Below are 57671 nucleotides of genomic sequence, written 5' to 3' on the forward strand. Positions count from 1 at the left end.
ATGCCCCTTCGGTGCTCATGATCGCCCCGCACTCCTTGTTCGCACACTGGAAAAGGTACCGCTTCTGGACCGGGTTGAAGGCGACCTTGAAGTCATGCGGCCACGTATCGATCCGCGTCCACGGTCCAACATGACCGCATTCCATGCAGAACTGGCCTGAGTCCTCGCGCAGTTGCGCCTTGTCCTTGTCCTGTGGCACGTGGTACTCGAACGCAACATTGGTCACGCCCACCATGGTCACCGTCATGGCGACCTCGGAGGTGCGCTCGTGATCCTTGCCGCTGGCCTTCCATCCCGCTACCCCGTTGGAATCGTCGATGATCGGGCATGAGCCGAGCAGGAAGTTATCGCCCTCGGATTGTGTGCTCACGCCGCCGCCAAGGAACACTTCGCCGCGGCTCTTGCGCGTGAACCTGACGTCTGGGTGAGCGGCCTTCTCCCCCGTCTCGCCAGGATAGACGGGTACCAGACGGGTCCCATTGCGGGGTCTCAGGCCGACGGCGATCGCGGTCAACTGGTGGTGGCTGTTCTTCAGGCAACTGCGCGAGACGACACGAAAGCCCGGTTTCGGTGCGGCGGCGGGCTCGAAGCCACACTGGGTCAGCGCGGCCCAGCCGAATCGATCGATGCGCCCGCCGCCGCCGGTGATCAGATACCCCGACTCGGCAACCGCCAGCTCGCTATGGTGGGCTTCCAGGCCTTGGCTCTGGCTGGCGAACAGCCGCACATCCCATTCGTCGTCCGGATCGTAGACGGCGATCACGGCGATTTCATGCTCGTCGTTGGAGGCATGCCTGATGTCGCGCATCTCGGCATGCCAGGCCCAGCGCCTGAGCGCCGGGTCGTAGCTCGGATAGCTCGAGATGAGGAAGTTGCCCTTGTCCGTCTTCAGCGTGGACGCGCCGCCGGACAGGATCTTGTAGTGCTCGGGCAGCTCCAGTGCGACACGCAGGGTCCTGCTGGCGGGGAGGGTCTTGCGGAAGCAGCACAGGCGCAACGACGGCGGGCGCATCAACCCGGTGACCGCCTCCACGAGCCCGGCCACCGACTCCGCCTTCATCAGCGCCTCGTTGTCCTTCAAGTCCGCATCCAGCGCCACCAGGTCGGGCAGGAAGTAGTCGCGCACCCAACTGTGCTCCAGGCGGCGGCAGACCAGTTCCTTCTGCTCCTCGGTCAGGCTGCCGACGCCGGCCTCACGCAGCAGCGTCCACGCCGCCACCGGCCGGTGCCGGTCGACCACCCGCCAGTTCTGGTTCCTGCTCAGGCTGTACTTCCACAGGTCGGCCGACAGGCCCGGCAGGCCGCCCACCGCGTGCGAGCTGATATCGATCTGCACCGATTTGAGCTGGTCGCGCTCGTCCTTGCTGAAACCATCGGCCTGCGTCTTGTCGCCCTCGTTGGCGGTGGCCGCGCTGGCCATGAAGTTGAGTCCCACGTAGGTCGCCGCACCGGAGGCCTTCCAGCCCGCCGCCAGGCTGGCGGCCTTGGACAACACGCCGATGCTGTCCCCGGCCAGGGCTTCGGCCCGGACCACGCTCTTGTACCAGCCGCCCAGCTTGATGTCGCAGAACAGATGGCTGCCGAATTCGTCGATGAAATCGCGAGCACGCTCCGCCGCCTGCGCCTCGTCCGTTTCCGCGGCGATCCGCGTCGCGGCGGCGGCGGCCTCGCGGCCCAGCCGCGCGTCCGTCCTGGCCAAGCGCACCCGCGCGTTGACCATTTCGATCTTGCGCACCGCGAGCTTGCTGGCCTGGCTGCGGCGGCCGGCGGCGGTGGACTCCTTCTGCTCGTACCTGGCGCGGGCATAGGATCCGGCCGCGCTGAGGGCGAACAGTCCGGACTGGCCGATACCGCCGCCGCTGATGCGCTCGGAGGTCGAGAATGCCGAGGACGAACGCTCGACCGTCTTCTCCGCATACTGGTACGAGGATTCGTTGTCGTACTGGGCGATGCTTTCGCGATAGCCCTCGTTGCTGTAGCTGACGCTTGCGGCCACGTCCACGAGCTCCGCGCCGCAGGCATCGCGCACGCCAGCCACGGTGAGCACCACGCCGTGGCGCAGGCCGTTTAACTCGACCAGCTTGCCGTTCTCCAGCGGCGGATCCTTGTCGAGCGACTTCAGCAGCTCCCTGCCGATCGCATCGCCCAGACCCTTGTCGATATCGGCCAGCGCCGAGTTCAATGCGTCGAGGCTGGCGAAGGAGCCCTTGTCCAGTCGGGACAGCACCGCGCCGACGCCTGCACGTTCCAGCATCGCGGCCAGTTCGGTTTCGGCGCGTTTCTTCATCGACTCCAGGTTGGCGCCTGCGTCACTGACGCAGGCCTGGCGCAACTCCTCGACCTTGGCGATTGCCTCCTCAAGCCGCTTGCGGCGTGCCTGCGCCTCCTCGGACTGCAAGGTCTCGGGCTGGATCGGCGGCTTGGTCGCGGCTTCGACCTTTCCAGGCGACAACCCCTTGAGCAATTCGCCCGCACTGTCGGACGCAGGAAACTTGCGCCCGCCAACGACGCCCCCTTGCCTGAGTGCGGCCTCGAGCCTGTCCTTGCGCGCCTGGTCTGCACACAGGTCGCTCAGGGCGCCGACCGAGTAGACGCCGTGCTCCTCGAAGACCGGCACGCTCTCCGCCGGAAAGCCCTCCTCGGTCAGGTAGTCCTTCAGCTCCTGGGTTGCCTGGTATTTCGCTTCTTCAGGCGCAGGCGCGCGGCGCTTGCGGAAGTCCTTGACCTGCTTGCCGATGCTCTCCGCCTTCAGTCTTTCGAACGCGGCAAGCGCCCGCTGGTGACCGGCCGAGAGGTCCTCCCTGCTCGGCTCCAGCTGTGATTCACCTTGTCCATTGGCGTCATTGCGCCTTGTTTCCGGCGCCTTCCACTTGATGAACGCCTTCTGCAGCGATTCGCGCAGCATCTTGTCCTTGACCAGCTCGGCGAACTCGTCCAGCGCGGTGACTTCCTGCGCCTGCAGCAAGCTGGAGAAGGGCGCGATCCCATGCTCGGCCAGGAATGCGGACAGTTCTTCGGATATCGGCGCCGACGCAGCGACGGAGGCGCCACCAGTCGGCGCTTGCGATGGGTTGCCGGGCATGACGGATCCTTGGCAGGGCGGAGTCGCGACGCACGCAGGCCGCGCGCGGGCACGGCTGCAGTGTCACGATGCGGCGACGATGACGGCCCGGACATCCCCGAAATCGGGTAGAGCGATGCGCGGAACGTCAGACCGGCAACGGAAACTCCACGCGCAGCGCGGTGCCGGCGTCGCCGGATTCGATCCGCAGCTCCCCGCCCAGGCGCCGCGCGCGCAGGCGCATGCTGGCCAGGCCGGCGCCGCCGTCGGCCCGCGCGGCCGCACCGATTCCCTGACCGTCGTCCTCGATGGCCAGTCGCAACTGCGTGCCGACCCGGTGCAGCGTCACCTCCACCCGGCGCGCGCGGCTGTGCTTGTAGACGTTGGTCAGCGCTTCCTGCAGCAGCCGCAGCAGGTCCAGACTGCGGGCGCTGTCCAGTTCAATTCCTTCCAGCCCCTGCAACTGCCAGCGGCTGTCGATGTCGGCGGTGTCCAGCAGCCGTGCCAGGCGGTGCCGCAACGGCGCCAGCTGCGCCGGCAGGTCGGCGTGTTCGCGCGCGGTGCTGTCGATCACCAGGCGCAGGTCGTCGCGCAGTTCCTTGAGGGTGGCGATCACCTGCGTCCGGGGCGTGTCGCCCGGCGCTGCCTCCAGCTGCGCGATGGTGGCGATCAGGGTGCTGCCGAAGCCGTCGTGCAGGTCGCGCACCAGCTGCAGGCGTTCGCCGGCGCGGCTGTGCGCGAGCTCCAGCGTGTGCTGGCGCGACAGCGTCGTGGCCAGCTCGGTGGTGGCTGCTTCCACCTCGCGCTTGAGCTCCAGGTTGAAGCCTTCCACCTGCCGCATCGCGGTCACGAAGCGGTAGGACAGCACGAAGCCGATGCCGATCAGGGTCAGCACCGAGGTCAGACTGAGCCAGTAGGTGGTGCCTTCGACCCAGCCGAAGAACAGGGCGAAGTCGCGGAACGACACCAGCACCGGCAGAAGCAGGCAGGCGGCCAGCACCAGCGCGTCGGGACGGCGGCTGCGCCAGGCCTGGACCAGGAACCAGCCGATCGCGACGTAGTAGCACAGCCCGCCGACGGCGAACCACAGGTTGCGATGATGCCCCATCCACGCCGGCACCAGCGCCGCCGACAGCAGGGCCAGAACCGACAGCACCGCCAGCACGCGCTCCAGGCGTGGATGACGGCGCTCGCAGTAGCGCAGCAGGAACAACGCGTAACTGGCGGCGGCGACGACGTAGAACGCGGCATTGAACGCCTGCCAGGCGTCGGTGCCGGGCAGCGGCCAGACGGTGGTGGCGATGTGGTTGTAGCCGTACAGCGCTCCGGCCAGTTCGGTCAGCGCGAACCACCCGTACACGCTGTCCTTGCGCCGCAGCAGCCACACCAACAGGAACACCCCGCCCAGCACTGCCGACATCGCCAGGTTGATCAGCTTGATGTCGTAGCGCTGGAAGCGCTCGCTGCGGTAGCGTTGCTGCAATGCGCGCGGATCGCCTACACGCACAAGCCCGGCGCCGGGCTGGTAGGCGCTCAGGCCGGATACGCGCAGCCACACGACGTTCTCGCCGGCACGCAACAGCGACGCCGGCAGCAGCACGTAGTGCGGTGCGTGCCAGGTACGCGACAGCGGTTCGACCAGGCTGGGATCGCGTGCGACCGCCTCGCCATTGACGTAGACCGCACCGCTCATGCTCATGTAGTCGGCCAGCAGCGCGGTCGGCCGGCGCGGGTCGTCCTGGTGCCACCGCAGCCGGTACCAGACCACGCCGTCGTGTCCGGGCCAGCGCTCGTGCCACAGGTCCAGCAGGGTCACCGGCATCCAGCCCGCGGCCGGCGGCGCCTTGGCGTGCCAGTCCGAACGCGCGGCCTCGCCATGCTCCAGCACGGTCACGCCGGGCTCGTCCGCGGCATGGACGAACCCGGCGAACGCCATCGCAACGAACGCGACCAGCAGCCAATGCAGGCATGCGCGCACGCGACTGGCGCCGGCGTGCCGCGGTCTCAGCTCAGCAGTCCCAGCGCGCGCGCCTCGAACACCGCCGCGGTGCGCGAGCCCACCGCGAGCTTGCGATAGATGTTCTTGGTGTGGCATTCGACGGTGAGCCTGGACAACGTCACCAGTTCGGCAATCTCGCGATTGCTGAACCCCTGCGCGACCAGGCGCAGGATCTCGTGCTCGCGTTTGGACAGCTGCGCCTCGGGCGCGGGCTCAGGTGCAGGAGCCGGCGGCACCAGCGCCAGGATGCGCCGCGCGATCAGCGGGTCGATCGGCGCGCCACCACGCTGCAGACTCCCGAGCGAGAGCCGCAGCTCATCGTCGTCGCGGTCCTTGAGCAGGTAACCGATCGCGCCGGCACGCACCGCGGCCAGAATGGTGTCCTCCTCGGCATAGGCCGAGACGATCACCGACTGCAGCTGCGGCAACTGCTGCGCGATCCACGCGATCAGGTCCACGCCGTTTCCATCCGGCAGCTGCACGTCGACAAGTGCCAGGACAAAGTCGGACCGCTGCAGGCGCTCGCGCGCGGCAGCCAGGTCGGTCACCGTCTCGATTCGCGCCTGATCGCCGGCCAGATCCCGCATCAGCCGCAGCAGACGCGCGCGCGCCGCCGCGTCGTCCTCGACGATCAGCACCGGATTGAGCTCGATCGGCTGCGGCTGCATGGCGTCCCCTGCCTCTGCAGACGCGCTGAGGCCACGCCAGTGTAGCAGCGCATGCTCAGACCCAGCACGTGACACCGCCGTCCGCCGTGCCGTCTCGGGCTGGCAGCAGCCCGGATGCAGGGAGCTGCGCCTGCGTACGCCGATCCCGACCGCGGACGTCATGTCGAAGGACGCGGAGCCCGCTCGTCGCAGGGAAGACCACGCCGAGGAGCGTCCCATGAACCTGCAACTGTTCGCCCACCCGTTCTCGCCCTACAGCCAGAAGGTGCTGATCGCGCTGTACGAGAACACCATCCCGTTCGCGTACCGGATGCTGTCACCCGAGCATCCGGACAACCTTTCCGAGTTCAGCGACCGCTGGCCGCTCGCACGCTTCCCACTGCTGGTCGACGGCGACCGCCAGGTCGAGGAGACCTCGATCATCATCGAGTACCTGCAGCGCCATCACCCGGGTCCCGCTCTCCTGCTTCCGGCCGACCCCGACGCGGCGCTGGCGGTCCGCCGGATGGACCGTCCATTCGACCTGTACGTGTCCACGCCGATGCAGAAGATCGTGCTCGACCACCTGTGCCCGCCCGCCGGGCCGCGATGCCTTCGGCGTCGAACAGGCACGGCAGCGGCTGGACATCGCCTATGCGCGCCTCGACGCCGAGCTGACCGGGCGCCGCTGGGCCTGCGGCGACGCCTTCACGATGGCCGACTGCGCGGCAGCACCGGCCCTGTTCTACGCCGACTGGGTGAGGCCGATCGGCGACGAGCTCCTGCATCTGCGCGGCTATCGCGCGCGCCTGCTGGCGCGTCCGTCGGTGGCGCGTGCGGTGGCCGAGGCGCGACCCTACCGCGGCCTGTTCCCGCCCGGCGTACCGGACCGCGACCGAGTCCGCTCAGCTGCGCCGTCCGCCGTGGCTTCGGGGCTTGTCGCGGACCAGCACCACCTGACCCTGGCGCTTGACCTCGAACAGCCCGATCGCGTCGATGAGGTCGCTGAGCTTGCGGTAGCCGTAGTTGCGCGAGTCGAACGAGGCCTGATTGCCGATCTGGCTGCCGACCGCGCCCAGGTGCGCCCAGCCGTCGTCCTCGCCCGCCGCCTCCACCGCATTGCGCAACATCTGTACCAGGCGGGTGTCGCCGCGCAGCTGCTTCGCCGGCCAGGCCTTGGTGCTGCCGCCGCCGGCATCGCTTGGCTGTCCGAGCGCCTCGACGTAGGTGAAGGTCGTGCAGGCGTTCACGAACGGCTCGGGCGTCTGCTGCGCGCCGAAGCCGTAGACCTTCACGCCTTCGGTCAGCAGCCGCATCACCAGCGGGGTGAAATCGGCGTCCGAGGACACGATCGCGAACGCGTCGAGCTTGCCGGCATAGAGCAGGTCCATCGCGTCGATCACCATTGCCATGTCGGACGCGTTCTTGCCCTTGCTGTAGGCGAACTGCTGGACCGGGCGGATCGCGTACTCGTGCAGCACCGCTTCCCAGCCCTTCATCGCCGGGCTCTTCCAGTTGCCGTAGGCACGGCGGACGTTGGCGACGCCGTGGCGGGCGACCTCCGCCAGGATCACGTCGATCTTCGCAGCCGGTGCGTTGTCGGCGTCGATCAGCAGGGCGATGCGCTTCTCGGTTTCAGCCACGGGGCTTCCTCGATGGGGTTCTGCCGAGACTATCGCATGAACGACCGCCGGGCCTTCCCGGCAGCCCCCGAAGCCTGCCACGCGGGGCCAGGGCGCCACCGCGCACGCCGCACGTTCCGCCGCTTGCCGCTGAAACCATATTTGGGGCTGGTCCCGCCGATGGGACAGAATGGGAGTTCCCGCTCTCCTTTCGTACATCCATGACCACCCAGCTCGAACACCTGCGCACGTACTCGGCGGTCGTCGCCGACACCGGCGATATCGAGGCGATCGCCCGCTTCCGCCCGCTCGACGCGACCACCAACCCGTCGCTGCTGTTGAAGGCGGCGTCGCTGCCGGCCTATGCGCCGCTGATCGAATCGGCGGTCGAACAGGCCCGTGGCAGTGACGCGGCGGCGCGCGTGGCCGATGCCGGCGACCGGCTCGCGGTCGCGATCGGCAGCGAGATCCTGAAGCTGGTCCCGGGCCGGGTCTCGACCGAGGTCGATGCGCGGCTGAGCTTCGATACCGAGGCGACCCTGGCGCAGGCGCGCAAGCTGGTCGCACTCTACGAGCAGGCCGGGATCGGCCGCGACCGGCTGCTGATCAAGATCGCTTCGACCTGGGAGGGCATCCGCGCCGCCGAGCAGCTCGAGCGCGAGGGCATCCGCTGCAACCTGACCCTGCTGTTCTCGTTCGCGCAGGCGGTCGCCTGTGCCGAGGCCGGGGTGTTCCTGATCTCGCCGTTCGTCGGCCGCATCCTCGACTGGCACCTCGCCAACGGCATGGCACGTCCAACCACGCCGCAGGACGACCCCGGCGTGCAGTCGGTGACCCGGATCTGGCAGTACTACAAGCGCCACGGCTACGAGACCGTGGTGATGGGCGCGAGCTTCCGCAACACCGGGCAGGTGCTGGCGCTGGCCGGCTGCGACCGGCTGACGATCTCGCCCGAACTGCTGGGCGAACTCGACTCGACCGCGGCCGAGGTCGCGTGCGCGCTCGTCGACGACGGCCACCGCGCGCCGTTCCCGCCGCGCCTCGACGAGATCGCGTTCCGCTGGCAGCACAACGACGACGCGATGGCGAACGACAAGCTCGCCGACGGCATCCGCCGCTTCGCTGCCGACCAGGTCAGGCTGGAAGCGTTGCTGGCCGGCCGCATGGGCGTCGCCGTCGCGGCATGACGGTGTCGGCCGCGCCGGTGCGGGACCTGACGCCGGCAGGGGGGCTGACGCCTGCACAACGCCTGCGCAGCATCTTCGCCGGCTCGGTCGGCAACCTGGTCGAGTGGTACGACTGGTACACGTACGCGGCGTTCGCGTTGTACTTCGCCCACGTGTTCTTCCCCGAGGGCGACCGCACCTCGCAGTTGCTGAACACCGCCGCGATCTTCGCCGCAGGCTTCCTGATGCGACCGCTCGGCGGCTGGCTGCTTGGCCGCCATGCCGACCGCCACGGCCGCAAGTCCGCGCTGCTGTTGTCGGTGCTGATGATGTGCGCCGGCTCGCTGATCATCACCTTCACGCCCGGATACGCGACGATCGGCGTCGCGGCTCCAGCGCTGCTGGTGTTCGCGCGCCTGTTGCAGGGCCTGAGCGTGGGCGGCGAGTACGGCGCCTCGGCGACCTATCTCAGCGAGATGGCGGATGCGCGGCATCGCGGCTTCTGGTCGAGCTTCCAGTACGTGACCCTGGTGATGGGACACCTGCTCGCGCTCGGAGTCCTGATCGCGCTGCAGCAGCTGTTCCTCAGCGACGAGCAGCTGCGCGACTGGGGCTGGCGGATCCCGTTCGCGATCGGCGCGCTGGCGGCGGTCACAGCGCTATGGCTGCGGCGGAACATGCTCGAAACGGATTCGTTCGAGCGCAGCGAGAGCGATCGCGCACCCGCGCACCAACGCCGCCAGGGCACGCTGCGCGAGTTGATGAAGCATCCGCGTGCGGTACTGACGGTGATCGGCCTGACGATGGGCGGCACGCTGGCGTTCTATACGTACACCACGTACATGCACAAGTTCCTGGTCAACAGCGCCGGCTTCGACGGACCGACCGCGGCGCTGCTCAACGCATCGACGCTGTTCTGCTACATGCTGATGCAGCCGGTCGTCGGTGCGTTGTCGGACCGGGTGGGACGGCGTCCGGTGCTGATCGCGTTCGGCGTGCTCGGCACGCTGTGCACGGTGCCGATCCTGTCGAACCTGCAGCAGGTGACCACCGCGACACACGCGTTCTGGCTGATCCTCGCCGCGCTGGCGATCGTCAGCGGATACACCTCGATCAACGCGGTGGTCAAGGCGGAGCTGTTCCCGGTGGAAGTCCGCGCGCTCGGCGTCGGCCTTCCATATGCGCTGACGGTGGGGCTGTTCGGCGGCAGTGCCGGCTACGTTGCGCTGTGGTTCAAGCAGGCGGGGATGGAATCGGGCTTCTACTGGTACGTCACCGCCTGCATCGGCGTTTCACTGCTGGTGTACCTGGCGATGCCGGACACGCGCCGCACCTCGCGCATCGACACGGACACCCGTTGAACGCCAAGAACCAACAGGCCCGGCCAGGCCGTTGAAGAACAGCCTACCCGGGCGGCCGGGGATGACCGCGTCCACGAAGCAGGTGCGCATGCGCCTGATATGTCGGGAGATTGCGAATGCGGACATGCGCCGGACTCGCGACTTGAAGGACGCGCCGGAGATGCGCTTTTCGACAACCCGCTAGTTTTCGCGCAGCAGTTTCTGGATGCGGCTGCCGAGCTTCATCACCTTCATCAGCGTCGCCGGCTCCAGCCGCAGCATCTCATCGCCCCAGGCCGACAGTGCCGACATCAACGCCAGCGTCTCCTTGATCCGGGCCTGGACCTCCGGCGGTTCGTCGGCGATGGCGGGATCGGCGATGCACTCGCCCAGCATCGTCACTGTCGGGTCGAACTCGCGCGCCTTGCGCTCGCGCACGACGGTGCGGAACAGCTCCCAGACGTCCTTCGAGGTTTCGAAATGATCGCGTCGGTCACCGAGCAGGTGCACGGTGCGCACCAGGTTGTAGTTGATCAGCTCGCGCAGGCTGGTGCTGACGTTCGAGCGCGCCACGGACAACGTGGCGGCGATCTGTTCGGCATGCATCGGCTGTCCGGACAGGAACAGCAGTGCGTGGATCTGGGCGACAGTGCGGTTCACGCCCCAGCGCGAGCCCATCTCGCCCCAGTGCAGGACGAAGCGGCGGGCGATCGGGGAGAGTTCGGCGGCATCGGACATCACGGACTCCGTATACGGCCCGGCGAACCGCTCCGCGGGCTTGGCGGCAGGTTAGTTTCATCATATATTTCTGTCAAGACAGAAATTTCTGAAGAAGGAGCATGGACATGCCCGCCCGCGAGATCCCGCGCCCCGTCCAGGAGGCCCCACCAGAAAGTCCCCGCGTGCTGGTGCTGGGCGGGGCCGGCTTCATCGGCCGCCACGTCGTCGCCGCCCTGCGCGAACGGGGAATCGAGGTCAGCATCGGCAGCCGCCATCCGCGCCGGCGCCAACAACGCGACCGCGCCGGAGGCGTCCGTTATCGCCAGGTGCGGATGGAGCGGATGTGCGACGCCGAGGATTGGCGCGAGCCGCTCGCGCAGGTCGATGCGGTGGTCAACTGCGTCGGCATCCTGCGCCCGCGCGGACGCGAGACCTACGACCGCGTCCACCATCGCGCACCGGCCGCGCTCGCCGCGGCCAGCGCGGCACGCGGCCTGCGCCTGGTCCATGTCTCGGCGCTCGGCCTGGATGGTCTGGTCCGCAGCCGGTTCCTGCTTTCGAAGCGCGACGGCGAAGAGGCGTTGCGCGCCAGCGGTGCCGACTGGCACATCGTCCGGCCGTCGCTGCTCGATGGCGAGGGCGGTTTCGGTGCCCGCTGGATCCGTCGCGTCGCGCGCTGGCCGCTGCACCTGCTGCCGGCCGATGCCTGCGGCCGGATCGCGGTGCTGGACGTCCGCGATCTCGGCGAGGCGATCGCGCGCCTGGTGCTGGCAAGCGGCGGCGCCGATCTGCCGCGCGAGCACGATCTCGGTGGCCTGCTGCCCTGCACCCTGGCCGAACACATTGCGGCCATGCGCCGCCTGCACACCGACGCACCCGCGCGGGTCCTGCATGTACCCGGCTGGCTCGCCCGCCTGGCCAGCCATGCCTGCGACCTTTTGCACCTGACCCCGTTCTCGTACGGTCACTGGGAACTGCTGCGGCAGGATAATTGTCCGCGCAGCAACCGCCTGCCGGAGCTGCTGGGCCGCCCGCCACGCGCGGTCGGCGCGCACCGGCCACCTCCCGCCCCGTTTCCCGCCCCCGGAGTCCATGCATGAGCAGTGCCGACCTACCCCACGTCGTGATCGTCGGCGGCGGCTTCGCCGGCCTGTGGGCGACGCGTGCGCTGGCCCGGGAGCGTGTCCGCATCACCCTGATCGACCGCCGCAATCACCATCTGTTCCAGCCACTGCTGTACCAGGTCGCGACCGCCGGCCTTTCGGCGCCCGACATCGCCGCGCCGCTGCGCCACATCCTGCGCCGGCAGCGCAACGTCGAAATCCGGCTGGGCGAGGTGGTCGGGATCGATGCCGATGCGCAGGCGGTCACGCTCGGCGACGACGGTCAGGTCGGCTACGACTATCTGCTGCTGGCCAGCGGCGCGACCCATGCCTATTTCGGCCACGACGCCTGGGCCGCGCACGCGCCGGGACTGAAGTCGCTCGACGACGCGCTCGGCATCCGCCGGCGCCTGCTGATCGCATTCGAGCGGGCCGAGGCTGCGGACGATCCGGACGAGCGCGCCGCCTGGCTGAATTTCGCCATCGTCGGCGGTGGCCCGACCGGGGTCGAGCTGGCCGGCACCCTGGCCGAGATCGCCCGCCATACGCTGAAGGACGAGTTCCGCCGGATCGACCCGGCCGAGGCGCGGGTGCGTCTGGTCGAGGCCGGTCCGCGGGTACTGGCGTCGTTTCCGCCGGAACTTTCCGGCGACGCCCGGCGCAAGCTGGAGAAGCTGGGCGTGGAGGTCGTCACCGGCCAACCGGTCGAGGCGATCGACGACGCGGGCTATGTCCTCGCCGGCGAGCGGGTACGGGCGCGCACCGTGCTGTGGGCGGCCGGTGTCGCCGCCTCGCCGCTGGGCGCCCTGCTCGGCGCGCCGCGCGACCGCGCGGGTCGGGTCCGGGTCGAGGCCGATCTCAGCGTGCCGGGGCGACCGGATGTGTTCGTCGCCGGCGACCTGGCCAGCGTCGAGCAGGATGGCCGGCCGGTGCCCGGCGTCGCGCCCGCGGCCAAGCAGATGGGCGCGCACGTGGCGCGGGCGATCCGCGCGCGCCTGGCGGGACGGACGCCGCCGGCGTTCCGGTATCGCGACATGGGCAATCTCGCCACGATCGGCCGGATGGCCGCGGTGGTCGACCTGCACGGCTTCAAGCTGAAGGGCATGCTTGCCTGGTGGTTCTGGCTATGGGTGCACGTGCTGTTCCTGATCGGCTTCCGCAACCGCCTGCTGGTGCTGATCAACTGGGCCTGGGCCTACTGGAGCTACCAGCGCCACGCGCGGATCATCTTCGGCCGCCCCGACAGCGACGACCCCGGCCCGTGAATGCACGCGTAGGAGCGGCATAAGCCGCAACGAGGCTTCCGATGAAGGCCCAGCCCCCCTGACTCAGGGGCGATTCGCGCCGCAGGCACGAATGGGGGTGTGGAGGCGCAACGGCGGTGCCCATGGTTTGCGAAACAGACTTTGGGGATTGCCGAGCGAAGCCTGGGGATCGCGGCTCACGCCGCTCCTACGGGCACCTGCGGGCAATCGCACGCGACGAACGCCGGAAACGAAAACGGCCCGGAACCGGGCCGTCGTCGTGTTGCTGCGGCGTCGCGCTCAGGCGACGAACAGCGCCTTCATCTTCTTCAGCGCGTTGGCCTCGATCTGGCGGATGCGCTCGGCCGAGACGCCGTACTCGTCGGCCAGCTCCTGCAGGGTGACCTTGCTGTCGCCGTCGAGCCAGCGGCGCCGGATGATGTCACGCGAACGCTCGTCCAGCCCGGCCAGTCCCTCGCGCAGCAGCTGGAGCTGGTTGTCCTCCTCGTCTTCGCGCTCGTACAGCTGCGACGGGTCTTCGGCATCGGTGCGCAGATAGGCGGCCGGCGACGGCGGCGCACGGTCGTCGTCCTCGTCGGCCGGCGCGTCGAAGCCGACATCGCGGCCCGACAACCGCGACTCCATCTCCAGCACCTCGCGCTCGGAGACGTTGAGGTCGGCGGCCACCGCCCGGACTTCCTCGGCATTCAGCCAGCCCAGGCGCTTCTTGCTCTTGCGCAGGTTGAAGAACAGCTTGCGCTGCGCCTTGGTCGTGGCGACCTTGACGATGCGCCAGTTCTTCAGGATGAACTCGTGCATCTCGGCGCGGATCCAGTGCACCGCGAAGCTGACCAGGCGCACACCCTGCTCGGGGTCGAAGCGCTTGACCGCCTTCATCAGCCCGATGTTGCCTTCCTGGATCAGGTCGCCCAGCGGCAGGCCGTAGCCGTTGTAGCCGCGTGCGACGTGCACCACGAAACGCAGATGCGAGTGCACCAGCTCGCGCGCGGCGTCGAGATCCTCTTCGTCGCGGAAGCGGCGGGCCAGGTCTTGCTCGTCTTCGGCACTCAATACCGGGATCTGGTAGACGGCACCGATATAGGCGTCCAGCGACCCCAGTGCGCTGGGCACCGGCAGGTTGTTGGCGATCAGGGCGGTTGACGTGGGAGTCTGGGTCATGGTGGGCATCTTAGCAGTCGCGTGTTACGACTGCTAAACCGGCTGGAAGTTCAGTCCGTTGCATTCATGGAACGCAGCGCCCGTTCAGGTTCGGCTGTCGAGTCCACCTAACCCTGTCAGCAAGTCAGCTAACCATGTCAGTGGGCACGTAGCCGTGGCAGTCCCGTCATCACCTCACGAAAAAATCAATACAAATCAATAACTTGATGTCACACCTCAAGCTCACATGCCCCGCAGCATCGTCTGCATGTGCCACTCCATCGAGTTCCGCTGGTGGGCCCCAAGCCGGGGAATGACCACCTCCTGCCACCACGCCCGCCAGGATGGCGACGGCAGGGCCGGCCCAGGCGGGAACAGGGACCCAAACCGCTCCATCCCCAGCAGGGTCCGGACCACGAACATCAGGTAGGAACGCCGCCAACGGACGCAACCATTCAGACGGATCCCGTAGTCCAGGAACTCCCAGTGTCGGCGGCCAGCCCTCGGCGGAAGCGGACCGAACCACACCGACTCCGCTGTGGGACACGCCGCCATCCCGATGGGAGGCTCCCGATGCCCCACTTGATGCCGGGAGGCCAGTCTCGCCAGTTCGCGGGCTACGTTCTGGAAGGCATCAAGGTCCGAACGGAAGCCTTTGGACTCCGGCATGAGCGCCGCAGAGGGCTTCTCCATCAGTTCCTGTAGTCGGTTGAGGTAGGCAAGGGCTCGGGGAACACAGATGCCGTCCCATACAAGAGTTTCATGTGCCACCGAAGCCTCTAGCCAGGCCAACCCGTCGAGATGGCGTTGCATGAACAGAGGCACGTCCTCAACCGCGCTGCTCTGCTGATAGACCCAGCTTCGCGGCCATCGGCGCCAGCCGCCCGCATAGGTCATTTCCCAGTCGAACAGCGGCGTGCCATGCTTCCAGCACGTCGTGACAAAAACGGGGATCCAATCGTTCCGGAAGTACGGCGTTCGTCCAGCCACCAAGTCTTCCTGAAAACAGACTGGGCAGTAGGCGTGTCGCTGACGTTGAGCCAGAGTCCACTCCATAAATCCTTGATGCGCTATCAGTGGTGCCGTCCAGTTCGAAACTGCTTCCGAAAGTCGTTGTTCCAGCATCGATGACGGCTCGAGATCGACATCGCGGCGCTCCAGCTTCGACCAGTTCTTGCCCGTCAAAAGTTCCTTCAGCAAGGTCGATGCTGGCATTGCGTAGAACTGTGCGGCCCGTGACAGAAAGGACGACATCGACTCACCGGGATACGGCGAGTCGATGCGCAGGCGAAGTACCTTCGCAGCCATGTCAAGTTGCGTCCATCGACGGACGCAATCCACATGCAGCCGGACGTGTCACGGCATCCTTGAGGTGAGCGAGCGTAATTTTCTCACTGCCGTCGACGATGGCAGCCAACGCAGCGTTCTTCACTCGGGTGACGATTTTTTCCAAAACACCTTCACCAACCTTGGCCAAGAACTTGACCTTGTCGTCGCTGGCCAGTTTGGAAGCAGCTTTCAATGGCAGCAGTTGTTCGTAGGCTGCCAAGAAGTTCGCCAATGTGTTATCCGCCTTCCAGGCAGGCATCGCGAGTTGAGTAAACCGCGCCTGCAGGTGAGGATCGGCGCTGAATCCTTGACCCGCTTTTTCGGTACCGAAAGCGATCACCGGCAACCGCAACTCGTTCATGAGGAGCTTGATGCCTTCCAGCGCACGCTGCTGCTCCCGTTCGCTGCCCAGCAGCACATCCTGCACCTCATCCAGAATCAACAACCGGCAGTCGACATCGCGCAACAGGCGCTGGACGAGGAGTTCGCGATCACTCAGACGGTGCGAGATCCGTGCGGGGCTCCCCAACTCCTCGAGGATCCGGCCATACAGCGAACGGGCATCCCGGATACCGCTGATCGAAGTCCGCACGACACACGGCTGATCCGGATCGTCGTAGGCGTGGAACCGGCGGTGGATCAGATTGGCGAGGCAGGTCTTTCCGTTGCCCCGCCCCGCACAGACCACCAACCCACGTGCGCGGGTCTGGCGCGGTTCATGCACCATCCACTCCGCCTCGGTCAGGACACGATCCATGGACGGGTAGTGAATCATGCAGTCCTTGATGATCATCGCCATCCTGTCACGGAGCGAAGCTTGGAGCGCCTGCTCGGCCACGGGATGCAAGCGCCCCTTGGGAGCGGGCGCTTCCAGAAGCCGTGCGACTGTCGCAACACCAGTCTGCAACTCATTTGCCTGGCCTTGGGCATCAAATGTCATAGTCGATTTCCTCAATCTCGTAGGGGATCGGCGCTCCACTGAGCACAGGGGTTTCGTCGATGCTTTCGGTCTTGACCACGAGACTCGGGCATGAGGTATCTCGGAAGCGGTCACCAGCCGCGGCCGTCGCATCTCGACGCACTTTCTTGAGCGAAGCCTTCGTCTCCTTCAAAAAGCGGTTGTTGCGCAAGAGGCTTGCGTCCGCCTGTTCAACCAAGGTGGGGTCATTGCACGTCGCCTGCTCATGCTGACGACGGGCGGACCACTCGGCCAGGGAGATCGCAGACACGCCCGGCGTGGTCACGCCGGCCTTGACCAGCACCCCGCCGGGGGTACGCACGTACACGTAGGTGATGTCACGCGGGTCGTAGTGCACCAGGACCGATTCGCGCCGCCCCACCCAGGGGGCGAGCGCGTTATCCCAGTACTGCAATCGATGGATCTCCACCCCTGTGCGTTTCAGCACTCTGCTTTCTGCGGGCAGAAAGCTGGCCATGAACTCAAGAGGGTCGTGCACCATTATTCGCCCTCCTGCTGCGCCTTCATCGCCTGATCCCAAGCCACCTGTGGCGGGATACGCAGCATCCTGTGCTCACGGAGGTGATAGCGCCCCAGCAACTGATCCACGAACCAGCGGCGCACTTCGCTGAGCGTAAACGTCGCATGCTTTTGTGGGTCGTAGTCGCCTTTGGCCTTGACCGAGTTTTTCGTGGTGCCTGGCAGGAGGTGGCATTGCCCCACCATCGTCCCGATCAGACGCTCGATCGTGCCGCCATAGTGCGGGCTGCCAACCGGTCGATAGCTCAGCTGGATGCCATGCTCCTCACATCCACGCTGGAACGCCATTGACTGGAAGTCCCTGCCGTTATCGACCCAGATTTCCTTTGGCACTCCGTGCATCGGCCAGTCCAGCGGCACGCCGAATTCCTCCGCGGGGTTCTTCCGCGAAACCGCGTGCGTCAAACACAACGAAACCGACAGGATGCTGGGCGGCTCGAAGCCGATGTGAATGCCCAGCACACACCGTGTACATACATCGATCACTACGGTCAGCCACGGACGGCCGATATACGTACACAAGGGGTCGTCCGAGCGGGCGAACACGTCCATGGGCGTGTGGTCAATCTCGACCCGCTCCAGCGGTCGAACAGCTTCGACGTGCCCAGGCATTGGCTCGAAGGCATATTTGGCCCGCTTGGCGCCCTCACGACGGCGCATGGCGTCGCGGCCCATGATGGCATCAACACGTTTCTTGACCGTCGCCTTGGCCGGAGGTTTTTTGCCGACTGCGCGACAGTCCGCAGCAACAAGTTCGTGCAGCGCTTGCACCGTCGATCGCTCGCGCTGCAAATAGTCGGAATCAATCCTGTTCGCGATGATGCGCTCGACCTCTGTGTCGAGGACTGTTGTGCCCAGTGCTCGACCGCCCACGCGCCGAGCCATCTCGCTCACGGTCCGATGGCGGAGATAGTCCGTCAGCAGACGCCAGACTTGGCGGGGACTGATGTCCAACTTGCGCGCCGCCACCTCAACCGCTCGCGACCTTCCCTTTCTGAGGTCAGCCACTTCCCGGATAGCTTTGGCACGCGTCCGAGCCATTTCCCAGACACCCGCTTCGATCTTGGTCAGCGACGTATCCCCAAGGGCATCGGCCGAAGTAACCACGGGGATCAAGGCCGAGCGCTGCACCTCCATCACCCCGTCGATACCGTCCAACTGGATCACAGCACTGTCATGCCGTGCCAGTTCCTCAATGTGACCAATCCGGCCCTGGTACATGACCCGGCTACCCGGCTTGAGATCATGCGACATGGCGCACCTCCGGGGTTTCGGGCGACAGATCCCAGTCGGTCACGAGCACCACAGGGCACTTGCAGGCCAAGCGCAGGGCAGCCACTTTGCGAACCAACATGGTCTCGCTGCGAATGCTGCGCCAGAGTGGCTTGACCTCGACGTAGGTGCGCAGCCCGAAGCCAAGCTGAGCCAACTCAGGCGGAACCTCCGACAACTCGACCAGGAAATCCGGGGTATAACGTCCACGAACGCCGGCACACCGGTAATGAACGGTAATCGGCTGGGAGCGAATCGACTCGAGCTCCGGCAGCTGCGCCAAGCAGGTGATCAGCTTTGCCTCAAGCTTGGATTCGAACGCAATGGACCGGTGCCCGGGACGGACGGGGTGCCAACCCCGGACATGCCGAGACCGGGACAGAGGAATGACGCGGGCATCCGGCTGCGCACGCAGGATTTCGAACTCAGCCGGATCGACCGGCGCAGCCAACTGGCTACGCAGACGTTGCACTTCGGTGTGATAGTTCATGCTCATATGCCTCGGGTAAGGTCACCATCTCGGCGACCGTTCGGGTTTGAAGGCCTGACCCGTCGGCGGCGCGCACGCACCCGCCCGCGGCCACTTGACGTGGACACGGATCGTGTGGCACCGTATGAGCGTCGACTCGAAACGACGACTCATGAGCGCCTCCAGGCAGCTCAACTCAACAAAAGCTCAGGCGTTCCAGCGCTTGGGCTTTTGTCGTTTTGGCCTCCACATTGTTTGTCTCGCAGGTTGGACTAGGTCAGGAATGGCCTCCTTGTGAATTCGACTGGTTTGTTGGTTCCTACTGAGGCATGGCGATACCGCGCAACCACGCTGCGACGTCACGCGTTCTGGCAAACCAACCTCGCCGACCTGGTAGCGCCACCACAGGCACGGGAACCGTTTTGGCTTTGATCGCCCGTAGGAAAGTGCGCTCGCTGCTGTAGCCCAACGCCCGGCGAAGGCTTTCCCCACGCATCAGCTCTCCGTACTGAGCCAGCAAGGCGGCTTCAATTACGTCTGGCGGAAACTGTTTCATCTGCAACTAATTTGACCAATGGCAGCATCTGGCGGCCTTTGGCTGGACTTTGCAACATCTATTGGAGTACTAAAAGCCGAATAAATCGCCTATTTTGGTTTCCATTGACCGAGTCAGCTAAAAGCCGCCGCCGTAACTGGGGAAGACCACGAAGCGATCTCGCGCTTGTCCTGCGCAATCGGCTTTGGGGGCATGCTGTCTACAGTCGGGCCGGACTGTCCTGGGATGCGCTGGACACAGAACTGTTGTCGCTGGACGACGACCCCAACGCGCCACGTCCTCGGGCGTTGTGGTCCATTGCACGCTTAGGAATTGATCCGCGCTCGGAAAAGAGAACAAAGGCCGGTGTCGACCTGGTGGCCATCGCCGATGGAAATGCACGATTCGCCGGTCTTCGCGAGGTCTACGAATCACGATTGTGGCAACTGCTGACTGCGCCCCCACCCGACCCCGCGACGCTGTTCAAGATTCAAAGCGACCTACTGACTCGACTGGACCTGTACAGGTCCGACTACCCATCTCGTTACGCTGGGGCTTGGGCACTACCGGCCGAGCCCGCTTTCCGCCCATGGGAGGGCGATGCCACATGCTGGCTGCACGATCGGCTACAGGAACCGAGCCTTGATCTCATCTCGGTGCTCGTCTGCTCGTTCCGCAGCGCCATGGATCACCTCAACCTATTGGAGGCAAACTCATATTTGGTTGCTGCACGTCAGGCACTTCACTGCGCGTTGCTGTCACTCAACGCCCCTCATGACCTGACCAGCGATGTCAAAATGCTTGTCGAGAAGCGCCTCTTCCGTAACGACTGGAGCACGGTGTCCGACAGCGATTTGGAGACTGTCCGACGCAATCGACGTTCGGTGGCAGATCCTGAGTTTTCTCCCGAAGAGTCGCTGCGTCAATCACTCAACAGTGATCGATTTCTTGGCATGGTGACTCAGCCCGACAACCCCAACATCACCTTTGTTCCAGATGCCCCGATCGTGCCGATGAACGATCGCCTCCAATGGTTCAACAGAAACAAATACGCACTTTATGAGTTGTATCTACAGGCAGAGTGGGACGATGACTCCTCAACCAAGCAGCTTCGCGGAGATGAAAAGGTATCCTCTGTGGCAGAACTGATTCGGCGCTTTGGTTTGCCTTGAATGATTCCAAGCACAGAATCGCCGGCAGGCACGTCATCATGTTAGGGGTGGGAAAACCACCTGCCATTTTGGCGCTTGAGGGCTGACTCAATATTAGATCTCTCCCTCGCGCTCGGTCTTGCCCTTCAGATCGCCGCTGGTGCAACAATCGTCCTCGACATCTGCCAAGTACCTACCTGAAGCCCCGAGCACTGCCACGGTCAACAATCGCCGCAACCGATCCCGACCTTCGGCCTCTTCGCTCCCCGCCCAGTGTTCAAACAACCCCGCAACGCCTGGAAGCCGCCGCATCCGTGCATGTGTTCCAACCTTGCACTGCATGTAGTCGTCATCCTCGTACCCCATCGTCTCAATGAGGAAGCGCGGTCCACCCGGCAAGCGCAGTTCGAAATCAGGCCGGCACGCAGCCTCATCCTCGGTCAGTTCATCCAGTACCGGCTTGACCACATGCACGCCCACGCCCTTGGACTGCCAGTACACGACCTGCTCGAGCGCCAGGCGCAAGGTTCTGCGCTCAAGATCGCTGTCGACCGGTACCGGGAAGGCCTTCGAGTAGCAGGGATGAAGGTAGGCCTCGGTGGGCTCAATGCGGCTGGTGGTGGGATCTGAGGCCAGTTGTGCGATGGCCCAGAACGGCCCTATGCCAGCACCGGCTTTCTGGCCGCTGGTCTTGGGCTCACCCAGGATGCGTACAGTTGCCGTGGGACCATTCCCCTTGCTCTTGCGAACCAGGACCCAGTGGCCCTCCGGCTCTCGGCGGACACCGTCCACGACCCCGACGAACAGGCCCTGTGCGTCCTCCGGCATCCGAAACTTTGGGATCAGCTTCCGGATCTGGATACAGTGCCGCGTCAAACCACCGAGGTAGGTGCAGGTCAGGTCCCGCCATGTCAGCCCGGGCGCTTTCCTGGTATCGAGTTCATACGAATCCAAGGTCTTGAGTCGGTCATAGAGCAATCTGGCGTACCGAACTCGTGCCGGCCTTCCGGCTTCGGTCGGAGCCAACTCGACATCAGTCGGCTCAATCCGGTTGATTCCGGCTGCTTCGAGAATGGTCATGAGCAGCCGGCCCAGCCTAGGCATCCGCGGCTTCCAGCTACGATTACCGACAGGCTTCCCACCAGTGCCGGTCGAAACCCCGCGCCCGCGCGGCGTGGCCAGCAACCAACTGCCGGTGATCGCTTTCAACGGTCCGCCTCCAGCAATGGCCGGCGACGTTCGTTCGTCCATTTCGACGTAGAACGGGCAACCTGGATCGTGGGCGGTGGCCCCGAACCGATTGATGTGCAGGGCGCCGGTATCGTGGCGACGCGCGCCCATCAGGGGCGGCGGTTCCACACCTGGCCGGCATCCACAGGCCAACCAGCGGCGCCCATGGATGCGCTGCAAGATGGCAGCGGCCGTAGCTTGTTCAATCTGCGTGGAGTGTTCGCGGTTTCCAGTAAAGCAGGCGACTAAGGCCTGGGTCTCCACCGACGTCAGGAGAGTGCCGGCCTGCTCCCTCCAGTATTCGCACAAGATATTCCCGGTCATTACCGTCCCTTTCCGTGTTTGCGGGCCAACGCCGGTTGCCCGCGTTCATCGTGCAACTTGCGCACATTCCGCAGCATCGACTGATCACCGCCTTCAAGTGCCAGCCGCCCCCCCATCCCGCCACGAGCCGGATAGTGCTCTATCGTTTCAACCGGCCCGCGCGCATTTGGCCGGGATGAGCCTGCACACTGACCTTGTCGTTTGCTGGTCACTGGCTCAGTCGCCCACAAAACGGTAATCGCGTGCGGCCGACTGCGGAGCAATAGTGATGCGGCGGCAGGGCGTGTCGCGAGCCGAGAGGTCCAGCATATGAGAATACAGGAAGTGCGTGGCTAAGCACCTACGCAGAGACACCTTCCATAAGAGCCAATCACCCTGGCGGCGCATGCCTTCCTGACGCACAATCGCGGCCTGCTGCGATGCGGATATGAAACCGCCAGACATGCTTTCAGGGCCCGGAAGTATGGCAAGGAGGCTGATCGATGGACGGAGGATGCCCTCAGGTGGCTGCAGTAGATCAAGATTCTCTGAATCTGCATGCAACAAATTTCCATCCATGGCCGAGCCGTAAGCGGCTATCAGATACTAGGCAACCATAACCAACAGGCACGCTGCCTCAACCAACACGATCTACAGTCAACACCAGCACCCACAATCAGCGGGGGTACGTTGCGATACCTCAACCAAGACACGCTTGCGTTACGATAGGAAAAACGACGCGTGAGGGGGATCGTGATGGAAAGCCTGGAGAAGATGGAGCACAACGAGAATCACGAAGATCACTTGGTTCTTCGCTTCTCGCACAACGTCATTGAGCATCTCGGCCTCAAGCTTTATCAGAACAAGCTGACTAACGTTTTGGCCGAACTTGTTTCCAATTCTTGGGACGCCGAAGCTACCAGAGTCTGGATTCACCTCAGCACCAACGATCAAGGCGAGCCGAGCAGCGTAATCGTCGCCGACGACGGTGTTGGGATGGACGACTCCGTCTTGAAAAACAGTTACCTTCTGGTCGGTAAGAAGAAGCGATCGTCTAAGGCTCCGGCTGAAAAGAGCGTCTCGGGCACCCGCGACTTGATGGGCCGCAAGGGCATCGGGAAACTGGCTCCATTCGGCGTCGCGAAACAGGTTGATCTACTCACTGTCGTCAACAAGACGGCGACATGGCTGCGTTTCAACTACGACGACATGCTGCGATCCGAGGAAGGTCCAACTGCATTCTCCGAGTACGAACCCAAGGTGGTGGTGCGCAACGCTCCATTGACCGAACTCCCCCTCAGCGAAGCTGGTGATGACTCCAATCATCTGAAACAGTTCGTCAGCGACATAGAACAATCGGGAAGCGGAACGTTCGTCAGAGCGTCCCAGTTGACCATCAGGAAGAACGTCACACCAGAAACACTAATGAAATCCTTAGGACGACGGTTTACCGTAACCCTCGCGCGCCCCGACTTCGAGGTTTTTGTCAATGGGAAGAAGCTGGAGGAGAAACATGCGTTCCCAAAATGGGAGGTGCGCTATCCTGACGTTGGCAAGGAAGCCGTTACCTTCGAAACGGCCAAAGGGACGAGAACCGTGACTTGCTGGGCAGGCTTCGTCGACGAGGCCGCGTGGAGCCAGGAACAAGCCGGTGTAGGCGTATATGCACATGGGAAGATCGCTCAAGATCGACCGTTCTTCTTCGGAAACCGAGGGAACGAAATCCATCTGCGATACATGTACGCGGTTGTCGAAGCGGATTGGGTGGACGAACTCGAACGCGACACCATCTCTACCGATCGCACCTCGATCGACTGGGAAGATCCTGATTGCGTAGAGTTCTACCAATGGGGAGAACGGCGCGTAAAGGATTGGATCAATCTTTACGAGGCACATCGCAGAAAGAAGGCGAAGGAAGAAAACGAGATCATCGTCTATGACGTGCTCAAGAAGAACGAGTCTCTGCATCTTCGCGACTCGGAGAGGACTCATCTAGTCGACCTGCTTTCCGAAGTCACGCCACGCCTTGGTAAGGAGGCCGAGAATAGGGCGCGACTGGTCGAAGCCACGGCCAAGGCTTGGACCCACGAGCCCGCGAGACGCCTGATTAAGAAGCTATGGGATGAAGCGACCATGTTCGATGCAGACAGGTTCAGCCTGATCCTGTCGCAGTTGTCTGACCAGCTCGTGCCCGAAAGCCTGTCTTTGGCCGTGGTCTTTTCCCAACGCGTCTATGCCCTCTCGCAGCTAGAGCGGCACATCACGCTCGGTAAGGAGACCCAACTCCAAATGTTGATCGAACAGTTCCCTTGGATTCTCGACAGCGACTACGAAAGATTCGTGCCGAGAAAGTCTTTGAAGAAGACCTGTGAAGAGGCTGAACAGGCCGGGCTGTCCGTGGTTCGCCCAGTTCATTTGCCCACCCAGTCGGAATACACGAAGCCGGATTTCGTCTTCCTCGGCGCCACCGTAACTGGTGGTGCCGACCATATCGTCGTGGTCGAACTGAAAGGGCCGGACGACACGGCCGGGTGGCCAGAGTACGAGCAACTCAACTCGTACGTCTCCTACCTCAAGTCCCGATTCGGCGATAGCAGGGTTGAGGGAGTACTGGTGGCTCGCAGCCACGACGAAGGCGTCAAGGAGATCGCGGGCAAGACGATCGCGTTCAAGGAATGGAAGGATCTGCTGCTACGATCGCGCAAGGAGAACATGGAGCTGATCGCGGCGTTGCTCGCAGGCAACGAAGCCGACGCTCAAGATTCCAGGGTTCAGCAGATCTGTGAACTTGGCGGGGAAGCCGTCACCAGCTTCCTTGCCCAAATGAGCGCGCGCGACCCTGCCCTGCGCGAGCTGGTCGAGAAGTTAAGTGTGAAGAAGCCCATGACTTCTACCGTATTGCCCGTCGAATCTTCTGCCTATGAAGAGGTTGAGCACGAATCGGTGATTCATTTTGAAGGGAATTGAGCCGGTTGGAACGCGCAGAGCTCCCATGACCAAGCAAGGAAATGGCTCAGCACGGGCCACCCCTAACCGAAAACCTACCTATACCAGCGTTACGCCCGCGACCAGTGCTCGCATGAAAGCCGTGCGAGGTCGCAACACCGAACCCGAGTTGCGCGTACGCCGAGTACTGCACGCGATGGGATGTCGATTTCGCCTACACCGCAACGATCTCCCTGGGACCCCCGACATCGCCCTACCTCGCCACCGAAAGATTGTATTGGTCCATGGCTGCTTCTGGCATGGGCATGAAGGATGCAGGCGTGCGACGATCCCAACGAATAATGCGGATACGTGGCGCGAGAAAATCCAAGCAAACCAGTTCCGTGACCGGAGGAACATCGCGGAGTTGCGCGCACTGGGATGGGACGTACTCGTCGTATGGGAATGCGAGACGCCCGACCCAGCCCTGCTAGGGCGTCGACTGCGAAACTTTGTTTTCCAGCGCTAATCTACCGGTGGACGACCGCTTGGAGACATGGGCCGGGGATGCTTGTCGCCCAGAGGGCTTGGCGTGCTCGAAATAATCTCGGGGATCGGCGCGACCGTCCTTCTTCGCAGCATCGGCCAGTTTGGCCCAAGCCTTCACGCAGCGCTCATCGCTCATCGCCATTGGCGCACGCCCCCATTCACGCTTCAGGATTCCGTAGAGCACTTGGCCGTGCATTCGGGTGAACGCCGGCGGTACCGCTTCACCGATCATCTCACGTACGTTCGTGTGCCCAAGCCGCTTCAGAGCGTCGCCCCATTTGAAATCCGCAGGGAACGTCTGCAATAGAGAGCACTCGAGGGGGCTCAGGAGGCGGTTCTGGGTGGGATGAATCGTATTGTCGCTGCCCAAATGGCCACTGGCAGTGGTCACCGTGGCTGCCGGTTTATCCACACGCATACGCCGATAGCTGCTCTTGAATCCCTTGACCAGGCGGTATCCGCCACCCGCATCCTTCACGATGGGCCGCAGCAACGGCGAACTGCAGATCGGACACAAAACACTCTCGGGTGAAGCCTCCACGGGGCCGCAATGACGACACGCATCGTTCTCCCATGCACTACGGCCAGACGCGCTCGGAATCGCCGCGACCATGGCATATGTGCGCTCGTCCCATACCGGTACCGAATGAAATCCAGAATACTCGGCGGCGACCGCGGACTCACTCGCAGCAGCGTCCAGTGACGGCAACCCAAAACTTACCAGCGCCTCTGCCAACGTGATCGGCCGCCCCGTGCCCACGTCGACCGCATGAGTGGCTCGCGGGAACGGCACTCTGCCCAGCCGCAACAACTCCTTCAACCCAGGCAAATCTTTGCGGACGAACGTCAGGAAGGCACGGTTTCGCGATTGTGGCACTCCAAAATCGCATAGATCGGCCACCATGGGGAATGCAACGTAGTCTTTCGCCAAGGACGTTATCAGGTAGTTCGCAGCAGAAACCGGCTTCTCGTCCTTAGGGTGACGGACCTTGCGTGTCAGAAACGCGGGCACGTTCTCTACGACGATTAGCGACGGCATGAGCCTGAGCGCGACTTTAGCCACGATGGTGACCAGCAGGTTCCGTTCATCTTTCGACCCGGCATCCGCGTCGTCGTGACTTCCCTTGCCCGAGCGTGCAGAGCTCATTCCTTGACAAGGCGGGCAAGCACAAAGCAGCGCGGGACGCGCCTTGCCCGCCCGCTCCCGGTACCTCCTGATTACTTTCTGCCATGTGCGCCGAAGATCCCCTGGCACGCCTAAGGCACCAGGATGATTCAACAGGCAAACTTCCAACCGCCTTGGGTCCAGCTCCGCCATTACGTCGAAACGAAACCCGGCCTCGCGATATCCGACATCACCAGCACCGCAGTTGGAGAACAGACTCACTGCACGCAAGCGACTCACGTTCTGCCTCCTTTGACACGAGCGCGACTGAGGTCGTGGACATCGAGAAACTGTTCATGCACCTTCTTCGCTCGCAGCAGGAAGTCGCGCCAAGGTGTGCGCTTGACCTGTCCAGCATCTTTAACTTGCTTAAAAGCACGCCTGTTCGTCGAATCCCTTATTTTTTCCGAGTCGGCAACCAAGTCTATCTTCCAACCCCGATCGAACTCCTTGGCTAGATCAGGGTTTTCTTCAAAGAACCGTTCAAACGCATCAACGTAATTCAGTAGACGTTTCAAATCTTTATCGTCGAAGGCATGGTCGGCTTTTTTAATTTCAACGATGTGCAATCGACGATCCATGGAAACCAGCGTAAAATCAGGGCGCTTGTCTTCGTGACTGATTGCCAACGTAATTTGCTCCTTGTACTGCTTTTTCCAGTACGCCTCGAAAGCATTCTTGAAATGCTTGAGAGCCTGGTTCTGGGTAATCACGCTCCAAGACGGCTCGATTAGCCACGGCGCCTTGGCCAGCAGCTCCTGAAACTGGTTCTCGTTCAATGTCTCGTCAATTATGTGCTCCAACTCGTTAATGACGCGTACGCGCTGCGATGCGATCTGCGCGTACGATGCCAGTTCGGCGATTTGGGCCTTATCGAAGATATCGACCATCTGGTCGAGCGGAATATCACCCTTCGTCACCTGGTTGGAAAATTCGTGGAACGCATCCATCAGCGCCTGATGTGGGGCGACGGAAAGGATGATCTGGGAGAGATCCTCGACGTATACGTCGTCGTTCAACTCGTCTTCGGCAGCGAACCCTCCAAACTTCTTGGCAAGGTCGATCGCTACGCGCGCCACCTGCTTGTCACCGAAACGCTCGCGCGCGCGCTCTTCTATTTTCGACTTCCGTAGGAACTCGTCGCGAACCCGCGTTCGCCGCGGCTCCCGCGACTTGCGTGCGATCTCCTTGATCAGCTCCGCACCCCAGCGCCTGAGCAACTGGCCGTAGTCCGAATCCCACAGGATGTCTTGGCGGTCAGTCCTGACGAGATCCTCGCCATCGTCCAAGTCCAGCCACTCCGCTTCGACCTGCCCAACCAAGTACGAGCGCATGGCGAACTCGCCGGTGAAGCCCGCTGGTTGATTGAAGTCCCGCGTCACACCAGCGATCTTGCCGCGAGCGTAGATGCGGACACCCATCATCTCTTCGTTCTTGTACGCCTCCTTGGCCATGCCAAGCCATCCAGACACAGAAAGCTTCGAACCATCGTCGGCCAACACTGGGCGATCTGACAGATCCACCCTGGATCCGGGCAACAACGGAATGTCGAAAGGATCAACCTTAACGGGCTTCGCTTCGGCTTGCGTCGCGTCGACCACGAGAATCTTGAAATCCGGCCTGGCGAACGTAAATCTGACGGCCAATTGACGAAGAAACGTTTTGAGGTCTGGCACTCGCTTTGCAAGAAACGAAGTCAGGCGGATTTTCGTGCCGGATTCATCGCTCCATTTGCGGTCATCGCTGCCGACCTCTAATGGCACCGCCTCGTCACCATCACTGACGATCTTCTCGAAATCCATGAAGAAGTGCGTCACGGCATAGCCACGAGCTGTCTTCGGGCCACCAGCCGACCACACCTCTATGCGCCTGCAGATACCGAACGGAGCCAGCTTGCCTATTCCTTTTCGGCCCATCACTGGACGCTTCTTGTCCCGCGATTTGCTGCCGTCCTCTCCCTTGCGGGTCCTGCGATCCGCGCCCACGCGAAGATAGAAGTCTATCGCCTCCGTCGGGGTCATCCCATGTCCGTCGTCTTCGACTTCGATCACATAGCCCAGGTCCTTGAGTTGCCCCCCCGCATTGGAGGCCAGTTGTAAAGCCAGCGGAAGACGTACAGTGACTTTTTCCGCATCTGCGTCGTAGCTATTGGCGATCAGTTCAGCAACCACTGCACTCGCTTTGTCGTACAGCTTCACGCCCAGCTTGTCGACGGTGAGCCGGGAGATGCGCAGTTGATAGGGAGAATCACTGTTGGCGCTTTCCTTAACGGCAGATCCTTTGCCCTGATGGTGAGTTGGCTTGCCTGCAACCTGAACTGCACGACGAGAAGATGTATCCATCGACGCCCCCTAGATTCTCTAGGCATGGACAACGGCCGTCCTTCATCCCCGGCACATGACCATGCATACGCAACACGCGTATTGTCACATGATCGTACCCAAGTACCCGCCTGTCTACTTCGTGGCGGGGAACCTACCTATCCGCCGACAGGAAACCGTAGCTTCGCACCCAATCACGAGGCAATGAACTTCTCTGAATCGTCACAAAGGATTCTCAGCCTACGCAACAGCCTGGAGGGACACTGGTCCCACGGTGCAGTCGCAACGAGGACCAGCCATGACGATGCCAGATGAACGAACCCCGGCATTACTGTGGGTCGGCGCCTTCCGGATCGAGCTCGCACGCGATGAGCGCCTTCCAATCAGTATCAGGCAACGCGCCGTAGTCATCAGCGCGGCACTTCCCAGCCATCGAGGACATCGCGGCCATGGCCCTGTTCAGGCACTCGTCTGGGCTCGGGCTGGGGCTAGCGGCACCCAGCGAAGTCCATTTGCGGGCCGAGGATTGCCGATTCGGCCTGCTTCGTCACTCTACCCGGCTGGCATGGCCTGAGGACTGATGACGAACCCGATTGCACCCTACGTCACTGAATTTCGATGCCTTGGGCGCAAGCAATCCAAACCTTTCCGGCTCAGTACGGGTGTCACGTTCGCCCAAGTCTAGGTCACCAAACACCCCACACGGCTGGCCAAGCCAATCTCCGCCGTCATGCCGGCATTGAACGGCAGAAAGTCGGCTTCGATCCCGTCGCTGAAAATGACTCCGTGCTCGGCCATCTGCGAGACCAGTTGCAGCGATTTGCCACGCGTGACCTGCCCGAACACCAGGTTGACCTGGGTCGTCCGACTCGGGAACGGCTCCCGTACGGTGAACCGCAGATAGTCCGCGTCCCAGGGGAAGCCGTGCTCGCGCATGGTTTCGATGTCTTTTCGGCGGACGTTGCCGGCAATCCCCAGGGCACCCGCCAGCAGGCTGCGGAACCAGCCGGTCGAGCCCAGCCCCGTCGACACGATCACCCCGCTGGAAGAGTGCACTTCATGCCGATTGCCGAGCCGGATTTCATAGCGGGCCGACACATGCGAGCGCGGCCCGATGAACAGGTCATTGACCGCATGAAGCTCCTGCCCGTCACTGAGCCGCGCCCGGGCCATGGAGATCGCCCGCGTCGGCCGCTTGCCTGCCAATGACTCGGAGACGATCGACGCCAAGTCTTCGATCTGGAACGGCAACAACACGCCGTCCCAGCGCCCCGGGTCGGGATTGACGGCCACGACCGGCTGACCGTCCAGGTACTTGAGCGTGTTGGCCACCAACCCGTCCTGCCCCACCACCACGACCAGTGCGTCGGGTGGAAACAAGTAAGTCGGCAGCAGACTTCGATCCAGGCGGTGGAGCCGACCGAAGCGACGCAACGTCGCCTCGGTGTGCTGGACGGCCTGCTGATAGGTGCGGTGCTCGGCCTCATAGTCGGAGAAGTCCGCCCCGAGGTGCTCGACGAAGAACCGGGCCTGTTCGACCGTGTTGTAACGGACGACCAGGTCCTCGAGGCGGGTCTTCCGGACCACCAGGACGATCCGCCGGCTCAGCGGATCCATGGCCCTAGCTCCTGGCCGGTGCCGCGGATTTGCGGGTGAGCTGCTGCAACAGATCCGGTGAGATGTTCAGTTCCCCGATCCGGTTGGCATTCTCGGCCAGCCCCTGGAAGGCCAGTGCGATCAGCGCGCTGGGATCGGCCTGGCCCACGGTCAGGGCCTGCAGTACCTTCGGATCGACGTGCTCGACCGCCTTGACCAGGGTCGACACGCCGTAGGCCCGCGTTTCGGCCTCGGTGCGGGCGTTCTCCGAACGCCGGGCCGTCAGGTCCTTGTTCTTCTCCTCCAGCGCGATCTTGCCGGCCATCTCCTGGTCCTGGATCTGCTGGCGCTTCTCCAGCACCGAGCGCTCGGCGTCCATCTGCGCCTCCCGGATCTGGCGCTTCTTGGCCTCCACCGCGATCTCGGTGTTGAGCTCGTTCTCCTTGATCGCCCGCTCCTGCTCGATCGCCGCATTGCGGCGGGCGTAGAGGGCATCGTCGGCTTCCTTGAGGATCTGCTCACGCACCTTGGCCTCCAACGCCCGCGCCGTCTCCGGATTCGGCTTGACCGCCAGGATGGCGAGATTGACCAGACTGAGTCCGAGGCTGGGCAGGGCCTGCGGTTGCCTTAGGCGCTCGGCGACGGCCTGTACCAACTCATCGCCCCCGCGCAGCAGGGTTTCCAGCGAGCGGCCCTGCAGCAACGAGCGCACCTGGACCTGGACCGCGTTGACCACACGTTGGGGCACCTTCACCGGATCCTCGGTGGCGTACTCCCCGTTCGGGTGCAGGGTGAAGTTCATCAGCTCGGCCAGGGCCTTCGGATCGGCCACCCGGTAGGTGACCTGTCCTTGAACCGTGACTTCCTGGAAGTCGCTGGTGACCTCGTGGAAGGCGAAGGGCACGTCCACGCTTTCCAGCGGGATCGAGACCAGCGACGTGTTGGGGGCGAAGTAGTAGAAGGACAGGCCGGTCCCCTCGCGCACCGCACGCCCGTTGCGGTACTGGATCAGGTAGGTACTGGGATTGGCCTTGACGTAGCGAATACCGAACATGGTGTGATTCCCCTGTCACTTGACGTTGCTGTGGGCGCGGACCTCGGTGAAGGTCCAGTCGCGGATGAGTTGGCCGTTCTCCCACACCGTTTCCATGGCGTGCTTCCAGCCGAGGGGAAGCACCATGTCCTCGACGTCGGCTACGTCGTCCGGCACCGGCACGGTCTTCACGCTGCCGTACTCGACATGCCGCAGCAGGGCCAGCCGGCCGCGCTGGGAGGTCTTGCCGGTGTCGGTGATCGGGTCCTTGTAGACGTCGATCCACTGGCCATCGACGCGCGCCGCCGAGCACTTGAGCGCGAACTTCTGGGTGTCGCGGTTGAGCTTCTGCAGCAGACCACCGCCCATGCCGAAGGCGATGTTGTCGGTGGCGTAGCCGGCATCGGTGATCCGCTCCAGGATCGCGCGGATGCTGTCAGGGTCGACGCCGTCGCCCTGGATCAGGCGAACATGGTTCAGCACCTTGTAGCCCTTGCCGTTGACCGTGCTGCCGAAGGCCTCGTCGAGCAGCTCCAGGCACTGGTGCACGACCTCGACCGGGTCGCCGGAGTCGGGGCGGATCACCACCGTGGCGCCGGACTCGATCACCTGCTGGCGCAGGGCCTGGCCCCAGTGCTCCTTGATAGCCGTGTAGATGTCGTAGCTGTCGGAGACCACCGCGACCAGGCTGCCGGGCCTGGCGAACTGCTTGAGCATGTTGGCGTAGGCCTCGACCTCGCGTTCGCGGCCCCAACTGGTGATGGTGCTGTGCTCGGCGGCCGGGATCGACACGCCGGCCATCGGCTCGTGGTAGTAGGCGCGCGCGGTGAGCACGCCGGCGACGGTGTCGGTGCCCATGAAGTTGACCAGATGGGCGGCGCCGCCGAGCCCGGCCGATTCGAGACTGGACACGCCGCGGGCGCCGAAGTCGTGCAGCTTGAACGGCAGCTGCCCCTCTGGATCGTCGCTGGTGCGTTCGAGGAAGGATCGTATGGTCTGCTTCACGTGGTAGCTGATCGTCGCCACGGTGACCGGGTACCACAGCCTCAGCAGCAGGGTCTCGAGGTAGCTGGGCAGCCAGAACGCGTCCGGATCGGTGGATTCGATCGTGACCAGCGCCTGATGGGTGCGTATGACGCTGCCCTCGGGCACGGCGCGGATCCGCAGCGGCAGCAGGCCGCCGTGCACATCGACGATCCGACGCCAGCCGGCCTCGTTGAACGGTTCGCCATGGGCGGCGAAGAAATCGCGCGCCTCGTCGACGTCGGCGTGGGTGACCGGCTTCGACAGGTATTCCTTGAGGATGGCCTGCAGGCCGAAGAACAGCGTCTTGTCGTACACGCCGCCGCGAGACTCGACGTAGAAGAACGTGGCGTCGGTGCCGGGCGGGTACTGCAGCCAGTGGCTGGCCTTGTAGCTGTCGGTATTGAGAACGAGGTTTTCGAGATGGCGCATGACGGAAGCTCCTTCACGTCGGGTGACGCCGGCGGTCTGTCCGCCGGCGGGGACGGCCGGGATCAGCCCCGGCCGAGGAAGAACTCGAGGATGTGCAAGTGGTCCTCGTACAGCTGCGGACCCATTTCGAGGGCCTCGCTGACCGGGTACCAGCGCGCCTTGTCGGCATCGTCGCCGCCGCGCACCGGCGGCAGGTCGCCGGCCGGAAAGTCGAAGTGGAAGGCGTGGGTCACGGTGCGACCACGCTGCGAGCGTTCGGGGTGATCGAACACGTGCTGCCCCTTGATCGAACCCTTGAGCACCGGCACGGGCACCTTGAGCCGGGTTTCCTCGCGCAGCTCGCGCAGGCAACTGGCAAGGATGCTCTCGTCCTGGTGAACAAAGCCGCCCGGCAGCGCCCACAGGCCCTTGCCCGGCTCGGCGCGGCGGCGCACCAGCAGTACGTGGCCCGAGTGCACGACCACCGCGTCGGTGGTGACGAAGGTCGGCGGATACGGGGCATCGGCCCAGGCCGCACGGTACTGGTCGATGAAGCGGTGTTCGGCGACCAATTGGGTGAACGCGGGCGAGTTCTTGCGGAAGGCCTCGAGCATGTCGAACACCGGGCCGGGCACATTGGCGCGGATCAGCATCAGCCCGCCGTGGCTGTCGAGCTGGTTGGCCTCGAACAGGTAGCGGCGCAACTCGGTCGCCGACAACGTGGCGGTGTGCTGCACGTCGACCAGCGGCCACTGCGGGAACTCTTGCAGGTAGTAGCTGCTGGCGTCCTTGTCCTGGCCAATCAGCCCGACCTTTGCGTCGGCCGCGCCGCCATCGGCCTTGATCGCCTCGGCGACGCTGCGCTGGACCGCGGCGACCCATAGCGCCTCGTTGTAGAGGTGGTCGCGCAACGGTCGCACGATCAGGCGCTGCTCATCGTCCGCGAGCGCGGCGCGGACCATGACCTCGCGCTCGGCGACGGTCCAGGGGTTGCGGATGGTGCGGGGGGTATCGGCAGAGCCGACCAGAAGGATCAGCTTGCGGGCCCGGCCCAGTGCGAGGCGGGCGACGGCGGCGTGGCCGTTGTGGAACGGCTCGAAGCGGCCAATGAAGACCAGGTAATCGTATTCCATGAGGCTCCCTCACGGTGGTGGTTGCCCCGGGTCTGTCCCAAGGCTCAAGTGAAATGCTACGCCTTCCGCATCCGGAGTCAAGCAACCCAAGGCTGATGCCCACGGGCGCGTATGGCTGGGTACCCGGAGTTGCCCAGCGCTGTTTCTGCAAGTGAAAAGTTACTCTGTATGTAGCTTCTCATTCGCCCGTAGAACCCGGCCCAATGGCATGAATCATTGCGGATGCAATTGTGCAGCAACCTCTTGCACAAATTCCCGACCGGGGGGCATGCGGCAACTCGAGGTTGGTTAGCCGTGTCAGATCGTGTCTCCCCCCAGAGAACTCGGTTGACCTATACATTCGTCTTGGCGCGCGCAGCTCGTCGTCTCAGGTCCGCTTCAGTGGCAGGCCGTAGCTGGATGAACTCGGCCTCCGGCACGGCACCGAACTGCTGGCAAAACGGCAAGTAGACCCGGATCTGCCAACTGTCTTCGGCTGCGTCGGCCGCAAACGGATGCAAGATCTCGCCGTCCGAATCCACCCGGTCGATGCGGAGCAACCCAGAGCGCGGATAAGGGCGTGATCTTCTCGAACGTCGATCCGCCATCATGGTCTCGATGGCTCCATGCGGATAACCGGGGTGAGCGCTTTGGCGGCGCGCCTCCAGTGCCGACCGAGTCGCATCTTCCAACGACCGATGAGCCTGCCCGACCTCGATCTCGTCGAAGCACATCTCGGGCAAGGCATAGGGCGGCCCACTGAACCATGCCTCGTCAAGATCGGGTAGCAATTCGATGGCCAGGATCGTGCGTCGGCCTATGTCGGTGCAGCGCCACCGCTGGCCCGTGCAGGTCATGAACTCAAGGCCGATCTCGAATTCATCCAGTCTCATGGGGTGTGCGGACCTCAGTGCGTTCGGAGCGCGTCCACAATCATGATCGTGCCAAGGGCACGTTCGAGTATTGCCCCAGTCACTCAATTTCGCCTTCGCGCGAAGGCAACAGGTACGCTCCATTGCAATGAAGGCAGGAGCGCGAAGCCTCCTGGTGTTCAGGATGTGTTTATCTTATCTTCTCTCGATAAGATTCCATAGCTACCAAAGCCTCATGCTCGGGGACCCCCTCTGGATCACTGCGGCCGTGGCCTCGCTTGCCGGTACTGACGCTTGTCGCCCTGCGGCCGCCCGTTGGGGTCTGCGTTGATGCAGATTCGGCCATCGCACACGATCGCATCCGAGGCAACAAACGCCTGCACAACGGGTACGGCGTTCTCGTAACGCTGAAGCTCCTCTTTGGTAGCAGCAAGCTCTCGGCGGTAGTAGCCCAACACTGCCCAGCCCACGACCAGAATCAATATGGCAAGGACAGCGATACCGCTGTACCAGGTCCATACGGTTTTGCTGGCGCCTCGCAACTGCAGCGAGGTGGTCGAAACGGCACGGTTGTACTCATCCGCCATTGGCGCGAAGGCCGCCTTGGCTTCTTCGGTGATTCTTGTCCGAGCGCCACTGACAATGCCGTTCACCCGCTGATCTACCTGGGCGACTTCGTTCTGCAGCGTCTGCAGCTTCTGATCGATCGCCGCCTGCATTCGCGCCTCGCGCTGCTCGAACTTGGCGACCAGTGCAGACAGCAATCGGGTCACTTCCTTCATTTGCTCGTTGCCGGACATGGATTTTCCAATGATCAGCCGAGAGAGAGCACGTGGCCCTGATTTTGCCTGGCCACTTCCTGTTGCTGACGCTCCCGCTCCTGAGCCGCGAGCATCTCATGCCCCTGTTGGACCATGGCTTGTACGTCGGGTGACTGTTCGATCTCGGCACAAACCCGGGATATTTCGTCGTCGTTATCGGCATACAGCGCATCGGCGAGGCGATCCAGTTGTGGATCACCCGTACTTCCTGTTCGTTGGCTGTGCCGGTTGATCGGTTGTTCCAACTCCTGTGGCAAGCCAGAGCGATGATCGGGGTGATCTGGATGGCCTGGAGCGGGAGGACGCTCCGGCGCAGCGGGAGGCATCGGTTGGCCCTGCATGAAATGGTCCTGACGATCGACCTCCCGCGAGTGGGCAAGCGGGGCGAAATGCAGCGTCGCAGGGTCGATATCTCCAGTCTGCGGGATGCCGTGTTCGCGCTGAAAGTCGAGCAAAGCGCCCTGCATGCTGACGCGATAGACCCCATCTTGATCGAGAGGTCTTCCGCCAACGGCCTGATAGCCTTCGTTCGCCATTACCCGTTGAAGATCGCGGATGCGCTGGTTGGTTTCGCCCAGGCGGAAGGTGCCATCACCGACCACTTGTTGCGGTTCGACGTTCTCGCGGTGCTCTGCTTCTACTGGCAATCGTCCGCTGACTAGGTCCGACACGTAGTTCTCAAACTGCTGGTAATAGCGGGTATCCATCTCCATGTGAACATGCACGGCGCCCGTCTGTTGTCTACCTTGCGTTCCAAGCGCATCTCCGTATTCGACGGTCTGCCCTTCCGAAACCGCAATTGGATTCATGTGACGGATACGAGCTACTACATCCCCGCCTTGGCGATCAAGGATGTCGACCAAGCCTTCACGCTCGCTCACACGGCCGATATAACCAGAAACAGGTGAAGGCACGTCGACGGCTCGCGCCGCCCGGGACATGGATGGATGGTTCGGATCTTCCAGGATGAAGTCCTTTTTCAATAGAACTTGGTCTGGATTCAGGCCAAATGTTCTCCCATCCCGCGCCACTTCGATCTCTTGAAGCTCGCCGCCGATATAGGCATGCGCACGTCGTGGCTGGCCGTTGATGATCACGCCATCTTGCATCCTCGCATCACGGTTCGCTCCGGGGTGATGTGTTGCAAGGCTGTCGAAATCCGTTACCGGCTCATTGCTCTGCAGGCCATTCGGAGGCCTTGGTGGACCCAACTGGATGATGCGATAAGTTGATGGGGCTTGATCGTCAGTCATGGCAGTACCTCGCGGTTTCCTTCCCTATTCGACCTTATACAGGTCGGTTCGCACGTCTCCGCACCTGAAGTAGCTTGATGTGCGCTCTTCGGCGGCTTTGTACGGCTCCCAACTCAGTCGCTCTTGCTGAAGCTCCAATAGGTACGCTTCAACTTCAATCCCCGTGTCATCTGCTGGTATTGAGTCAATGCCGACTTGTACTTCTACCCGCCAGGAGCCATCGCCCAGGCTTGCAATTTCCCTGACGGCGTTGAAGTTGCCCTCGCCATACTCGGAATATTCGTGGATCAGCCTCGGCGTGATCACAATGCTTCCGACCATCGATATCCACCCATCATCGGTTTCGCCGATGTCTTCAGGGAGCGCACGATATCTGTCGCATTGCGCACGACCCGTAGCATCATCTTGATACCAGACTCCATGCAGCACAGTGGGCAGCGCAACCGGCTGACTCTGTGAGGCAAGGGGAGCGGCGGGAGTCTCTGCGGGTGCCGGCGGCCTGACATTCCGAGCGCATCCAAGGCCACTCAGGGAGAGAGCCAGCAGCCCCGCAAGCAGGGCTACACGCCTATTCGGGATTCGTCGGCAGCGAGCGGATCGTGGTACGGGTTGTGCCGTACCGCTATGCCAATGGAGGGCGGATCGGTGAGGGCTCGCAGCCATTGGGTGTCCTGTTCGTCCTTTCAGGTATCTCGGAGTCTAGCCAAATATTGACTCTGGTCCTACACGCTTCGGGTAGGAATTTTCCTATGTGGCGTCGGATAATGGCTCGGCGTCCATGAAACTGCCCTGTCACTGTGGCGAAGCTGGATGGTGACCTGCGACTCCTGAGGGCACAGGTCGTCAGAAGTCACACAGATTCCAGTTGTCTGGATGCTCCCAGACGCTTTCTTCCAGTGGTCGTTGTAGCAGGAACTGACCGTTCGCCGGGTTGAAGTTGCGAACGATGCGGATCCTAATCCGTCCCGTCTGCTCGTTCGCCTGTTCGGTGTAGCCGGCGTATCCCAATCCATGGCGGACCGTGCACAGGCTGGCCCCGATCTGCCGCTTGGCGGGGGCGCTCTCGGCGTTGGCGCGGGCTTTGACCCTTTTTTGCTCCAGTTGAGCTTCCTGCGCCTGCCTCCCCGCCAGGGCTCTACGGGCATTGGCCTCGGCAACCGACTGCTGCCGGATCGTGAACTTGACCGGCTGCTGCTGTTCTGGGACGCGGAATCCCTTGTCCCAGTAGTCGACCGAGTCGCAGGGTTCGTCGCTGGCGAGCCAAGTTTTGGGTTGGAGTTCGAAGGTTTCGACATCGACAGCCGCATAGTGACGCACTCGCGTGTCGCACCTGTACCCGCGGACGTAGGCGTAGAAAGGCCGACGCTCGGCCTTGTTCTCCAGAATCAAGGGGATCAAAGCGTAGCGTCGCCCATCGATCTGCGCCTCCCGGGCCACCCGATGGGTGCCGGCAGGCACGATCCAGAACTCCCCGGTTCGCAGGGGGTTGGCTGGACGCAGGGTCAGCCCATCGCTGGTGATCTCCATCTCGATCGACGGATCGACCGGGACAGTACGGCCTCTTTCCTTCGCCAGCCCGCTTGCCGGGAGCATTCCCAGTACGAGGCTCAGCAGGACCAGTCCGGGAGCGATCCTGCGCCACATGAGGGTCGTCATGCGTCCTTTCATGCTTATGGAATCTATAAGTAGACTACCTATAAGACTGTAGAGCTTTAGCTGCCGGATTTCTAGGGTGACGGCCATGACCGCCACCCTTCCTCAGCGCCTGGGCATGGCCTTCCGCAAACGCCGGGAGGCGCTGGGTTACAGCCAGGAGAGCTATGCCGACGCGATCGGCATGCATCGCACTTACTACAGCGCGATCGAGCGCGGGGAGAAGAACCTGCAACTGGATACCCTGGAGCGGGTCTGTGAAGGCCTGGAAATCCCGATCTGGGAAGTCCTCAAGGAGGCCGAGGGCAGGCCGTAGCCCCGCAACACCCGCGTCAGGGTAATTTGGCAACAAGCTGTTGCCCAATTGGATCCTCTTTCAGGCTTCGGCCAAGGCAAGATGCCGAAATTGTCCAACAGGCTGTTAGCCAATTTCCCCAAGGGCACAATCTGGCGTTCCTGACTACGCGCTCTTGACCAAGCAGAACGCGCTGCATAGGTTCCTGCACCAACTGGCACAGTTATCCCTGTCAGCGACCCGAAAAGAGTCGACTAGCCATGTCAGAGCCGCGCTTTCATCAGCTGAGCCTTGAGCTCAAACAGGAATATTTCCGGTAGATAATCAATCACTTACCGATCGCGCAGGCGTCCCTGACATGGTTAGCCTGCCTCGACAGGTTCGGCCACCGAGGGGCGGGGCGGAGCCGGAATCCCGCGTCGCGTGAAGGCACGGCCGGCGGTCTGGCCTCCCCGGCCCGTCCGGCCGTGCCGGGAGCGGCTCGATCGCAGGGCGTCCGCCTCGCGACATCCCGCACCGATGCCCGGCGTCGATGCAGCGCGGCGCATGCCTGCATGAATGCCGAAGCCGGATGAGTTCCGACCGCGACTCCCGCCGAAAGGCAAAGCAAACGAGCGGCTCGTTCATTCGATCCGGTGACGCCAGGCCGAGGCGCGATCGCGGTTCGGATCGTCGGCGCCTGAAGAAGGCGCCTGAAGAACATGTCTTCGCTCGATGCAATCAACCTCTCGCATTGACATCGCGTTGACGCGATCTTCACCGGAATCCCTTCACCACGCGTAGACATCGGAACCCAAAGCGTGATTTTGCCCACGCAACGTTCGACGTGCGGTGGACATGTCACCGACGCGCTGACATACCTACGTCGACGGCCGCTGCCGCGCCACTCGACCTCACTCTCCAGGAACCACCGGAAGCCGCGAAAAAACCCGACCCCGACTCACGAAAACCAGCAAGGCGGACTTCTCGCACAAGGATGAGGTGAGGACCGGCGCGACATACGGAACACGTTGCTCCCGCCCCCACGAAAAGGAACTTCGATGAACGAGTCATCCCGGGTTTCGCTGCCCCTGACCGTCGCCCAGCGCGGACTGTGGGTCGGCCAGAAGATCGCTTCGGCCGACGCCACGCTCAACATCGCCGAGGCGATCGAGATATCCGGCCCGATCGACCCCGTGCAGTTCCGGCGTGCGCTGCACCAGGTGGTCCGCGAAGCCGAAACGCTGCGCGTGCAGGTGATCGAGGAGGAGGGCAAGCCGCGGCAGATCGTCCGGCCCGCCCACGACGGCCCGTCCGACGACGAGCTGCTCCACGACGACACCTTTCCCTTCATCGATGTCAGCGCCGAGACCGATCCCCGCGCGGCGGCCGAGGCGTGGATGCGCGCCGAGCTGGTCCGGCCGGTCGACCTGGCGCGCGATCCGCTATGGGTCGCGGCATTGTTCAAGGCCGCCGAGGACCGCTACTTCTGGTATCAGCGCGCGCATCACGTGGTGTACGACGGCTACAGCGGCGGCATGGTGGTCCGGCGCGTGGCGCAGCTGTACTCGGCCTATGTCGCCGGACGCGAACCGGAACCGTGCGGGTTCGGTTCGCTGGCGGCGCTTGTCGAGGCGGAGGCGGCGTATCGCGAATCGAAGCGGTTCCAGCGCGACCGCGAATACTGGCTGGAGCAGCTCGCCGAACTGCCGGAAGCGGTGACCCTGGCGCGCGGCGTCCGCAGCAACGAGGGCGGCCTGCGCCACAGCATCGGCTATCTGCCGATCGCGCAGGCCCGGCAACTGGACGAACTGGGCCGACGGCATTCGGCCAGCCTGCCGCAGGTGATGATCGCCTTGATCGCCGCCTACTTCCATCGTGCGACCGGCGCCGACGATCTGGTATTCGGCATGCCGGTGTCCGGGCGGGTCGGCGCCGCCCTGCGCGCTTCGCCCGGCATGGTCGCCAACGCGGTGACGATCCGCCTTTCGTTCACGCCGGAGTCGACCGCGGCCGGGCTGTTCGCGCAGGTTTCGAAGGTCGTGAAGCAGGCGCTGCGTCACCAGCAGTACCGCTACGAGGACCTGCGCCGGGATCTGGGGCTGATCGGCCAGGACCGGCACATCGCCCGCCTGGGCGTCAACATCGAGCCCTTCGACTACCAGCTGGATTTCGGCGGCGCCGGGGCGACTTCGCACAACCTCTCCAACGGCTCGCAGGAAGATCTCACCGTCTTCGTCTTCGATCGCGGCAACGACAGCGACCCGTGCATCTACTTCGATGCCAGCCCGTCGCTCTATCCGATGGCCGAGCTCGACGAGCACCGCCGCCGATTGATGCGGCTGATCGACGCGGTGCTGGCCGATCCCGGGCAGCCGCTGGACCGGATCGACATCCTGGGCGATGCCGAGCGCAGGCGCCTGCTGATCGATTTCAACGACACCGCCGCTCCGCTGGAGGAAACCAGTCTGCCGCAGCGGGTCGGGCGGCGGGCGGCCACGACCCCGGAGGCGGTCGCCGTCGTCTCCGGCGACGCCGTGTTGACGTACCGCGAGCTGCATGAGCGCAGCGTCCGCCAGGCGCGCCGGCTGATCGCCGAAGGCGTGGGGCCCGGCGACATCGTCGCGGTCGCACTGCCGCGCGGCGAGCAGTTGCTGATCGCGTTGCTGGCGATCATGCGCAGCGGTGCGGCCTACCTGCCGATCGATCCGGACGGTCCCGCCGAGCGGGCCGCGATGATGCTCGAGGATGCCGAGCCGGTGGCGATGATCGCGCTGCCCGAACGGCATCCGCGCCATGCGGGCGGCGGCCTGTTGCTGCTGTCCCCGGAGGAAGACGGAAGGGTCGCGGACCTGCCGAAGGAGCCCGACCTCTCCTCGCCGGAGGCGACCGCCTACGTGCTCTACACCTCCGGCTCCACCGGACGCCCCAAGGGCGTGGAAGTGACGCACCGCAACCTCGGCAACTTCCTGCAGGGCATGCAGGCCGTCCTCGAGCCGGAACGGAGCGACCGCTTCCTGGCCCTCACCACGGTGTCCTTCGACATCGCCGCGCTCGAACTTTTCCTGCCGCTGGTGACGGGCGCGCGGGTGGTGATTGCCGGCGCCGGAGTCGCGCACGACCCACCGCGACTCGCGCGCCTGATCGGCGAACGCGGCATCACCCATGTGCAGGCCACGCCTTCGCTCTGGCGGGTGCTGCTCGCCAGCCGGGAAGCACGGCTCGACGGCGTCCATGCGCTGGTCGGTGGCGAGGCATTGGGCGCCGCGCTGGCCGCCGAGCTGAAGCGGCGCGCGGCGCGCGTCACCCAGTTCTACGGACCCACCGAGACGACCGTGTGGTCGACCGCTTTCGACCTGGACGAGGCCGCGACTCCGGACGGAGCAGGTGCGCACGCGCCTCCGATCGGCCGGCCGATCCTGAACACCCGCCTCTACGTGCTCGACGGCAACCGGCAGCCGGTCGTCACGGGCGCGATCGGCGAGCTGTACATCGGCGGCGCCGGCGTGGCGAAGGGCTACCTGCGCCGTCCGCAGCTGAACGCCGAACGCTTTCTCGACGACCCCTTCGCCGCCGACGGCAGCCGCATGTACCGGACCGGCGACCGGGTCCGCTGGCTGGAAGGCGGCGTGCTCGAGTTCATCGGCCGCGTCGACGACCAGGTGAAGATACGCGGCCATCGCGTCGAGCTGGCCGAGATCGAGCACCAGCTCCTGGCGTGCACGGCGGTCGCCGCCGCGGCCGTCGCCGCGCATCGCGACGCGGAGAACGGCACGGCGCTCGCCGCCTACCTGGTGCCGGTCGGGGACGACCGGCCCGACTTCGCCGCCGTCCGCGGCGAGCTGGCGCGACGTTTGCCAGAAGCGATGATTCCATCGAGCTTCATGTGGCTGGAGCGCCTGCCGCTGACATCCAGCGGCAAGCTCGACCGCAAGGCGTTGCCGGTGCCCGAGCACCGCAGCCGCGCTCCCTACACCGAGCCCGCGACCGCGCTGGAGAAGAAGCTCGCGGCGCTGTGGCGGGAGGTCCTGAGGCTGGAACGGGTCGGCGTCCACGACAACTTCTTCGAGCTGGGCGGCGATTCGCTGAGCGCCGCCGAGATGATCGCCCGGTTCCCGGAGTACCTCTCGATGGAACTGCCGCTGGCCAGCGTGTTCGAGGCCTCCACCATCGCGGGGCTCGCGGCCAGCCTGCAGAGCGCCGATTCGCGAGATGCCGCCGGCAGCGATCCGCTGGCGGCGCTGCTGCCGCTGCGGGCGACAGGCGGGGAACGGCAGCGTCCGCTGTTCTGCATCCATCCCGTGGTCGGCCTGGGCTGGGCATACACCGCGTTGCTGCGCCATCTGGACCCGGGGCTGCCGGTGTACGGGCTGCAGGCGCGCGGCCTGCGTGGCGACGGCGCATTGCCCGCCAGCGTGGAAGAGATCGCCGCCGACTGCATCGAACGCATGCGCACCGTACAGCCGAAGGGGCCATACCGGCTGCTCGGATGGTCGCTCGGCGGACTGATCGGCCACGGCATCGCCGCGCGGTTGCAGGCAAGCGGCGAACAGGTGGAACTGCTGGCCATGATGGATGCATATCCGTTCTCCCCGGAGCGCGAGCACACCGATCGCGATCCATCGACGGAAGCCGGCGAGGTACGGGCCGCACTGCGCTTCCTCGGCTTCCACCGCAAGACCGGGGACCACCCGCCCGCGACCATGGACGCGCTGGCCGACTGGCTGTGCCGCGAGTACGACGTGCTCTCGCTGCCGCTGGTGCAGGAGATCATGAAGCGAGAGCCGCGGTTGATCGAGCACGTGGCCATGGTGACCCGCAACCACCTGCGCCTGGCCCGCCGCTACGTTCCCGGACGCAGCGCGCCCGGACGGATCCGCAGCGATCTGCTGTTCTTCCGCGCGGCACGCCAGGCCAGCGTCGACCTGGAAGGTTTGATGCACTACCACCCGACGGCGTGGCATTCCCATTTCGATGGCGAGGTGACCCTGGACGAGATCGACAGCGACCACCAGTCGATGCTGGAACCCGCTGCCGCGGCGCAGATCGGCCGGATACTGCAGGAGAGGCTCGACGGGTTGCGCCGGTCCGACGACCCGACATCGGTGCGGACGCCGGCCGCGTCCGGACTGCGGCCGGCGGCGGCGGCGGCGGAAACCCTGCTGACGATCGGCGGCTGATTGCGATGACCGTACGCAAGCCGATCGCGATCTTCACCATCGGTACGCAGGGCGACATCAGGCCCTGCGTGGCCCTCGGCCGTCGCCTTCAGGACGCCGGCCATCCGGTACGCATCGCCACCAGCGACAACTTCGCCGGGCTGGTCCAGGACGCCGGGCTGGAATTCTTCCGGTTGACCAGCAATTTCCAGGCGCTGCTGGAGGCGGATCGCAGCATCGCCGACCGGGGCCTCGACACCCGGGCGATGGCTCGCGTGTTCCGCGAGACGTTCGCCGGGTGGGCGAAGCACTGGGTGGACGAGGGACAGCAGGCCAGCGAGGATGCCGGTCTTCTGATCGGTGTCGGCAACAGCACGCTGCTGGCCAAGTCGCTGGCCGAGGCGCGCGGGCTGCCCTTCGTCGGGGCGCAGCTGCAGCCGCTGACGCCTTCGCGGATCCTGCCGCCGATGGTGCTCGCGGGCTCGGGGCGCAAGCTGCCGCCGGCCCTGAACATGGGCGCCTACCACCTGCTGCGCCTGCTGGTCTGGTACGTGATGCGGCCGGCGATCAACGACATCGTGCGTCCGCGACTGGGCCTGCGCCGCCATCCCTGGTACGGGCCGTACTTCCACGACGGCGGCGAAGCCAACCGGGTCGTCTACGGCTTCAGCCGCCACGTGCTGCCGCGTCCGGCCGACTGGCCCGAATCGGCGCAGGTGGCCGGCTACTGGTTCCACGACCAGCCGCACTGGCAGCCGTCCGACGACCTGCGGCGCTTCCTCGACGCCGGACCGAAGCCCGTCTACATCGGCTTCGGCAGCATGGTCACCAGCGAAGCCGTGGCATTCACCGACACGGTGCTCGAAGGGCTGCGCCGAAGCGGGCAGCGCGCCGTGCTGGCGACCGGCTGGGGCGGCCTGGATCATGCCGAAGGCGCGCACGACGACCGCAGCTTCTTCATTCGCCAGGCCCCACACGACTGGTTGTTCCCGCGCATGTCGGCGGCCGTGCACCATGGCGGCGCCGGCACCACCGCGGCCGCGGTGCGCGCCGGCATTCCGTCGGTGATCGTGCCGTTCTATGGCGACCAGCCGTTCTGGGCGCGATGCCTGCAGCGCATCGGCGTCGCCCCGGCGGCGCTGGACCGGCGCAAGCTGCGTGCCGGGGACCTCGCGGCCGCGCTGGACGCGACGCCGCAGCTGCGCCGGGCCGCGGCGGCGCTCGGTGCGCGGGTACGCGCCGAAGACGGGGCGGGTGCCGCGGTACGTTGCCTGCAGGACTGGGGACTGCTGCGACCGTCGGCGACAGCGGAAGCTCCGGTCGAACCGTTGAGGAGTACGGCATGAGCCGCCGTTTCCTTCATGCCGGCAAGATGCGTCTGCTGCCTGGGCAGGGCTTCGGCGAGCAGTTGCCGATCGGAACGGATCGACGCCCCGTCGGGAGCGATGGGCGATGAAGCGTCCAATGACCCTGTTCGAACGCGGGATGTACCTGGGCGGGCGGACTCCGGTCGCGATCGTGTTCCCGGCCAGGATCCGCGGACGGCTGCGCGAGGAACGCCTGCGCGATGCACTGGCACGGGTGCAGGCCCGGCACCCGCTGCTGCGTTGCCGGGTCGTCCCCGGAGATGGCGGAGGGCGCGACGATCGGCCCTGGTTCCAACTGCAGGAACGGCCCGCGCCGGTGCCGTTGCGGATCGTCGAGCGCACCGGCGACGAACACTGGCGGCACGAGAGCCGCAACGAATGGAAACAGCCGTTCGATGCCGACCTTCCGCTGATCAGGGTGACCTGGCTTCGCGGCGCGGAAACCAGCGAGCTGCTGCTGGTCTGTCATCACTGCATCTGCGATGGCAGGTCGATCATCGTCCTGCTGCGCGACATCCTGCTGCTGTGCGGACGCCCCGATCAGGACATCGGCACCCGGACGTCGCTCCAGCCCCTCGAGGAGATCCTGCCCGAAGCCGTGAGGCGCAATGCACGCCTGCGCTGGCGCACGCGCTGGAAAGCCGCCCTGTTCGCCTTGTTCATCCGCTGCCGGCGCCCCCGTCCGGCATTGACCTATGGCGGGGTCTACGCGATCGGCTGGTCGCTCGACCGTGCGGCCACGCAGTCTCTGGCGAAACGTTGCAAAGCGGAGCGGGTGACGATGTTCAGCGCGCTTTGTGCCGCGTTCGTGGCCGGCTTCGACGCGATCGCCGACGGGCGTGGCGGACGCAGGTTCGCGGTGCCGGTGGACGTGCGCCGGTTCCTGCCGGCACTGGATGCCGACGGCCTGTTCGCGATGGCGCCGACCATCGTCCTGTCGCCGCGTGCGCCACGTGCCGGCCTGCCGTCCGACACGGAGTTCTGGGCGCTGGCGCGGACCCTCAAGGCGGACATGGACGACAGGATCGACCGTCTGGGACCCCGGGTCCACGAGAATCTGGTGGGCATGGAACGCCTGCATGCGGTGTTCGACCGGCTCATCGCCTACGGACAATCCAGGCCATCCGGAGACGACGTCACGTTGTCCTGGCTCGGGCGTCTCGACCTGAAGCAGGACCACGGCGACTTCCACCTCGAAGCGGTCCACAGCCCGACCGCGATGCTGGCCCCGACGCCGGCCAACCTGGTCACGATGTGCGGATTCGACGGCGCCCTCGACTTCGCGCTGACCTCGGATGACCGGTCGCTGCCGGTCGAGCAGGCGCGGACCGTCAGGGACGGCGCGATGGCCGCATTGCATGCCGCCCTGAGTCGTCCGCAGCCGGGCACCCGGACGGCGGAGCACCCCGCACCCGTCGTCCGCGAAACCGGCCATCGCAACCATGGGTTTTCCGCGCGGGGCGCACGCAGCGATCCGCGCGCCCCGGACGGACTCCCGCCACGGCAACCGCCGGCCGTCGCGGACGCTCTTCCGCACGCGCGTCGCGAACACGCCGACCGCGCAGGCCCGGCCCCGATGGAGTCGGCCGATCCGTTGCCGGAGGCAAACCCATGATGCCCTTCGGCCTGATCTTCGTGCTCTATCAGCCATCCGCGGAGTTCGTCCGCAACCTGCACAAGGCGCGGGCGATCTGCCCGGTCGTCGTCGCCGTCGACAACTCGCCCGAACCGGACCTGCACCTGCACGAGGCCCTGCGCCAGGGCGGAACGACGGTGATCGACAACCGCAACCGAGGCGGGCTTGCGGGGGCCTACAACCGCGGTGCCGAAGCCCTGCTTGCGACGGGCTGCGAGGTGATCTTCCTGCTGGACCAGGATTCGGAGATCGACGCCTCCTTCTTCTCCGGGATGATGCGGGCCTGTTCCGGTCTCGGTACCGACACCTTCCTGCTCGGCCCGAAGATCCACGAGATCAACCTCGGCAAATGCATGCCGGCGATCCCGCCCGGACGGCGCTTCCCCAGGCCCAGGCGCATCGACGATGAGACCGACGGACTGTTCCCGACGCTGTTCGTCATCTCTTCCGGCACGGCCCTGTCCGCCGGCGCGTACCGGAAACTGGGTGCCTTCCGGGAGGACTACTTCATCGAGTACATCGACATCGAGTACGGCCTGCGCGCATCCAGCCGGGACGTGCCGGTGTACATGAACGCCGCGGTGACGATGCGCCAGACCACCGGCCACATCGTGCGTCACGGCAGACTCTTCACCACCCATCACGCCGCCTGGCGGCGCTATTACGGCGCGCGCAATGCGGTGCATGCGCTGCGCCTGTACCGGTCGAGGTGGGCGCTGCACTGGCTGCCGGGCCTGCTCGCCCTGCACCAGGCGCTCTGCGTGACGCTGTTCGAGGACCGGAAGGTCAGGAAGCTCGTCGCCATCGGTTGCGGCTACCTGGACGGCATGCTCGGCAGGCTGGGACCGTTCGAGATCCGGCATCCGCGGATCTTCGCCTTCTGCGCCGGCCGCGCCCACCCCGGCACCGCGCTCCAGCGCGACGCATCGGAAGCCACCGGGCAGCAGCCATGAGGAGGGAACTGTCCACCATCGAGCACCTGATCGACGGCAACATCACCTACGTCGTCGGACTGGAGGGGCCTCTGACGCCCGAGCGGCTGCGCCCGGCGCTGGCCCGGGTGCAGCGCAAGCATCCCGCGCTGCGGATGTTGACCGGCGAGACCGGCCGCAGACGCTTCTACGAGATGGACGCGGCACCGGAAATTCCGCTGCGCGTGGTCGACATGGACGCGTCGAAGGCCGGCGCGCATTCCGCCGGCGGTACCGCGATGGACGAGCTTCGCAGGCGTGAAATCCAGGCCGAAGTGACGACGCCGTTCGCGGACGACCAGCCCCAGCTGCGGGTGGCCTGGCTCAGGCCCGCGGACGGCGCCGGTGCCACGGAGAGCGAACTGCTGGTCACCGCGCAGCACCGCATCTGCGATGGCATGAGCCTGCTGACCATCGTCAGGGAACTGTTGCAGGCGCTCCATTCCGATGCGGAGCTGGTCCCCTACGCGCCGATCACCACGCGCGACATCATCGGCGAGCTCGACGCCGGCGGCCGTCGTGGCAACGGCCTCTGGAAACGCAGACTGGCAGCGGGCGCGGTGAATGCGCTGCTCGCGCTCGTGCCTCCGTCCGGGCGACCGCTCGAGCATCACGAGATTCACCTGGAATGGTCGGCCAGCCAGATGCTGTCTTCCGCGCTGAGGCAGCGGTGCAGGATCGAGAGCGTATCCGTCCATGCCGCCCTGCTGCTGGTGTTGCGCGAAACGCTGCAGTCGGTGCTTGGCCGGGACGGACCGGACTGGATCGAGTGTCCGGTCGACGCCAGGCGCGGCCGCCTCTCCGTTCTCAGAAGCGACATGCTGTTCTTCGGCGGCGGCAGCTTCAGGGTCGACGCGCGGCAGCCGCCGGCAACGGATTTCTGGGCGCAGGCGCGCGAGATGAGCCGCGAGATCCGCCAGAAGGTCGATCAGGATGTGGCCGGGATCCCCGCCCGTTACCAGTTCTGCGAGATGCTCACGCCACCTTCGGCCGGCAGGATCCGCTCGATCGTACGTCTGGGAGATGCGCTGAGCCGCAACGCCAACTGGGACCGGTTCTCGTTCTCCAACCTCGGCAACATCGTGCTCGATGATGTCGTGCCTGAGGACGGTGGGCCCGACGGCATCGTGCCGGATGACACGAGCGCAGGCACACGCCCCCGCATCCGGGTGACACGCTTCGGCCTGCACGTGCATTCATTCGCCACACGTATCCTCGGCCTCATCGCCTTCTCGCTGCACGGCCAGCTGCATTTCATCTACACCGGCGACGAAAAGTGCCTGGACCGCCGCCGGGCCGAGGCGCTGGGACATGCGTTCATGACCCTGCTGGAGCGGCATGTCGGTCAGGGCATGGCCACGTTTCAGGAGGAATCCGTCCGCGACCGGATCGGCACCGGGTCCGGTCCCGGCGGGGTCGAAGCGGGATAGTGCCAAGCCAGGACCCGGCAGCGGACCGCCGGGATTACGCTCGCGCCAGCTGGAGCTGACCGGATCCGGCGCCGTACCCCATCACCCCATCGCCCCCGTCCCGGGCCGGATTCCCGGACACGAGGAATGGGGGCTCGTACCCGGACCGCTGGCCGACAATCCCCGCGCTCGGGAACCGCGCCGGGCGCGTCCGGATGAACGGGCCTTGAGCCTACCGATGCTGCGTGGCAGGCTCGCGCGGATGACCCCTCCGGCTCCCGCGGCACCGCATCTGCGCGACCTCGCCCGGCTGCGGCGCGTCCGCGACCGGATCGACCGCGAATACACCCGGCCCCTGAACGTGGAGGCGCTGGCCCACGGCGTGCACATGTCGGCCGGGCATCTCAGCCGCCAGTTCAAGCTTGCCTACGGCGAGTCGCCCTACAGCTACCTGATGACCCGGCGGATCGAGCGGGCGATGGCCCTGTTGCGCCGCGGCGACCTCAGCGTCACCGAGGTCTGCTTCGCGGTCGGCTGCGCGTCGCTGGGCACCTTCAGCACCCGCTTCACCGAGCTGGTCGGGGTGCCCCCGAGCGTCTACCGGCGCGAGGCGGCCGCGACCGCGGGCATGCCGTCATGCGTGGCGAGACAGGTGACGCGACCGGTCAGGAATCGAGAAGCGTCCGATACGGAGCCGGCCTAGCATGACGGCTCGATCCACACCGAGTACGACCGCCATGGACATCACGATTCATTCCAGTTTCCTCCCGCACACCGATCCGGACGCGTCGCTGGCCTTCTACCGCGACACCCTCGGCTTCGAGGTCCGCAACGACGTCGGCTACAAGGGCATGCGCTGGATCACGGTCGGTCCGCCCGGCCAGCCCGGCACCTCGATCGTGCTGTACCCGCCGGCCGCCAGCCCCGGCCTCACCGACGACGAACGCCGCACCATCGAGGAGATGATGGCCAAGGGGACCTACGGCATGCTGCTGCTGGCGACTCCGGACCTGGAATCCGCCTTCGAACGTGTCCAGGCCGACGGCGCGGAGATCGTCGAGGAGCCGACCGATCAGCCGTACGGGGTGCGGGACTGCGCGGTCCGCGACCCGGCCGGCAACCTGATCCGCATCCAGCAGCGTTGAACCGGCAGCGTTGAACGGACGGCGTCGGGTTCGCAACGTCGAACCGGCTACACCGCCGCCAGCGTCGGCGCGGCCTTGCATTGCACTTCGGGGTCGTCCCGACAGCCACCGCCCGGGCCATCCGGGCGGACATCAAAGGAGCTCGCAATGAACTGGAACAAATGGATTCGGCAGTTCCACCGCTGGGTTTCGATCGCCTTCACGCTGAGCGTCATCGCCACCTTCGTCGCGCTGGCACAGAAGCCGCCGGTGGAATGGGTGTCGTACGTGCCGCTGTTCCCGCTCGCGCTGCTGTTGCTGAGCGGCCTGTACCTGTTCGCGCTGCCGTACCTCGCAAGGCGCCGCGGCGGACACGGTGCCACCGACGGGACTTGACGCCGCCCGTATCCTTCACGGGATCCGCCTTGATGGAATCCTGCCGGAAAGCCGGTTGAACCGAACAGATGCCGGCCCAGGCCGCAGCCGCGGCCTGGGCTCCACCGTCATGGAGACACGATGAACAAGGCCACCCGCAAGGCCACACAGGCAACCGCCCGTCCGTCCGGACCGCACGCCGCCGACCGCCACGACCTGATCCGCGTGCACGGCGCGCGGGTGAACAACCTCAAGGACGTCAGCATCGAGCTGCCAAAGCGCCGCCTGACCGTGTTCACCGGCGTATCCGGCTCGGGCAAGAGCTCGCTGGTGTTCGGCACCATCGCCGCCGAATCGCAGCGGCTGATCAACGAGACCTACAGCGCGTTCGTGCAGGGGTTCATGCCGACGATGGCGCGGCCCGAGGTCGACGTGCTCGACGGCCTGACCACCGCGATCGTCGTCGACCAGGAACGGATCGGCAGCAATCCGCGTTCCACCGTCGGCACCGTGACCGACGCCAACGCGATGCTGCGCATCCTCTTCAGCCGGCTCGGCAAACCCCATATCGGCCCTCCGAGCGCGTTCGCCTTCAACGTGACCTCGGTCACGGCCAGCGGCGCGATCACCGTCGAGCGCGGTGCCCGTACCCGCACGGTGAAGGAGACCTTCAGCCGCACTGGCGGCATGTGCCAGCGCTGCGAGGGGATGGGCTCGATCAGCGATTTCGACCTGTCCGCCCTGTACGACGACAGCAAATCGCTGAACGAGGGGGCGCTGGCGATTCCGGGCTACAGCATGGACGGCTGGTACGGCCGCATCTTCCGCGGCTGCGGCTTCTTCGACCCGGACAAACCGATCCGCAAGTTCAGCAAGAAGCAGCTGCACGACCTGCTGTACCGGGAACCGACCCGGATCAAGGTCGACGGCGTCAACCTGACCTACGCGGGGCTGATCCCGACGATCCAGAAGTCGTTCCTGTCCAAGGACATCGATTCGCTGCAGCCGCACGTGCGCGCCTTCGTCGAGCGGGTGGTGACGTTCACCGTCTGTCCGGACTGCGGGGGCACCCGGCTGAGCGAGGCGGCCCGCTCGTCGAAGATCAAGGGCATCAGCATCGCCGATGCCTGCGCGATGCAGATCAGCGACCTCGCCGGATGGGTGCGCGGGCTCGACGCGCCGTCGGTGGCGCCACTGCTGGCGGCGCTGACGCACACGCTGGAGTCGTTCGTCGCGATCGGCCTGGGCTACCTGTCGCTGGACCGGCCTTCCGGCACGCTGTCGGGCGGCGAGGCCCAGCGCACCAGGATGATCCGCCACCTCGGCTCGTCGCTGACCGACGTCACCTATGTCTTCGACGAGCCCACCACCGGCCTGCACCCGCACGACGTCGCGCGGATGAACGCGCTGTTGCTGCAGTTGCGCGACAAGGGCAACACGGTGCTGGTGGTGGAGCACGAACCGGAGACGATCGCGATCGCCGACCATGTCGTCGACCTCGGGCCGGGCGCGGGCAGCGACGGTGGCCGCGTCTGCTTCCAGGGCGACGTCGAAGGGCTGCGCCGCAGCGGCACCATCACCGGCCGGCATTTCGACGACCGTACCCCGCTGAAGAAGAAGCCGCGCGCGCCCAGCGGCACGCTGCCGGTTCGCGGCGCCACCACCCACAACCTGCGCGGCGTCGACGTGGACATTCCGCTCGGCGTGCTGGTCGTGGTCACCGGTGTCGCCGGCTCGGGCAAGAGTTCGCTGATCCACGGCTCGGTCGGCGGGCACGATGGCGTGGTCGCGATCGACCAGAGTCCGATCCGCGGCTCGCGGCGCAGCAATCCGGCCACCTACACCGGACTGCTCGAACCGATCCGCAAGGCCTTCGCGAAGGCCAACGATGTGAAACCGGCGTTGTTCAGCGCCAACTCCGAGGGCGCCTGCCCCACCTGCAACGGCATCGGCGTCATCTATACCGACCTGGCGATGATGGCCGGCGCCACGGCGCCCTGCGAGGAATGCGAGGGCAAGCGATTCCAGGCGTCGGTGCTCGAGTATCGTCTCGGCGGCCGCGACATCAGCCAGGTGCTGGCGATGCCGGTGGCCGAGGCGGCGGCGTTCTTCGGCACCGGCAAGGCCCACACGCCGGCCGCGCACGCGATCCTCGAACGGCTGGTCGATGTCGGACTCGGCTATCTCACCCTCGGCCAGCCACTGACCACGCTGTCGGGCGGCGAGCGGCAACGGCTCAAGCTGGCCACGCGGATGGCCGAGAAGGGCGGCGTCTACGTGCTCGACGAACCGACCACCGGCCTTCACCTGGCCGACGTCGAACAGCTGCTCGGCCTGCTCGACCGGCTCGTCGACGCGGGCAAGTCGGTGATCGTGATCGAGCACCACCAGGCGGTGATGGCGCATGCCGACTGGATCATCGACCTCGGCCCCGGCGCCGGCCACGAGGGCGGCCTGATCGTCTACGAAGGCACGCCCGCCGACCTGGTCAAGGCCCGCTCCACCCTCACCGGCGAACACCTGGCGGCCTACCTCGGCCGCTGAGGGGCGGCCCGGCTGCCCCCTCCTCCCGGCCGCAGGTCGGGGTGAGGGCGCAAGCGCCGCAGAGGCGGGTGCCGTTGCTTCAGTTATTCAATGGCCCGGAGCGCAACCACAAAAGCCCCTCTCCCTGACCTTCTCCCCCGGCGGTGAAACCGCTTGGGGAGAGGGAATGGATCGGCGCCTGATTCGTCGGGAGCCTCAGGGCGCGCCGCTGGCGGTCACCGTGCAGGTCAGCTCCACGCTGACCGTGCCACCGGCCGGCAACACCGGGATCGTCACCCCGCCGGACTGCAGCTGCGCCACGGTCGGGCTGGCGGGACAGGCCGCGCCACCGCCGGCACTGCAGCTCGGCACCGCCGCCGCGCAATCGAGCCCAGCCACTGCCGGATCGCGCAGGACCGTGCCGTCGGCGGCCGAGGGGCCGGCATTGGCGACCGCCAGCGTGAAGGTCACCTGCCCCCCGGAGACGACGGTCTCCGGGGTCGCCGTCTTCACGACCGACACATCCGCCCGCGGCAATGGCGTGTTGATCATGTCGCAGTCGACCACATCGCCCATCTCCAGGATGTTGAGCGTGGGCGGCGCCGACGGGTCGTACGTGTCGTCCAGCACGGTCTGGCCGGTCCGTGTATTCACGCACACGACGCGACGCGTGTAGGCGTCCAGCGTCGACGCGCTGCCGGGGGCCATTTCCTCGATCAGGGTGAGCGCGTTGCCCGACATCGCCATCGTGCTGACGTACGGATAGGCGCCGGTGGCCGTGCCGCTGGTGGTTCCGGTGCTGACCGTCTGGTCGTTGACGTTGACGATGCGGTAGGTGAACTGGTCGGCCGGGTCGGCGCGTCCCTCGGGCAGCACCTTGCGCAGGCGCATCGCGCAGCAGCGCACGCCGACCGCGAAGCCCTGGCCGGCGGCGGAGTGGATCTGCCCCATCACCGTGAACGGCTGCGCGCTGCCCACCACTTTCTGCGACGCCAGCACCACCGCGTTGGCGTCGCTGCCGCCGGTCATGCCCTTGAAGCGGAGGCAATCGACGTAGCCGGCCAGGCAGGCCGAAGCCACGCCGGGATCCAGCGTCGCCGGCGTACCCTGCTGAACCGCCGAGGCCGGCGCGTTGCCGAGCCACTCCAGCACGCTCCAGGGGCTGCCGCCGGACACCACGCCGAAGTCGAGATGCTCCGGGTTGGAGTTCAGGCGCTCGGCGTCGGCGACCACGATCTCGAACGGCAGGTCGGTCACCTCCAGTCCGTCCGGCGCGTACAGGCGGATGTCCGACAACGTCAGCACGGCCTTGTTGCCGCGCCCGTCGGGCGAATGCAGCGCCGCCGCGTTCGGGGTGAAGATGGTGTAGAAGCCCGAGTTGCCGCTGAAGTTGGAACCGGTCCAGGTCGGCGCCTGGCGCACGGTCAGGCGTGGATCGCTCGCGGTGCCGCCGCTGACGCTGACGTCGAGTTCGACCCTCGAACCGTCCGGCAGGTCGAACTCGAACGGCACGTTGGAGGTGCCGCTGGGCAGGTCCTCGTCGATCGCGCCGAACTGGAACCAGCAGATCGTGCCGACGTGCTCGCCATTGGAGTTCGGATCGGCGAGGCGGCATTCGTTGGCCGCCGCCGGCAGCATCGAGCCGAGCAGCCACAGCATCGACAGGACCAGCAGCCTGCGGATACCGGAGCGGAAGCGGGGGCCGCAAGGACGGGAAAAGGCACGGGCCCCGGCGTCAGCCGGAGTTCCGGTCGGGATTGGAGACTGCTGCGGGCATGTGCGCATCGATCATTGCCGTCCTGGCATTGGCGCGATTACCGCAGGACGGCTCCTCGTGTGATGAGGGTGTGAATTTACGTGATGCGTATCACATTTCAATCACTGAAACTCACCTTTTCTCTCCCGGCCTCTGGGTCGCCCACTTCCCCCGACAGCAAACGCAGGCGCGGCGCAAGCCGCGACTGGACTTTCACGAAAGCCCGATCGCGGCTTGCGCCACGCCTGCAACCTCATCTGTGCGACTTGAGCCGCACCGGAGACGAACTGCCGGTTGCGGCTTCAGGATCACGCCGGCCGCCTGGCTGCCGGACTGACCACCGACAGCCCGCGGCCAGCGCCGACACCCTCAGGGCGCGCCGGTCGCCGTCACCGTGCAGGTCAGCTCCAGGGTGACGGTACCGCCGACCGGGAAGGTCGGAATCGCCAGTCCGGCGGCCAGCTGCGCCGGAGTCGGCGCACCGGGGCAGACCGCGCCGGCAGCGGCCGAACAGGCCAGTGCCGTGCAATCCAGGCTGCCCGGCACGCCGGCGTCGGTGACCAGAGCACCGTCAGCGGCGTCCGGGCCGTTGTTGGCGACTTGCAGTGTATAGACCACCTCGTCGCCCGAGACTACCGCGTCCGGGGTCACGGTCTTCACGACGCCCAGGTCGGCGCAGGGATCGCCGGCAAAGATGAAATTGTCGACGAAGAGCCCGGTATTCTGGGTCGCCGGGGCGGCGTTGTTGACGAACTGGATCGTCGCCTCCGTGCCCACCGCGATGAAGGTGTGGGTATAGGTGCCCCAGGTCACCGACCACTGCGGCGTATCCGGCACGCCGGTGTTTCCATTGAAGATGCCATCGGCAGCGGGCTGCAGCGTTGCGAGGGTGACGGGCGTCGCTCCGACACCATTGCCCAACTGGACGACGGCAATCGAATTCGTCGCCGACAGACCGGAATAGTCCACCGAGAAGGTGTACTGCCCGCCCGGAACAAGACCGGTGAATGTCTGCCGCAGCGTCGCCGCCGCCGTGCCCCAGAGATCGATGCTCTGCAGTTCTGCACTGGCGTTGTTGTAGTGGCGCAGGATGTCGATGGTTCCGGCGACGGTCTGCCAGCCGCTGATCGGATTGGTCGTTGTCCGCCAGACCGCGAAGCCGTTCACGAAGGCCGTATTGTCGCCGGGGCCCTCCGGATCGTTCTGGATGTCCGGGGATTCGAAGGAGCCGTTGTCGGCGATGTTGCACACGCTCGGGTCGGGGCCGGGCGGAGACGTGAACTGGGTATCGGTGTCGCTGGCCGTGTTGTTGGAAGGATCGGTATCGGTGATGCCTGCAGGGGCGGCCACAGTCGCCGTATTCGTCAAGTCGCCACCGAAGCCGATCGGGACCTGCATGTTCAACGTGTAGGTGACGGAACTGCCCGCCGGCAGGTCTGCCGTGGTGGCGATCCCGCCCGTGCCGCTGGCGTCGCCGCACGTGGCCCCGCCAGTGGCGTCGCCGCAGGTCCAGGTTGCATCGGCGATACCGGAAGGCAGCGGATCATCGATCTGGGCCCCAGTGACATCGACGGGCCCGGCGTTGCCGACCACGATGTCATAGACGACCGTGCCGCCGGGCGTATAAGCCGTCTGGCCGTCATCCTTGGTGATGGACAGGTCAGTCTCCAGTGCGAGCAACCCGATATTGAAATCCGAATGATCTCCTGTCGCGGAGTCCGTGCGAATGACGGCCAGAATGCCATCCAACGGCAGAGTGCCGGTGGTGCCATAGGTCGGATTGGGCGTTTCGCTGACCACTCCGTAGCCGCTGGGAATGGTGGCAGCCGTGATGACCTGGCTAAGCGCTGGCGCACTGTCGAGCAGTACAAGCTTCTGGCCGATATCTGAGGTCGAATAAGCCGCGTTCTGAAGCAGGTAGGTGCCATCGACGGCGATCTGGACGAAATCGATGACCTCATCATTCGCGTCGACCACCGCGACATAAGGCAAGGAGCCGGCAAGCGTTTCGTCTCCCGCATCAAAAACGCCGTTCGCGTTGTTGTCTACGTATATCTGCCCCGATACCCTGGCCATTGCCATTTCGACGCGAATGTCGTCAACGACAAGGTCATTCCCTTGAGGAACCAGTGGGGATGTATTGAAGAAATTGAGATATATCGCGTTTGCCGTGTAGTTGACCGGCAACTGGAAGGAAACGGTTCTCTCCATCCACGCAAGAGGCCCCGCTGCCGCGGCACGCGGCAGCGGGGTGGAGTTGTCCGGGCCCGTCGCATGCACCGTCCCCCCACTGGGCTGGTCCTCCACGGTGAGGCCGATGTACCCGTCCGAGTAGATGGGATCTCCGTCGTACCTGATGGCATTGGCCGCCCAGTAGCTGACCCGGTACGTCGCGCCCGGAACTTCGACGGGGGCGCTTATGAGGTAGTAGGGACTCTGAAAGTTGGCATTGAACAGGACCATGTAACCGGCACCGGTCGTATGGTCTGGAGCGTC

The 57671-nt window shown here is 65.0% G+C and carries 43 protein-coding genes and 2 pseudogenes (2 of these 45 cut by a window edge); 20 read left to right on the forward strand and 25 right to left on the reverse strand.

Annotation, left to right across the window (positions count from 1 at the left end; all coding sequences use genetic code 11):
• From L3V18_RS07260 to L3V18_RS07270, 3 genes are all read right to left on the reverse strand, one after another.
• On the reverse strand, window positions 1-3082 hold the 5' portion of the coding sequence (locus L3V18_RS07260; RefSeq protein ID WP_237054009.1) for a hypothetical protein. The gene continues 2 nt to the left of window position 1, outside the view; the window shows 3082 of its 3084 coding nt (coding positions 1-3082); the start codon lies at window positions 3080-3082; its stop codon straddles the left edge of the window (only 1 of its three bases is visible, at window position 1).
• 127 nt (window positions 3083-3209) lie between these two features.
• Window positions 3210-5039, reverse strand: a complete 1830-nt coding sequence (locus tag L3V18_RS07265; protein WP_237054010.1) for a sensor histidine kinase — start codon at window positions 5037-5039, stop codon at window positions 3210-3212.
• Between the two features lie 26 nt (window positions 5040-5065).
• Window positions 5066-5728 (reverse strand): response regulator, encoded by a 663-nt coding sequence (locus L3V18_RS07270; protein WP_237054011.1) that lies wholly within the window; start codon window positions 5726-5728, stop codon window positions 5066-5068.
• Between the two features lie 217 nt (window positions 5729-5945).
• Here L3V18_RS07270 and L3V18_RS07275 point away from each other — a divergent pair.
• A pseudogene (locus L3V18_RS07275) lies at window positions 5946-6125 on the forward strand (glutathione S-transferase N-terminal domain-containing protein); the annotation flags it as partial.
• 229 nt (window positions 6126-6354) lie between these two features.
• Window positions 6355-6471: pseudogene (locus L3V18_RS07280) on the forward strand (glutathione S-transferase C-terminal domain-containing protein); the annotation flags it as partial.
• 141 nt (window positions 6472-6612) lie between these two features.
• On the opposite strand, the gene L3V18_RS07285 reads toward L3V18_RS07280, so the two are convergent.
• Window positions 6613-7350: an NYN domain-containing protein gene (locus tag L3V18_RS07285; protein WP_237054012.1), complete on the reverse strand. Its 738-nt coding sequence runs from the start codon at window positions 7348-7350 to the stop codon at window positions 6613-6615.
• A gap of 200 nt (window positions 7351-7550) precedes the next feature.
• Here L3V18_RS07285 and tal point away from each other — a divergent pair, with 200 nt between their 5' ends.
• Together tal and L3V18_RS07295 are read left to right on the forward strand one after the other, a co-directional pair.
• The gene (gene tal, locus L3V18_RS07290; protein ID WP_237054013.1) at window positions 7551-8516 is read left to right on the forward strand and encodes a transaldolase; all 966 of its coding nucleotides are present in this window, start codon (window positions 7551-7553) and stop codon (window positions 8514-8516) included.
• Complete coding sequence (locus L3V18_RS07295) at window positions 8513-9856, forward strand: MFS transporter (protein ID WP_237054014.1); 1344 nt, start codon at window positions 8513-8515, stop codon at window positions 9854-9856. The genes tal and L3V18_RS07295 overlap by 4 nt, the downstream gene beginning before the upstream one ends.
• 180 nt (window positions 9857-10036) lie before the next feature.
• Here L3V18_RS07295 and L3V18_RS07300 read toward each other — a convergent pair whose 3' ends face one another.
• Window positions 10037-10573: a GbsR/MarR family transcriptional regulator gene (locus tag L3V18_RS07300; protein ID WP_237054015.1), complete on the reverse strand. Its 537-nt coding sequence runs from the start codon at window positions 10571-10573 to the stop codon at window positions 10037-10039.
• Between the two features lie 101 nt (window positions 10574-10674).
• On the opposite strand from L3V18_RS07300, the gene L3V18_RS07305 reads away from it, so the two are divergent.
• Together L3V18_RS07305 and L3V18_RS07310 are read left to right on the forward strand one after the other, a co-directional pair.
• Window positions 10675-11655: an NAD(P)H-binding protein gene (locus L3V18_RS07305; RefSeq protein ID WP_237054016.1), complete on the forward strand. Its 981-nt coding sequence runs from the start codon at window positions 10675-10677 to the stop codon at window positions 11653-11655.
• Window positions 11652-12923: an NAD(P)/FAD-dependent oxidoreductase gene (locus L3V18_RS07310; RefSeq protein WP_237054017.1), complete on the forward strand. Its 1272-nt coding sequence runs from the start codon at window positions 11652-11654 to the stop codon at window positions 12921-12923. The genes L3V18_RS07305 and L3V18_RS07310 overlap by 4 nt, the downstream gene beginning before the upstream one ends.
• A gap of 279 nt (window positions 12924-13202) precedes the next feature.
• Here the strand turns inward: L3V18_RS07310 and rpoH are convergent, their stop codons facing one another.
• The 6 genes from rpoH to L3V18_RS07340 form a co-directional block, all read right to left on the reverse strand.
• A complete protein-coding gene (gene rpoH, locus L3V18_RS07315) occupies window positions 13203-14081 on the reverse strand; it encodes an RNA polymerase sigma factor RpoH (protein WP_237054018.1) in 879 nt (292 codons plus the stop codon).
• Between the two features lie 222 nt (window positions 14082-14303).
• Window positions 14304-15368 (reverse strand): TniQ family protein, encoded by a 1065-nt coding sequence (locus L3V18_RS07320; RefSeq protein ID WP_237054019.1) that lies wholly within the window; start codon window positions 15366-15368, stop codon window positions 14304-14306.
• A 1-nt stretch (window position 15369) separates the two neighbouring features.
• On the reverse strand, window positions 15370-16329 hold the full coding sequence (locus L3V18_RS07325) for a TniB family NTP-binding protein (RefSeq protein WP_237054020.1): 960 nt from the start codon (window positions 16327-16329) through the stop codon (window positions 15370-15372).
• Window positions 16319-16849 (reverse strand): Mu transposase C-terminal domain-containing protein, encoded by a 531-nt coding sequence (locus tag L3V18_RS07330; RefSeq protein ID WP_237054021.1) that lies wholly within the window; start codon window positions 16847-16849, stop codon window positions 16319-16321. The genes L3V18_RS07325 and L3V18_RS07330 overlap by 11 nt, the downstream gene beginning before the upstream one ends.
• Window positions 16849-18141 carry a DDE-type integrase/transposase/recombinase gene (locus L3V18_RS07335; RefSeq protein ID WP_237054022.1) on the reverse strand — a complete coding sequence of 431 codons (1293 nt, stop codon included), beginning with the start codon at window positions 18139-18141 and terminating at the stop codon, window positions 16849-16851. Before L3V18_RS07335 ends, L3V18_RS07330 begins: the two co-directional genes overlap by 1 nt.
• On the reverse strand, window positions 18131-18649 hold the full coding sequence (locus tag L3V18_RS07340; protein WP_237054023.1) for a hypothetical protein: 519 nt from the start codon (window positions 18647-18649) through the stop codon (window positions 18131-18133). Before L3V18_RS07340 ends, L3V18_RS07335 begins: the two co-directional genes overlap by 11 nt.
• Before the next feature lie 780 nt (window positions 18650-19429).
• On the opposite strand from L3V18_RS07340, the gene L3V18_RS07345 reads away from it, so the two are divergent.
• A complete protein-coding gene (locus tag L3V18_RS07345) occupies window positions 19430-20335 on the forward strand; it encodes a hypothetical protein (RefSeq protein ID WP_237054024.1) in 906 nt (301 codons plus the stop codon).
• Between the two features lie 93 nt (window positions 20336-20428).
• Here L3V18_RS07345 and L3V18_RS07350 read toward each other — a convergent pair whose 3' ends face one another.
• Window positions 20429-21868 carry a DUF1173 domain-containing protein gene (locus tag L3V18_RS07350; protein ID WP_237054025.1) on the reverse strand — a complete coding sequence of 480 codons (1440 nt, stop codon included), beginning with the start codon at window positions 21866-21868 and terminating at the stop codon, window positions 20429-20431.
• Between the two features lie 735 nt (window positions 21869-22603).
• On the opposite strand from L3V18_RS07350, the gene L3V18_RS07355 reads away from it, so the two are divergent.
• Both L3V18_RS07355 and L3V18_RS07360 read left to right on the forward strand, forming a co-directional pair.
• The gene (locus tag L3V18_RS07355; protein WP_237054231.1) at window positions 22604-24814 is read left to right on the forward strand and encodes an ATP-binding protein; all 2211 of its coding nucleotides are present in this window, start codon (window positions 22604-22606) and stop codon (window positions 24812-24814) included.
• Window positions 24815-24926: 112 nt separating this feature from the next.
• Window positions 24927-25301, forward strand: a complete 375-nt coding sequence (locus L3V18_RS07360; RefSeq protein ID WP_237054232.1) for a very short patch repair endonuclease — start codon at window positions 24927-24929, stop codon at window positions 25299-25301.
• Here L3V18_RS07360 and L3V18_RS07365 read toward each other — a convergent pair.
• Window positions 25263-26726 (reverse strand): DNA cytosine methyltransferase, encoded by a 1464-nt coding sequence (locus tag L3V18_RS07365; protein WP_237054026.1) that lies wholly within the window; start codon window positions 26724-26726, stop codon window positions 25263-25265. The two genes, L3V18_RS07360 and L3V18_RS07365, sit on opposite strands and share 39 nt — an antisense overlap.
• A complete protein-coding gene (locus L3V18_RS07370; protein ID WP_237054027.1) occupies window positions 26723-28828 on the reverse strand; it encodes an ATP-binding protein in 2106 nt (701 codons plus the stop codon). The genes L3V18_RS07365 and L3V18_RS07370 overlap by 4 nt, the downstream gene beginning before the upstream one ends.
• Before the next feature lie 283 nt (window positions 28829-29111).
• Between L3V18_RS07370 and L3V18_RS19410 the strand changes: the two genes are divergently transcribed.
• The gene (locus L3V18_RS19410) at window positions 29112-29381 is read left to right on the forward strand and encodes a hypothetical protein (protein WP_425493491.1); all 270 of its coding nucleotides are present in this window, start codon (window positions 29112-29114) and stop codon (window positions 29379-29381) included.
• Between the two features lie 107 nt (window positions 29382-29488).
• On the opposite strand, the gene L3V18_RS07375 is transcribed toward L3V18_RS19410, so the two are convergent.
• From L3V18_RS07375 to L3V18_RS07415, 9 genes are all read right to left on the reverse strand, one after another.
• On the reverse strand, window positions 29489-30424 hold the full coding sequence (locus L3V18_RS07375) for a diacylglycerol kinase catalytic domain-containing protein (RefSeq protein WP_237054028.1): 936 nt from the start codon (window positions 30422-30424) through the stop codon (window positions 29489-29491).
• A 4-nt stretch (window positions 30425-30428) separates the two neighbouring features.
• Window positions 30429-31457: an SPFH domain-containing protein gene (locus L3V18_RS07380; protein WP_237054029.1), complete on the reverse strand. Its 1029-nt coding sequence runs from the start codon at window positions 31455-31457 to the stop codon at window positions 30429-30431.
• A 15-nt stretch (window positions 31458-31472) separates the two neighbouring features.
• Window positions 31473-32891 (reverse strand): nicotinate phosphoribosyltransferase, encoded by a 1419-nt coding sequence (locus L3V18_RS07385; RefSeq protein ID WP_237054030.1) that lies wholly within the window; start codon window positions 32889-32891, stop codon window positions 31473-31475.
• Between the two features lie 62 nt (window positions 32892-32953).
• Window positions 32954-34003: a bifunctional nicotinamide-nucleotide adenylyltransferase/Nudix hydroxylase gene (locus tag L3V18_RS07390; protein WP_237054031.1), complete on the reverse strand. Its 1050-nt coding sequence runs from the start codon at window positions 34001-34003 to the stop codon at window positions 32954-32956.
• A 332-nt stretch (window positions 34004-34335) separates the two neighbouring features.
• A complete protein-coding gene (locus tag L3V18_RS07395) occupies window positions 34336-34875 on the reverse strand; it encodes a hypothetical protein (protein ID WP_237054032.1) in 540 nt (179 codons plus the stop codon).
• Between the two features lie 236 nt (window positions 34876-35111).
• Window positions 35112-35654, reverse strand: coding sequence for a hypothetical protein (locus L3V18_RS07400; protein WP_237054033.1), 543 nt, complete (start codon window positions 35652-35654; stop codon window positions 35112-35114).
• A 14-nt stretch (window positions 35655-35668) separates the two neighbouring features.
• A complete protein-coding gene (locus L3V18_RS07405; protein ID WP_237054034.1) occupies window positions 35669-36928 on the reverse strand; it encodes a peptidoglycan-binding protein in 1260 nt (419 codons plus the stop codon).
• A 24-nt stretch (window positions 36929-36952) separates the two neighbouring features.
• On the reverse strand, window positions 36953-37249 hold the full coding sequence (locus L3V18_RS07410; protein WP_237054035.1) for a hypothetical protein: 297 nt from the start codon (window positions 37247-37249) through the stop codon (window positions 36953-36955).
• 522 nt (window positions 37250-37771) lie between these two features.
• Window positions 37772-38584, reverse strand: a complete 813-nt coding sequence (locus L3V18_RS07415) for a hypothetical protein (protein ID WP_237054036.1) — start codon at window positions 38582-38584, stop codon at window positions 37772-37774.
• An 85-nt stretch (window positions 38585-38669) separates the two neighbouring features.
• On the opposite strand from L3V18_RS07415, the gene L3V18_RS07420 reads away from it, so the two are divergent.
• The 10 genes from L3V18_RS07420 (at window position 38670) to L3V18_RS07465 (ending at window position 53440) form a co-directional block, all read left to right on the forward strand.
• Complete coding sequence (locus L3V18_RS07420; protein WP_237054037.1) at window positions 38670-38897, forward strand: helix-turn-helix domain-containing protein; 228 nt, start codon at window positions 38670-38672, stop codon at window positions 38895-38897.
• Between the two features lie 1019 nt (window positions 38898-39916).
• On the forward strand, window positions 39917-44035 hold the full coding sequence (locus tag L3V18_RS07425) for an amino acid adenylation domain-containing protein (protein WP_237054038.1): 4119 nt from the start codon (window positions 39917-39919) through the stop codon (window positions 44033-44035).
• Window positions 44036-44040: 5 nt separating this feature from the next.
• Window positions 44041-45360 carry a glycosyltransferase gene (locus L3V18_RS07430; RefSeq protein WP_237054039.1) on the forward strand — a complete coding sequence of 440 codons (1320 nt, stop codon included), beginning with the start codon at window positions 44041-44043 and terminating at the stop codon, window positions 45358-45360.
• 118 nt (window positions 45361-45478) lie between these two features.
• Window positions 45479-46996 carry a condensation domain-containing protein gene (locus tag L3V18_RS07435; RefSeq protein WP_237054040.1) on the forward strand — a complete coding sequence of 506 codons (1518 nt, stop codon included), beginning with the start codon at window positions 45479-45481 and terminating at the stop codon, window positions 46994-46996.
• Window positions 46993-47970 (forward strand): glycosyltransferase, encoded by a 978-nt coding sequence (locus L3V18_RS07440; RefSeq protein WP_237054041.1) that lies wholly within the window; start codon window positions 46993-46995, stop codon window positions 47968-47970. The genes L3V18_RS07435 and L3V18_RS07440 overlap by 4 nt, the downstream gene beginning before the upstream one ends.
• A complete protein-coding gene (locus L3V18_RS07445) occupies window positions 47967-49418 on the forward strand; it encodes a condensation domain-containing protein (protein WP_237054042.1) in 1452 nt (483 codons plus the stop codon). The genes L3V18_RS07440 and L3V18_RS07445 overlap by 4 nt, the downstream gene beginning before the upstream one ends.
• 205 nt (window positions 49419-49623) lie before the next feature.
• Entirely contained in the window at window positions 49624-50100 is a 477-nt protein-coding gene (locus tag L3V18_RS07450) for a helix-turn-helix transcriptional regulator (protein WP_237054043.1), read from the forward strand.
• A 34-nt stretch (window positions 50101-50134) separates the two neighbouring features.
• Window positions 50135-50542: a VOC family protein gene (locus L3V18_RS07455; protein WP_237054044.1), complete on the forward strand. Its 408-nt coding sequence runs from the start codon at window positions 50135-50137 to the stop codon at window positions 50540-50542.
• Between the two features lie 147 nt (window positions 50543-50689).
• A complete protein-coding gene (locus L3V18_RS07460; RefSeq protein WP_237054045.1) occupies window positions 50690-50917 on the forward strand; it encodes a hypothetical protein in 228 nt (75 codons plus the stop codon).
• 120 nt (window positions 50918-51037) lie between these two features.
• Complete coding sequence (locus L3V18_RS07465; RefSeq protein WP_237054046.1) at window positions 51038-53440, forward strand: ATP-binding cassette domain-containing protein; 2403 nt, start codon at window positions 51038-51040, stop codon at window positions 53438-53440.
• Between the two features lie 195 nt (window positions 53441-53635).
• Here L3V18_RS07465 and L3V18_RS07470 read toward each other — a convergent pair whose 3' ends face one another.
• Complete coding sequence (locus tag L3V18_RS07470) at window positions 53636-55078, reverse strand: DUF11 domain-containing protein (protein ID WP_237054047.1); 1443 nt, start codon at window positions 55076-55078, stop codon at window positions 53636-53638.
• Window positions 55079-55544: 466 nt separating this feature from the next.
• Window positions 55545-57671, reverse strand: the 3' portion of a protein-coding gene (locus L3V18_RS07475; RefSeq protein WP_237054048.1) for a hypothetical protein. It continues 306 nt past the right edge of the window; 2127 of the gene's 2433 nt are visible here — the last part of the coding sequence; the start codon falls outside the window, past its right edge; its stop codon occupies window positions 55545-55547.

This window comes from Marilutibacter chinensis, from assembly GCF_021725675.1.
Taxonomy (GTDB): domain Bacteria; phylum Pseudomonadota; class Gammaproteobacteria; order Xanthomonadales; family Xanthomonadaceae; genus Marilutibacter; species Marilutibacter chinensis.

Coding starts and splice junctions, on each gene's coding strand:
- L3V18_RS07270 (WP_237054011.1), bottom strand. CDS start 5,728: ATGCAGCCGCAGCCGATCGAGCTCAATCCGGTGCTGATCGTCGAGGAC.
- tal (WP_237054013.1), top strand. CDS start 7,551: ATGACCACCCAGCTCGAACACCTGCGCACGTACTCGGCGGTCGTCGCC.
- L3V18_RS07295 (WP_237054014.1), top strand. CDS start 8,513: ATGACGGTGTCGGCCGCGCCGGTGCGGGACCTGACGCCGGCAGGGGGG.
- L3V18_RS07300 (WP_237054015.1), bottom strand. CDS start 10,573: ATGTCCGATGCCGCCGAACTCTCCCCGATCGCCCGCCGCTTCGTCCTG.
- L3V18_RS07305 (WP_237054016.1), top strand. CDS start 10,675: ATGGACATGCCCGCCCGCGAGATCCCGCGCCCCGTCCAGGAGGCCCCA.
- L3V18_RS07310 (WP_237054017.1), top strand. CDS start 11,652: ATGAGCAGTGCCGACCTACCCCACGTCGTGATCGTCGGCGGCGGCTTC.
- rpoH (WP_237054018.1), bottom strand. CDS start 14,081: ATGACCCAGACTCCCACGTCAACCGCCCTGATCGCCAACAACCTGCCG.
- L3V18_RS07320 (WP_237054019.1), bottom strand. CDS start 15,368: ATGGCTGCGAAGGTACTTCGCCTGCGCATCGACTCGCCGTATCCCGGT.
- L3V18_RS07325 (WP_237054020.1), bottom strand. CDS start 16,329: ATGACATTTGATGCCCAAGGCCAGGCAAATGAGTTGCAGACTGGTGTT.
- L3V18_RS07330 (WP_237054021.1), bottom strand. CDS start 16,849: ATGGTGCACGACCCTCTTGAGTTCATGGCCAGCTTTCTGCCCGCAGAA.
- L3V18_RS07335 (WP_237054022.1), bottom strand. CDS start 18,141: ATGTCGCATGATCTCAAGCCGGGTAGCCGGGTCATGTACCAGGGCCGG.
- L3V18_RS07340 (WP_237054023.1), bottom strand. CDS start 18,649: ATGAACTATCACACCGAAGTGCAACGTCTGCGTAGCCAGTTGGCTGCG.
- L3V18_RS07350 (WP_237054025.1), bottom strand. CDS start 21,868: ATGACCGGGAATATCTTGTGCGAATACTGGAGGGAGCAGGCCGGCACT.
- L3V18_RS07355 (WP_237054231.1), top strand. CDS start 22,604: ATGGAAAGCCTGGAGAAGATGGAGCACAACGAGAATCACGAAGATCAC.
- L3V18_RS07360 (WP_237054232.1), top strand. CDS start 24,927: ATGAAAGCCGTGCGAGGTCGCAACACCGAACCCGAGTTGCGCGTACGC.
- L3V18_RS07370 (WP_237054027.1), bottom strand. CDS start 28,828: ATGGATACATCTTCTCGTCGTGCAGTTCAGGTTGCAGGCAAGCCAACT.
- L3V18_RS19410 (WP_425493491.1), top strand. CDS start 29,112: ATGCCAGATGAACGAACCCCGGCATTACTGTGGGTCGGCGCCTTCCGG.
- L3V18_RS07375 (WP_237054028.1), bottom strand. CDS start 30,424: ATGGATCCGCTGAGCCGGCGGATCGTCCTGGTGGTCCGGAAGACCCGC.
- L3V18_RS07380 (WP_237054029.1), bottom strand. CDS start 31,457: ATGTTCGGTATTCGCTACGTCAAGGCCAATCCCAGTACCTACCTGATC.
- L3V18_RS07385 (WP_237054030.1), bottom strand. CDS start 32,891: ATGCGCCATCTCGAAAACCTCGTTCTCAATACCGACAGCTACAAGGCC.
- L3V18_RS07390 (WP_237054031.1), bottom strand. CDS start 34,003: ATGGAATACGATTACCTGGTCTTCATTGGCCGCTTCGAGCCGTTCCAC.
- L3V18_RS07395 (WP_237054032.1), bottom strand. CDS start 34,875: ATGAGACTGGATGAATTCGAGATCGGCCTTGAGTTCATGACCTGCACG.
- L3V18_RS07400 (WP_237054033.1), bottom strand. CDS start 35,654: ATGTCCGGCAACGAGCAAATGAAGGAAGTGACCCGATTGCTGTCTGCA.
- L3V18_RS07405 (WP_237054034.1), bottom strand. CDS start 36,928: ATGACTGACGATCAAGCCCCATCAACTTATCGCATCATCCAGTTGGGT.
- L3V18_RS07410 (WP_237054035.1), bottom strand. CDS start 37,249: ATGGTCGGAAGCATTGTGATCACGCCGAGGCTGATCCACGAATATTCC.
- L3V18_RS07415 (WP_237054036.1), bottom strand. CDS start 38,584: ATGACGACCCTCATGTGGCGCAGGATCGCTCCCGGACTGGTCCTGCTG.
- L3V18_RS07420 (WP_237054037.1), top strand. CDS start 38,670: ATGACCGCCACCCTTCCTCAGCGCCTGGGCATGGCCTTCCGCAAACGC.
- L3V18_RS07425 (WP_237054038.1), top strand. CDS start 39,917: ATGAACGAGTCATCCCGGGTTTCGCTGCCCCTGACCGTCGCCCAGCGC.
- L3V18_RS07430 (WP_237054039.1), top strand. CDS start 44,041: ATGACCGTACGCAAGCCGATCGCGATCTTCACCATCGGTACGCAGGGC.
- L3V18_RS07435 (WP_237054040.1), top strand. CDS start 45,479: ATGACCCTGTTCGAACGCGGGATGTACCTGGGCGGGCGGACTCCGGTC.
- L3V18_RS07440 (WP_237054041.1), top strand. CDS start 46,993: ATGATGCCCTTCGGCCTGATCTTCGTGCTCTATCAGCCATCCGCGGAG.
- L3V18_RS07445 (WP_237054042.1), top strand. CDS start 47,967: ATGAGGAGGGAACTGTCCACCATCGAGCACCTGATCGACGGCAACATC.
- L3V18_RS07455 (WP_237054044.1), top strand. CDS start 50,135: ATGGACATCACGATTCATTCCAGTTTCCTCCCGCACACCGATCCGGAC.
- L3V18_RS07460 (WP_237054045.1), top strand. CDS start 50,690: ATGAACTGGAACAAATGGATTCGGCAGTTCCACCGCTGGGTTTCGATC.
- L3V18_RS07465 (WP_237054046.1), top strand. CDS start 51,038: ATGAACAAGGCCACCCGCAAGGCCACACAGGCAACCGCCCGTCCGTCC.
- L3V18_RS07470 (WP_237054047.1), bottom strand. CDS start 55,078: ATGCTGTGGCTGCTCGGCTCGATGCTGCCGGCGGCGGCCAACGAATGC.